Source organism: uncultured Polaribacter sp. (genome assembly GCF_947501385.1).
Classification (GTDB): Bacteria; Bacteroidota; Bacteroidia; order Flavobacteriales; family Flavobacteriaceae; genus Polaribacter.
In genome coordinates this window covers 1-54391 of sequence record NZ_CANMVP010000032.1, presented here as the reverse complement: position 1 = coordinate 54391, position 54391 = coordinate 1, and the positions used below count along the sequence as shown (strand labels likewise).

Annotated in this window: 31 protein-coding genes and 1 pseudogene; 20 read left to right on the top strand and 12 right to left on the bottom strand. The window is 30.9% G+C overall.

Annotated features, from left to right (window positions below; all coding sequences use genetic code 11):
• Window positions 1-107: 107 nt before the first annotated feature.
• On the bottom strand, window positions 108-533 hold the full coding sequence (locus Q0998_RS17125; RefSeq protein ID WP_299672066.1) for a hypothetical protein: 426 nt from the start codon (window positions 531-533) through the stop codon (window positions 108-110).
• A 242-nt stretch (window positions 534-775) separates the two neighbouring features.
• Here Q0998_RS17125 and Q0998_RS17120 point away from each other — a divergent pair, with 242 nt between their 5' ends.
• The 7 genes from Q0998_RS17120 (at window position 776) to Q0998_RS17090 (ending at window position 12904) form a co-directional block, all read left to right on the top strand.
• Complete coding sequence (locus Q0998_RS17120) at window positions 776-1291, top strand: sigma-70 family RNA polymerase sigma factor (protein ID WP_299672064.1); 516 nt, start codon at window positions 776-778, stop codon at window positions 1289-1291.
• 50 nt (window positions 1292-1341) lie between these two features.
• Window positions 1342-2244 (top strand): FecR family protein, encoded by a 903-nt coding sequence (locus Q0998_RS17115; protein WP_299672062.1) that lies wholly within the window; start codon window positions 1342-1344, stop codon window positions 2242-2244.
• Window positions 2244-4826: a carboxypeptidase-like regulatory domain-containing protein gene (locus tag Q0998_RS17110; RefSeq protein ID WP_299672060.1), complete on the top strand. Its 2583-nt coding sequence runs from the start codon at window positions 2244-2246 to the stop codon at window positions 4824-4826. The genes Q0998_RS17115 and Q0998_RS17110 overlap by 1 nt, the downstream gene beginning before the upstream one ends.
• Before the next feature lie 272 nt (window positions 4827-5098).
• A complete protein-coding gene (locus tag Q0998_RS17105) occupies window positions 5099-5809 on the top strand; it encodes a hypothetical protein (protein WP_299672058.1) in 711 nt (236 codons plus the stop codon).
• A gap of 358 nt (window positions 5810-6167) precedes the next feature.
• Window positions 6168-7697 (top strand): PQQ-dependent sugar dehydrogenase, encoded by a 1530-nt coding sequence (locus tag Q0998_RS17100; RefSeq protein ID WP_299672056.1) that lies wholly within the window; start codon window positions 6168-6170, stop codon window positions 7695-7697.
• Window positions 7698-8261: 564 nt separating this feature from the next.
• Window positions 8262-11453: a TonB-dependent receptor gene (locus tag Q0998_RS17095; RefSeq protein ID WP_299672054.1), complete on the top strand. Its 3192-nt coding sequence runs from the start codon at window positions 8262-8264 to the stop codon at window positions 11451-11453.
• Between the two features lie 134 nt (window positions 11454-11587).
• On the top strand, window positions 11588-12904 hold the full coding sequence (locus tag Q0998_RS17090; RefSeq protein ID WP_299672052.1) for an alkaline phosphatase family protein: 1317 nt from the start codon (window positions 11588-11590) through the stop codon (window positions 12902-12904).
• On the opposite strand, the gene Q0998_RS17085 is transcribed toward Q0998_RS17090, so the two are convergent.
• Window positions 12887-13516 (bottom strand): Crp/Fnr family transcriptional regulator, encoded by a 630-nt coding sequence (locus tag Q0998_RS17085; protein WP_299672050.1) that lies wholly within the window; start codon window positions 13514-13516, stop codon window positions 12887-12889. The two genes, Q0998_RS17090 and Q0998_RS17085, sit on opposite strands and share 18 nt — an antisense overlap.
• A gap of 245 nt (window positions 13517-13761) precedes the next feature.
• Between Q0998_RS17085 and Q0998_RS17080 the strand changes: the two are divergent.
• Window positions 13762-14198: pseudogene (locus Q0998_RS17080) on the top strand (HipA domain-containing protein).
• 786 nt (window positions 14199-14984) lie between these two features.
• Here the strand turns inward: Q0998_RS17080 and Q0998_RS17075 are convergent.
• Entirely contained in the window at window positions 14985-16562 is a 1578-nt protein-coding gene (locus Q0998_RS17075; protein WP_299672048.1) for a discoidin domain-containing protein, read from the bottom strand.
• Between the two features lie 188 nt (window positions 16563-16750).
• On the opposite strand from Q0998_RS17075, the gene Q0998_RS17070 reads away from it, so the two are divergent.
• Complete coding sequence (locus tag Q0998_RS17070; protein ID WP_299672046.1) at window positions 16751-18853, top strand: thioredoxin domain-containing protein; 2103 nt, start codon at window positions 16751-16753, stop codon at window positions 18851-18853.
• A 4-nt stretch (window positions 18854-18857) separates the two neighbouring features.
• Here the strand turns inward: Q0998_RS17070 and Q0998_RS17065 are convergent, their stop codons facing one another.
• Window positions 18858-22928, bottom strand: a complete 4071-nt coding sequence (locus Q0998_RS17065; protein WP_299672044.1) for an ATP-binding protein — start codon at window positions 22926-22928, stop codon at window positions 18858-18860.
• Window positions 22929-23154: 226 nt separating this feature from the next.
• Between Q0998_RS17065 and Q0998_RS17060 the strand changes: the two genes are divergently transcribed.
• From Q0998_RS17060 to Q0998_RS17015, 10 genes are all read left to right on the top strand, one after another.
• Window positions 23155-24531: a Gfo/Idh/MocA family oxidoreductase gene (locus Q0998_RS17060; RefSeq protein WP_299672042.1), complete on the top strand. Its 1377-nt coding sequence runs from the start codon at window positions 23155-23157 to the stop codon at window positions 24529-24531.
• Window positions 24532-24555: 24 nt separating this feature from the next.
• Window positions 24556-27498, top strand: a complete 2943-nt coding sequence (locus tag Q0998_RS17055) for a SusC/RagA family TonB-linked outer membrane protein (RefSeq protein ID WP_299672040.1) — start codon at window positions 24556-24558, stop codon at window positions 27496-27498.
• A 17-nt stretch (window positions 27499-27515) separates the two neighbouring features.
• Complete coding sequence (locus Q0998_RS17050) at window positions 27516-29180, top strand: RagB/SusD family nutrient uptake outer membrane protein (protein WP_299672038.1); 1665 nt, start codon at window positions 27516-27518, stop codon at window positions 29178-29180.
• 56 nt (window positions 29181-29236) lie between these two features.
• The gene (locus Q0998_RS17045; RefSeq protein WP_299672037.1) at window positions 29237-29821 is read left to right on the top strand and encodes a discoidin domain-containing protein; all 585 of its coding nucleotides are present in this window, start codon (window positions 29237-29239) and stop codon (window positions 29819-29821) included.
• A 141-nt stretch (window positions 29822-29962) separates the two neighbouring features.
• Window positions 29963-33271, top strand: a complete 3309-nt coding sequence (locus Q0998_RS17040) for a VCBS repeat-containing protein (RefSeq protein WP_299672035.1) — start codon at window positions 29963-29965, stop codon at window positions 33269-33271.
• Between the two features lie 12 nt (window positions 33272-33283).
• Window positions 33284-35122 (top strand): DUF3472 domain-containing protein, encoded by a 1839-nt coding sequence (locus tag Q0998_RS17035; RefSeq protein WP_299672033.1) that lies wholly within the window; start codon window positions 33284-33286, stop codon window positions 35120-35122.
• A 305-nt stretch (window positions 35123-35427) separates the two neighbouring features.
• On the top strand, window positions 35428-36378 hold the full coding sequence (locus Q0998_RS17030) for an NAD-dependent epimerase/dehydratase family protein (protein WP_299672031.1): 951 nt from the start codon (window positions 35428-35430) through the stop codon (window positions 36376-36378).
• Between the two features lie 6 nt (window positions 36379-36384).
• Window positions 36385-37578 carry a glycine C-acetyltransferase gene (kbl, locus tag Q0998_RS17025; protein WP_299672029.1) on the top strand — a complete coding sequence of 398 codons (1194 nt, stop codon included), beginning with the start codon at window positions 36385-36387 and terminating at the stop codon, window positions 37576-37578.
• A gap of 861 nt (window positions 37579-38439) precedes the next feature.
• Complete coding sequence (locus tag Q0998_RS17020; RefSeq protein ID WP_299672027.1) at window positions 38440-38679, top strand: hypothetical protein; 240 nt, start codon at window positions 38440-38442, stop codon at window positions 38677-38679.
• Between the two features lie 167 nt (window positions 38680-38846).
• Window positions 38847-39884 carry a hypothetical protein gene (locus tag Q0998_RS17015; RefSeq protein ID WP_299672025.1) on the top strand — a complete coding sequence of 346 codons (1038 nt, stop codon included), beginning with the start codon at window positions 38847-38849 and terminating at the stop codon, window positions 39882-39884.
• Here the strand turns inward: Q0998_RS17015 and Q0998_RS17010 are convergent.
• The 7 genes from Q0998_RS17010 to Q0998_RS16980 all read right to left on the bottom strand — a co-directional run bounded on the left by Q0998_RS17010 (window position 39881) and on the right by Q0998_RS16980 (window position 50766).
• A complete protein-coding gene (locus Q0998_RS17010) occupies window positions 39881-43021 on the bottom strand; it encodes an HsdR family type I site-specific deoxyribonuclease (protein ID WP_299672023.1) in 3141 nt (1046 codons plus the stop codon). The genes Q0998_RS17015 and Q0998_RS17010 overlap by 4 nt on opposite strands.
• Window positions 43021-44481, bottom strand: a complete 1461-nt coding sequence (locus Q0998_RS17005; RefSeq protein ID WP_299672021.1) for a Fic family protein — start codon at window positions 44479-44481, stop codon at window positions 43021-43023. Before Q0998_RS17005 ends, Q0998_RS17010 begins: the two co-directional genes overlap by 1 nt.
• Window positions 44482-44523: 42 nt before the next feature.
• Window positions 44524-44964: an HNH endonuclease family protein gene (locus Q0998_RS17000; protein ID WP_299672019.1), complete on the bottom strand. Its 441-nt coding sequence runs from the start codon at window positions 44962-44964 to the stop codon at window positions 44524-44526.
• A gap of 233 nt (window positions 44965-45197) precedes the next feature.
• Window positions 45198-46205: a DUF262 domain-containing protein gene (locus Q0998_RS16995; RefSeq protein ID WP_299672017.1), complete on the bottom strand. Its 1008-nt coding sequence runs from the start codon at window positions 46203-46205 to the stop codon at window positions 45198-45200.
• Complete coding sequence (locus tag Q0998_RS16990) at window positions 46205-47998, bottom strand: AAA family ATPase (protein ID WP_299672015.1); 1794 nt, start codon at window positions 47996-47998, stop codon at window positions 46205-46207. The genes Q0998_RS16995 and Q0998_RS16990 overlap by 1 nt, the downstream gene beginning before the upstream one ends.
• 10 nt (window positions 47999-48008) lie before the next feature.
• Complete coding sequence (locus Q0998_RS16985; protein WP_299672013.1) at window positions 48009-49214, bottom strand: restriction endonuclease subunit S; 1206 nt, start codon at window positions 49212-49214, stop codon at window positions 48009-48011.
• On the bottom strand, window positions 49198-50766 hold the full coding sequence (locus Q0998_RS16980; protein ID WP_299672011.1) for a class I SAM-dependent DNA methyltransferase: 1569 nt from the start codon (window positions 50764-50766) through the stop codon (window positions 49198-49200). Before Q0998_RS16980 ends, Q0998_RS16985 begins: the two co-directional genes overlap by 17 nt.
• A gap of 607 nt (window positions 50767-51373) precedes the next feature.
• Here Q0998_RS16980 and Q0998_RS16975 point away from each other — a divergent pair.
• The gene (locus Q0998_RS16975) at window positions 51374-52522 is read left to right on the top strand and encodes a hypothetical protein (RefSeq protein ID WP_299672009.1); all 1149 of its coding nucleotides are present in this window, start codon (window positions 51374-51376) and stop codon (window positions 52520-52522) included.
• Between the two features lie 559 nt (window positions 52523-53081).
• Here Q0998_RS16975 and Q0998_RS16970 read toward each other — a convergent pair.
• Window positions 53082-53744, bottom strand: coding sequence for a hypothetical protein (locus tag Q0998_RS16970; RefSeq protein WP_299672007.1), 663 nt, complete (start codon window positions 53742-53744; stop codon window positions 53082-53084).
• Between the last annotated feature and the right edge of the window lie 647 nt (window positions 53745-54391).

Sequence of the window (54391 nt, the reverse complement as noted above, 5' to 3'; positions counted from 1 at the left end):
CTGCTCATTCTTAAAAATACGAAATTCTTCAAAAAAATGCAAAAAAAAAGACTGCCTTTTCAGACAGCCTCTTTCTTTTTTATTAGATTTTAATTTTTATGTAATCCTTAAAAATTAAAAAAGGGGGATGAAAAAAGATTTGAAAAACTAGGGAAACTTGAGAAAAATCCAGAGTTATCAATTTTAGGAAGTTTTAGAGGCTTTAACCTAGAGCTTGGAGAAGAAATACTTGTTGTAGTTTTTCCTTCAGCTTTACATGAAACTTCTTTATATAATTTTCCATTTACAAAAATTTTAGTTTTTGTTACTCCATTACTTGTTGAAGAATTTACAGAGACATTAGAAGAACTGGTGGTTGTGGTAGTTGTTGAGTTACCAGTTGTAACTATATTACTAGATCCAGTTTTAACATTGTCAATTTTGTAAACTCCACATGGAGTAGTTACTGTGGTGGTCTCTTGAGCATTTACAGCTGCTACAAGACCCGCTAATAAAAACATTGTAATTGTTGATTTTTTTGAAATAATTTTCATTTTAATAAAGGTTTAATAATAATTAATAAATAGTTTTATTTGTATATACATATCTATAACAAGCGATAAACTATTTACCCTAATTTTTTTTACAGTAACAAATTTAAATATTCGGTATGAAGTTAAATTTGTAAAAATTTTTGAATTACTTAAGATATATTCATGATTTTTTTTATCAAAACCATCTTTTTTTATCGAAAAAAAAATACTAGTTTTGATTTTTTAAATAAACTAAACAATTGATGGCCAATAAAAAGAACTCAATATGTGAGCAAAAAATATTTGAAAAAATTTATGACGATCATGCAGAAACAGTACGCAATTTTATTTTTTATAAATGTGGAAATATTGATCAGGCTGAAGATCTAACACAAGAAGCATTTATCAAACTATGGAAAAATTGTAGTAAAGTTTTAGTAGGTAAAGCCAAATCATTCCTATTTACGGTGGTTAAGAATCTTTTTTTTAACGAAGTGGCTCATAACAAGGTAGTTCTTAAATATCAGCAAAATTATGCTGTTAAGCATGAAAATCAAAGTCCAGATTTTTTAATGGAAGAGGAGGAGTTTATGCAAAAATTACAGAAAGCGATTAGTAATTTAACAGTGGCGCAAAGAGAAGTTTTCTTATTAAATAGAATTGATAAAAAGAAATACCGAGAAATAGCAGATCTTTTAGAGATCTCAGTAAAAACTGTAGAATATAGAATGCACAATGCATTATTGAGTTTAAGAAAAGAAATAAAATTTAAATTATAATTAGGGTAAACATACTATCAACGGTTATAGAATAGTAAACATAGGTTTTTATGGAAAAAAATGATGATGATATTTTTTTAGCTAGATGGCTTAATAATGAGCTTACTGAAAATGAGAAAGCAGAGTTTGAGTCTTCTGAAGTTTTTAATGATTACCAAAAAATTGTAAAGGGTTCAGAGAAACTTTTAATGCCAGATTTTGACAAGAAAAAAGTGTTTCAAAATATTCAAATGCAAACCACTGAAAGTTCAAAAGTTAAAAGATTTCTACCTTATTGGGCATATATAGCTGCAGCTTCAATAGCTATTTTATTTGGATTGTTTTACTTTTTAAATTTTGAAACAACTTATACTACCGACTTTGGTGAACAATTAGCAATTACGCTTCCAGATGGATCTGAAGTGATGTTAAATGCAAAATCTACTTTAAAGTATGACAAAAAAAACTGGCAGAAAGAACGAATAACCTATCTTAAAGGAGAAGCGTACTTTAAAGTAAAAAAAGGATCCTCTTTTAAAGTGATATCTAAAGATGGAGAAGTAAAAGTATTAGGCACAGAATTTAATGTAAATGCTATTAAAGGTTTTTATCAAGTAGCATGTTTTGAAGGTAAAGTTGAAGTAAAAAGTCTAAAAGAGAAAACAATCCTTACAAAAGGACTTGCCTATAGAAATGTTGGTAAAAAGGTAGAGAATTTTAATTTTAGAGAAACAATTCCTTCATGGCTAATGGGAGAGTCAACATTTAAGAGTGTTCCTCTAAAACAAGTAATCCATGCACTAGAAAAACAATATAACGTAAGGATTAATTCTGATAAAGTTGATGTAAAACAACGTTTTACAGGTAGTTTTAGCCATAAAAACATAGAAATTGCATTGCAAACAGTGTTTGGCACTATGGAAATAAATTATACCTTTGAAAATGAGAAAACTATTATTCTCATTAAAAATTAATGAAACGTTTCTGTTGGATTGTATGTTTTATTTTTTCTGTCCATTTATATTCTCAAAATACTATTACCATTGATTTTGTTGATGAACCCCTAGAATCAGTTTTAAAAAAATTGGAAGAGAAGTTTAATTTACGCTTTTCCTACCAAGATACTATTGTTGAGAATAAAAGTTTTTCTCTTATTAGCAACAATATTTCACTACATATTATCCTCAATAAACTTCAACAAAGCACGAATTTAATTTTTGAAAAAATTAATCATAGATACTTCATTGTAAAAAGTAAGCACCAATTAGAATATAACGAGATCTGTGGAAATGTTTTTGATAAAGAAACATTAGAAAGACTTCAATATGCAGATATTATGAACCTCAATCAAGGGACTGGGACAAGCACAAATGAAAAAGGGTACTTTAAACTGTCAAATGTCAAAAAAAACGATACGATTGCAATTCATTTTTTAGGTTTTGAAAGCAAAAAAATACTAGCAAGAGAGTTTCTAAAAGACAAATGTAAAAGCCTTGAAATAAATCCTTCGAATGAACAATTAAATGAGATTATTCTTAAAGAATATCTTACAAAAGGTATTTCAAAAAATAGTGATGGTTCTATAAAGTTTTCTCCTAAAAGTCTTGGTATTTTACCAGGTTTAACAGAACCAGATGTTTTTGAAAGTTTACAGTATTTACCAGGTATTCAAAGTCCTAATGAAACAGCCTCAGGATTGCACATAAGAGGAGGTACACCAGATCAAAATTTAATATTATGGGATGGAATAAAAGTATATCATAGTGGTCATTTGTTTGGAATGATTTCTGCATTCAATCCATACATTACAGATGAGGTTAATGTGTATAAGAATGGCGCAAAAGCAAAGTATGGTAATAGAATTTCGGGAGTGATTGATGCAAATTCAGAAAAAAAAATTCCATTAAAATTAAGTGGTGGTTTTGGAGTTAATATGACCCATGCAGATGCTTACCTAAAAACACCAATATTTAATAAAAAAGTAGGTATTGTAACTTCTTTTAGGCGCTCTTTTGTAGATGTCGTAAATACGTTTACTTATAAAAAGCTAACAAAAAAAGTCTTTCAAAACTCACGAATTGGATCAGATGAAAACGCCTATTTGTTAAAATCAACAGGAGTAAATAATAAGTTTTACTTTACAGATTATAATATAAAAGTAAATATGAATCTCACTAAAAAAGATAATCTTACTTTTAGTTCTTTATATGTAAAAAATAGATTGGATTATTCGGCCAGTTTTTCGAATCAACAATATAATGATACAGAAGAAGACTTATTAAAAATTAGAAACGTAGGTTTTTTTGGGTCTTGGAAAAAGCAGTGGAATGAGAAAATTAGCCACAATTTAAGTATAAGCAACTCTACATACGATTTAAATTATACAAGTAAGGATACTTTTGATGAGGTAGGTACTTTAGCCATAAATAAAGGGAACAATATAAAGGAAACTATTCTTGATTTGGAGACAAATATCAAGTTGAGCGACAAGCATTCTTTACAGGCAGGCTATCAACATTCTACCAACAAAGTTTCTTTTTCATTTGAAAATAAAATATCATACATCCCAGAAAATGATTATTTAATAACAGATAAAGCTACGAACATCTCTAGTGCTTTTTATTCAGAATACACATACAATAATCCTAAGAAATTTCTTTTTGATGTAAGTATGCGCTTAAATAGTTTTTCAGTTACAGATGAGTTTTTTATTGAACCCAGATTTAATTTTAAAGTTTTTTTAAATAAAAATCTCAAAATTGGTGTTTCAGGTGAAGTAAAAAACCAACCTATAACTCAAATTATTGAATTTGTTACTTCAGATTTAGGCTTAGAGAATCAAGTTTGGGCTTTGGCAGACAATGTAGATTTTCCCAGTTTAAATAGTAGACAAATAAGTGCCAATGTAAACTATAAAAAAAATAATTGGAATTTTGATGTAGAAGGCTATGTTAGAAAAACAAAAGGTTTGACATCATTTACACGAGGTTTTGCTAGTGCTACAGGAGTTTTTTCTGCTGGTAATAGTGATAATTACGGTATTGATTTTTTGATAAAGAAAAGAATAAGAAATTATCGTACTTGGATTGCTTATTCATTTGCGCATTCAAATATTTATTTCGATCAAATAGAAAATGCAAAAAAGTTTAGAGGAAATTTTGATATTCGTCATAGTTTCAACTGGGCACATTCACTTAAATTAGGGAAGTTTCAGCTTTCTTTAGGGTGGAAATACAGAACTTCTAAACCGTTTACCGAATTAAGTTTACCACAAAATGGCGAAAATTCAATAACTACATACACCGAAGTTAATGGTGGTAAATTACCAAATTATCATCGTTTAGATTTTTCAGGAACGTATGAATTTCAGCTTTCAAAATTGAGTCAATGGAAAGGTAAAATAGGTTTTTCTCTACTGAATATGTATGATCGAAGAAATATATTAAATAAATTGTATCGTGTTTCTCAAAATGATGACGACGAGTTTAATTTGATTGAAAGTAATCAAAATGGACTTAGAATTACACCCAACATTGTTTTTAGAGTTAGTTTCTAAAAATCTACGCATAAATTTACCTGGCAAAACAATTGATTATAAATATATCATGGGAATTGGCAATTTTCTTAATACTTGTTATGCTAAAATGTACGAGTTTTAGTTTATCAGCATTTTTTTATTCAATAACAACTTAAGCGTAACTAATTGATTTTAAGATATTTTTTTTTTTTTTTGAATTTTAATTGATAAATTTTTTTTTAAAAGTTAGGGGTTTTAAAGATTGAGCTGTTTATTAAGTAACAATCTAAAAATAATTTTAAAACAAAAAAATGAAAACAATTAAAAGATTTCTTATGATTGCAGTAGTAGCTGCAAGTGCAATTTTTACAGGATGTGAAAGTAGAGATTCTGACATGATTTTGCCAGAAAATCCAATTTTTCAAAATTATTACGTAAAGTATAATTTAACAAAAAAACAAACAGAGGCAAAAGCTACCTTTAGAACTATTGATAAAACTGGTACAAGACTTGCTCTTAAAGGAAAATCAAGTGTGGTACTTAATGGAAAGAAGCAAGATGTTTTTAGCACTGCTGTTATTGATGGTTATTTTTATAGCTGGAAAAAACAAAAAGGCTTGCTAGATGCTAAGTTTACGTATGTTAAAAATGGAATGAAGAGATTCAACAACACTTTTAGTGCTAAAGATGTTTCTAAAATCGAATTTAAATCTGGACATGATAAACTGTCTCTTAAAAAAGATAATACAATTACATGGAAAGGAAATGCTGTAAAAGCTGGAGAAGAAGTATATGTCATTGTTTACCAAGATGGAAAAACAAGCGCAATTCCATCAACTACCAAAGTAGGTGCCACATCTGTGGTTATCAAGAAAGGTGATTTAAAAAATTTAAAAGCAGGTAAAGCAAAGATTAGTTTAACAAGAAAACTTACTAAAAAAACCATTAAAGAAGTAGATGGTAAAGCAGGAGGTAACGTAACTTTAGAAATGGTTGTTGAAAAAGAAACTTTTTTAAAGTAATTTAAAAAAATTTTGAAAGAGGAAATAAAAAAGTGAAGATAGTATGTTTTCTTCACTTTTTTATTTGATCAGAAACTATAACTCTACAAAATTATAGACATCAATTATTTGCTAAAAAATAATATAAAAGCAGTACTATTTTTACTCTAAATTAATTAAAAAAACTGATGTACAAATTAAATTATTTATAACTTTTATATTATCATTTGTTTAGTTGTTTTTTTATATGTCAATTAATAAATAGAGTTAATTTTAATTTAGACTAGACTAACAACTATTTTTACTCTAATGGAAAAAATAAAGATTAAATTATTGTATCGAAAATATTTATGTTAATTAATTTCTTAATACAAAACAAATGAACTCAATAATCCCATTTTCATTTTTAGAAATCTACGCTAAAAAATCGACTTTAGGTTTTCAAAACACTTATAAGCTGTTTAAAATTTTTATAACACTCATTTTATTGAGTCTTATATTTGTAATGATTGGTTGCAGTATTGAAGATCAAGACTTTATTCCACCCATAGAAGAGCCTAATTCAATTTTTAAAATTCTGGATAAGAAAAAAGCTGTACTTAATTATCGCAACCACTGTGGAGGTTGTCATGGACAAGATTTCGGGTCTTTTGTAGAACGAAGTTGGAAATATGGTAGCACACCTGAAGCAATTCTAAAGTCTATAAAAGTAGGATATACAAAGAATGGTATGCCAGCATATAATGCTTCTTTTAGCGATGAAGATCTTAAAGATTTAACGAACTACATTCTTTCAGAAATAGAAGGAAAAACAAAAAAAATGCTAGAGGCAAATAATCCTACTCTTTCTGGATTAATAAAATCTGATGATCTATCTTTCCGGTTAGAGACTATTACAGATAAGATACCTGGTATTCCTTGGGCTATTGAACAATTACCAAATGGGGAGCTTCTTATAACAGAACTTGGTGGAAAACTATTTTTGATTAGGAATAATAAGGAGTTGGTAGAGATAAGTGGTGTTCCATTAGTTGTTACCGAAGGACAAGGAGGATTGTTAGATGTAGTTGTACATCCTAATTTTAAAAATAATTCGTTCGTTTATCTATCTTATGTTATTGCAAATCCTAATAATGTATCTGAAAAAACGACTGCAGTTGCAAGAGCCAAGCTTTCTGGAAATAAGCTGACGCAAGTAAAAAAAATATTTACGGCACTTCCTTATTTAAGTACCGATCGCCATTTTGGCTCCAGATTATTATTTGACCGAAAAGGATATTTATACGTTTCTGTTGGTGATCGTGGACACAGGGACAAATATCCACAAAAACTAGAAAATTCTCTTGGAAAGATTCACCGTATTCAAGACGATGGTAAAATTCCTAATGACAATCCTTTCTACAACAGACAAGGAGCCATTAGCTCGATATTTACCTATGGAACCCGTAATCCTCAAGGCTTAACTTTACATCCTGTAACTGGTGATCTTTGGGAGGGTGAACATGGACCACAAGGTGGCGATGAAATAAATATTCTGAAAGCAGGAAAAAATTACGGATGGCCCGTAATCTCTTACGGAGTAAATTATGATGGAACCTCATTTACAAATATAACTAAAAAGGATGGTATGGAGCAGCCTGTTTATTACTGGACTCCTTCTATAGCTCCATGTGGAATGGCCTTTGCTTCTGGAGATTTTTATGGAAAATGGGAAAATGATTTATTTGTGAGTTCACTCAAGTTCGAATACCTACATCGTTTAAAAATGAATGGTAACGTAGTTGTGGGACATGAAAAGTTATTGAACAAAATTGGCCGGGTACGAGATGTACATAGAGGTACAGATGGTTACATGTATATTGCAGTGCAAGGACCAAGCAGAATTATACGTTTGGTACCTGAGCAGTAAATCAACTAAACTTCTAAATAGAAAAAAATGATATAAAATTGTAAATAAAACGATAGTTACTAAAAGAATAATTGATAAAAAAATTAGAGAAAGTAAAAGACAATATTGAAAGATACTATTGTCCTTTACTTTTTTTTGCCTTATAACTTAGTCCGTATTTGTTTTAACTTGATACATGAGTTGTATGATTATAAGATATATGTAATTTTTAGGGCATGTTCACAAATTTTCAATCAATCACTTTGCTCGAAATACATTTTTACGGAAAGAAGTGGGAATGTGCAAAGTGTATTTATTAATTTTAGGTTGAAACTTGTTAGAACATTCGAATGGACAATTAACATGGTCTCATATAAATATTGATTCTCTAATGACTTTATAAGAGTTCTAGATATAGCTAATATCTCCTAAAAGGTAAAATAATTTCCTTTTCTTAGACGTCCTTATTTCACCTTATATTAACAAACTTTAAAATTAAAGTTAAGTCTGTTGTTCATGTTAAAACTTAACATAGAGTTATAATTTTTCTAAGATAGTTTTGTACTTCAATCTAAACATAGGAAGATGAAAAACTACGCATTCTACAACGCAAAACAATTAGGGAAATTAAAAATAATACTCGTATTTACGATGGCTTGCCTATCGTTCAACATGTCTTACGGTCAGGCAACAAATGCATCTGTAAAAGGTAGAGTAACAGATGTTGATGGCAATTTATTAATGGGTGCAACAGTGGTGGTTAAAAATACAGCTACAGGGTTTACATCTGGTACCATCACCAATGAAAATGGAGACTATAAAATTTTACAATTGCCCTTAGGAGGTCCTTATAGGGTAACCGCGAAGTATTTAGGCTTTCAGGATGTGGTAAAGCAAGGATTTACCTTGAATCTGAATGATGCACTTATGGTAAATTTTACGCTGCAAGAAGCTGCCACAACTTTAGAAGAGGTGATTATTTCTTCAAATAGTCAGAGTCTTCAAAAACGAATCGAACAGATTGGAGCATCTACTAAGATTGGAGCAGGACAAATAAAAAACCTCCCTACGGAAGGTAGAAATTTTACACGATTGACCAGTTTATCTCCATTGCAAGGAGGCGGAAGTATCAATCTGGGAGGGCAAAGAAGAACCTCTACCAATGTGACCATAGATGGACTAAATGCCAGAAACACCTTAACTGCAGGAGAAATAGGGCGTGGGCCTTATACCATTTCACAAGAAGCAATACGCGAATTTGAAGTCTCTACCAATGATTACAATGTAACGCAAGGAAGACAAGGTGGTGGTGCCATCACCGCGGTAACCAAATCAGGAACAAATGATCTGATGGGGAGTGTTTTCTTTTACCATAGAGCAGATGCTTTGCAGAGCAAGTACAACATTCAAGGAGAAGAACGCACCGCCGACTTTTACAATTCACAATATGGATTTAGTTTGGGAGGTCCTATTGTGAAAGACAAGTTGCACTTTTTTGCAGTGTACGAAAGACAAGATGCCGGAGAACCCTTAAATATTGCAGACATTCAAAGTGAAGATGACGAAAACAGGTTGGGAATAACACAGGATAATTTAGATCGCTTTTTAACTATTGGGCGCACTACTTATGGGCTTAGCAACTCACAACAAATAGGGCAATTTAGTAGAGAAACCGTAGCCAATAATCTATTTATCCGGTTAGATTGGCAAATAAACGACAAGCATAGGCTTACACTAAGAAATTTATATAATAAATGGGAGAACCCTTTTAGTGTGAGTGATAATTCAAATATTGAAGTTGCCGAGTCCTATTCCGATTTTGAATCGCAAGAGAATAGTACGATGGTATCCTTACGATCAATGTTCTCTCCAACGGTAACCAATGAGTTTAAGCTTCAGTACCAACATGCAGAACGTGCATTTACACCAAATACCGAATTACCGTCTTCTAATATCCCAAGAGCCATTGTAGAAGTATCTTCTATACTTCCTAATGGAAATACAAGAAGCCTTAGTGTACAATTAGGAGGACAACGTTTTACGCCTGAGACCAATTTGGAAAATCAACTACAGTTTACCAATACAACCTATATCAATGCTGGAAAATTCAATCTTACTTTAGGTACAGATACCATGATTACCAGTTTAGAAACATTGCTTTCTAATGAACAAAATGGTCGATTCTTTTTTGATTCTTTAGATGATTTTGAGAATTTAAATGCTTCTAGATATGCGCGCGAAGTGCCCTTATTAGGACTTCCCATTGTAAAACAGACCGTTTTAGATCTCTCTGTTTTTGGTCAGGTAGCAGTTGATCTTCATCCAGATCTTAATTTGGTCGCTGGCCTGCGATGGGATGCCACTTCATTTTCAAAAGCAGCAGCTTATAATCCAGTTGTATTTCAAGAATTAGGAATCCGAACAGACGAAAGACCCAATGATTTTAATAACATCCAACCAAGATTGCAATTAACTTGGGATATCAAAGGAAAAAATAGGGATATTTTAAAAATAGGAGGTGGTGTATTTACTTCGCAACCCCATTATTATGCGCAAGTGAACAACATTCAAAATAGTGGCATCCTTTTAGGAGCCATAGATGTTACAGGCGCAGCGGTTCCAACACCAGATTTTCAAGGATATAGAAACGATCCATCTACCGTTCCCGGAGTACCAGCAGGTGTTACTCCTTTTTCAACCATTAACGCAGTCAGTAAAGACTTTGAAGTCCCAACTATTTATAAAGGGAATCTTAATTACACGCACTTTTTCGGAGATCGATATAGCTTAGGGATGAATGTGATTTTAAGTCATACAGTAAATAACTATACCTATCAGGAAGCGAACCTGGTAAAAGAACCTTTTTTTACAACACCCCAGGGTCGTGAAGTTTTTGTACCTGCAAACACCATCGGTACTGACGGATCAACCGATTGGACGAATTCTAGAATCTCTAATTTAGTGGGGAGAACCTTGCTCCTTACCTCTGATGGTATTTTAGACAATGCTTCCTTAATTTTAGAAGGTACTGCTCAAGTGGGTAAAGATGGGTATGTCAATACTAGTTTTACATTCAACAGATCAAAAGACAACTCTTCTTATAACTGTTGTGTCGCAAATACCTCAACCTTCTTACCTGTTGAAGGGGATCCAAGAGATTTAAACTACGGGTATTCAGACAATCATTTTGATACCAAATTAATCGTTAACGGAGCATCTCCAACATGGAAAGGATTTACTTTAGGAGCTACGCTTATTGGAACTGGGGGTACGCGCTATTCTTTTCATGTAGATGATAATAGAACTGCTAATGGCGATTTTAATCTGAGAAATGATATGGCATATATTTTTGATCCTAATGATCCCAATACACCACAAGATATCGTAGATGGGTATAACGAAATTTTAAACGATCCTGAAACTTCCAATGGATTTAAAACCTATCTACAAAACAGTTATGGTGGTTTTGCAGAGCGTAATGGGGGTAAAAATCCATTTAGAACCCTTGTAGACTTGCGCCTACAGAAAAAGTTTCAACCTAAAAACACGAAGCATGCGCTGGAACTTTCTGTAGATATATTCAATTTCACCAACCTACTAAATAAGGAATGGGGTCGCACAAACAATTATGGAAGAAGATTAGATTTTATGCGCATCACTGGTTTTAATCCAACTACAAATAGTTATGAATATAGCGTTCAGACGGGTGCGGGTACAGAACCTATAAACGGAACACCATGGCGCTTACAATTTGGAGCAAGATATTCATTTAATTAAAAAATGTGCCTACTATTTTTAAATCCAAAAAAACACAAAAACTAAGTAACTATTTACTATGAATAGCAACATTTAACATACAACAATCCATTATTATGAAAAAAATACATTTCCTATTTTTTATAACATGCTACTTGAGTTTGACAATCAATGCTCAAGAAAAAAATACTTCAGAACACGTAATCCTTATTTCTGTAGATGGTTTTCGACCTAATTTTTATCTAGAAGAACAATGGCCAACACCAAATTTAAAAACAATGGTAAAAGAAGGGGTGCATGCACAGGGCGTTCGAGGTGTATTTCCATCGGTTACCTATCCTTCACACACCACAATAATTACCGGTGCTTATCCTGCAACTCATGGTATTTATTACAATAGTCCTTTTGAGCCAGAAGGACAAACAGGACGTTGGTACTGGGAAAGTAATCTTATAAAGACACCCACTTTATGGGATGCTGTAAGAGCGGCTGGAAAGAAAAGTGCCAGTTTTATATGGCCAGTGTCTGTTGGAGCCCCCATAGATTATAATATTCCAGAAGTATGGACTTTAGATCGTTCTTACGGACGTATAGTACCAATGCGAAATCATGAAAATCCGAAAGGATTACTGAAAGAAATGGAAGAAGCGGTTTTAGGGAAGATGAATGAAAAAACCTTTCATGGTGATTATTTAAATAGAGAAGACCGTACGGGTGAAATGGCAGCCTATGTATTGGAAACATATAAACCTCATTTAATGACACTTCACTTCATAGCAACAGATCATTTTCAGCATGAACAGGGTAGAAATGGAGCGAAAGTATACACCGCTATTGCAGCAGTAGATCGTGCCATTGGAAAAATAATAGAAGCAGCTACACGTGCTAAAATTTTAGAAAACACCACTTTTATGATTACAGGAGACCATGGTTTTGTAGATATTCATTCTGCATTAAGCCCAAATGTATGGTTAGTAGAAGAAGAATTAATGGAAGATAAGAAAAACCGCGGAAATTGGAAAGCAGCTTTCCATACGTCTGGTGCATCCGCTTTTCTAATGCTGAAAAATCCGAAAGATCAAAAAACGTTAGATAAAGTGAGAAAAAAATTAGCAAGTCTTCCAGAGTCTTATAAAAAACTTTTCAGAATCGTAGAACGCGATGAGCTGGATAAAATTGGTACAGATCCTAATGCGATTCTAGCGCTAGCGCCAATTCCAGGGATAGCGATGTCTTTTTCTACCAACGGCGAAATTTTAAAACCAAGAAGTGGCGGCACCCATGGTTATTTTCCAGATTTTCAGCAAATAGAAACTGGTTTTATTGCTTGGGGAGCCGGTGTAGAAAAAGGAAAAACCATAGAAAAAATGGGATTGGAAGATATTGCCCCATTAGTTAGTAGCTTATTGAACTTGAATTTTGAAGCTAAAAATGGCGTTTTATATCCAGGCATTTTAAGTAGAAAAGATTGATTTTTTCTTTAAAGCATTCGCAATGGTTTGACGGGTGGTTCCAACCAAATCACCCATGTCTTTTTGGGTAAGCAAATCGTAAAGCATAAAAGGTGTGCCTTGAGAATCTTTTACAGAAACATTAAAAAAATGTCTTAAAAAACGAATCTTCTCAATCGTATTTTTTTCGTTTACTTTGCCTAATTTTTTTTCGGCAACACACCACCTTTTTACAAGGTATGAAATAAACCATTCTGCAGTTTTTGGATTTTCTGTGATTACTCTTTTAAAAAAGGATAAGTCATACACACGAATACGAGTATCTATCAGAGGTTTTGAAAATTCATAAAACTGATTGTTTAAATATTTTAAATTTCCAAAAAAATCACCAGAATGAATCACATCATATACATATTCTTCTCCCGATTCTTTATAGCTTCCCAGTTTCATGGCCCCGTCCACGATTTCATATATAAAATTCTCTATTATTGGAGGACGGTACAGATAGTCATTTTTAGAAACTTCAATTTCAGTAACAAGATGGTTTAAATTTAGCTGTAAATCATTCTTTAAATAATCATATAACGAGAATGTTTTCAATTTTTCATTTAAAGGAGGCAGTATTTCATTCATCATGAATTTTTTGAAAGAGAACCACAAATTTAAAAACGAACGTTTATCTGAATGTTACGCCAGTATTATTTTTATAGCATCAATAATATACACAGGTATTCCAATTATCTAGTATAGGAATACCTTTAATTATTTACAAACTCAAAATTAAAAGTTGCCCAAACCTTCGAATTTTTCACTTCTGTCTTAAAGGTTTTCACTTCTGTAGTCAACATTGATTTAATTTAGAGGTAAAGTGATTAAAGATATTAAATTTCATAAAAATCGTTTTTAAGAATTATATTTTCAAAACGTATCCTGCAAATTCTAACTCTCCAAGTAAAAATGATGGAAATGATATTGGCGAATGGGAGATGGTAACTTATGATTTGGTTCTAAAATCTGGCTTCATAATGAATGCATCAAAAGCTCGAAAGTTTAGTAGTAATCAACATACATTTTTAACTAAAAGGTTTGATAGAACTATGGGAGGGAAAAGAATCCATTTTCCTTCTGCCATAACTTTGTTAGGCTACACAGATGGGGCTGATGGTTCTTCTGGAGTGAGTTATTTAGAGTTGGTATATTTATTACAAAACATGGAGCGAACCCAGATAAAGATTTAAAACAATTATGGCGCAGAATAGTTTTTAGCATCTGTGTATCAAATACATATGAACATTTAAGAAATCACGGTTTTTAACTAACTGTTAAATGTTGGATTTTATCTCCAGCTTATGATATAAATCCGGTTGAAACAGGAACTGGTTTGAAATTAAATATTTCTGAGGAAGATAATGCGTTAGATGTTAATTTGGCGTTAGAAGTTGATCCTATTTTAGAATAGAGAAGGAAGAAGGTATCATTGTTATTCAAGAAATTCAAAAAGTGATATCTGAATGGAAAAAAGTAGCAAATAAGTATGGTATTTCAAGATTGGAACAAGAAAATAAAACTGCAGCTTTTACTTTTTGCTACTTTCTTTTAGAAATTAGTATGATATCAGATTTTATTATTGATGAATTTCTTTTTCTTTGTTACTTTTCCGATACAATATCTAATATACCTTTTGTTTAAAGGGTTTAAAGGTACTGGGGTGGAGTACAGGTATTGTACATATCTTGCTTTTTTTATACTTTAAGTTATAAAAGAGTGTAAATAAAATTAATACAAAAAAATAAAGACATTTAATTTTAGAATTCAAATATTTGATAGAGTAGCACAAAAATAAAAGTAAAAGAAAAGAAGTATTAAAATTACAGTTAACCAAAGGATTGTTATTAAAAAATATTTTTCAACATCTAAAATGAAAACATCATCTTATAATTGTCTTTCTCTTTTATTGTCAGCTTGGTTACCTACTAAAAGTAATATATATTGACTTTCAAATTATTCCATTTTTTTATTTTAAGAGTTAAATATGTAGCAACTGACTGATTAACTTAATTAAATTGTTTTTTTGATTTCTATTAAATTAAAAATATTCTTATTAAAAACAGTAAACTTCTGCTAATGCTGCAAACCTATCTTTATCATAAGCAGATATTGCTTTAAATTTAAAATATCTAAAAGAAGCTGTTGCTTTAAAGTTCTGTGTAGTATTTATATTCTCTAATGTATAAGAACCCAATTTTCTATAGGTTTTATTATCATCACTAACATGAATTTCAATATCTTTTATAGATCTTGAGAGCGTTTTTCTTTGTAAGAAAGAAAATCCTTCTACTGTAATATTTTCATGTGTATCAATAGTTACGAAGTGTGGATAACTTGCACTTGAGCAAGTCCCAGTCCAACAAGAATGCCAGAAAGTATCTTTATTATTATCAATAGCTTCAATAGCCAAAGCATTGTATTCTTCAGAACTAAAAGAATCAATTGTCCATTTATCTCTACTTTTGTAATTTTTAGTTCCAAAATCTATAACAGGTTCCCCATTTAAAAATTTATAACTGTAAGATACGTTCGTAATATCACCTGAAACATGATTTAAAAGGAGTCTTAAAACATACGGAATATCTCCTTTTTTATGAAGTTCTGCAATTGGCATAGAAATGCTAAAAGTATTATCTGTTGCTACTTTTGTAGACCATGATACGGCATCATAATTTGCATTATCATCGGCAGGATCATGGTATATGCTAATATTGTTTACAGCAACATTAGCTTCAATTTTTCCTGAGATTATAAAATTACCTTGTTCATATGTTGCTTTCAGATCTTCAATTGATCCTGTTGCACCCGTATAGTATTTTTTGTTTATGTTGTCAAAAATCTGGTTATTATTTAAAATAGCACAACTTGCTTCAGACATAAAAGTGGGTTTGCTACCATACGTATAATTACCACTTCCCATTAAACATGTACCGTATTTAATATCTGCCAATTCTGAAACTTTTTCTTTGTTGTGAGGTAAGTTTAAACCATGCCCTAGTTCATGCAGTAAACCACCAATATAGGTAGTGGCTAGCGTACTTGAGTCAGAGTTGCCTCCAAGATGTTTTATATCCATATCATCATAATCTGTAGCAAAACACCATTTTCCCAAACCGTAATAAGGGGTATCGTTATTTTTAGGGTCACCAACAGGAGTAATCACTAAATAATGATCACTTTCAATCTTCAAAGACTTGTTTTTGAAATAATTTTCAATTTCTCCTTTCATAATATTTCCACCACCATTATATGGGTATGCAGACTCATTTTGACTTCCTTCTAGAAATGTTATTTTTACTCTTTTCTTTACATTATCTGTCAACATACTGAATGTCTTTTCCCCAAAACCGTAATGCATCATATTTTTCTTATAGAATTCTTGCCCTTGTAACAAAATTTCACTTATTCTCCTGTGAGCATCTACCCTTTTTTCTGAACCTTTAGGAATAAAATAGATAATGTTCAAGTTATATTTGTTAGCAGAAGTATAATTAAAAGTTTCTTCTTCCTCTGGAACCTCTTCTTTCACATCTCGGTCATTATTAGAAAAATCTTCATCGCCTTTAGAGCAGTTAAAAATTAGAAGGGTAATGGAAGTGAACAAGAAAAATTTATAGATTCTTTTTTTCATCATAAAAAATTTAGAGCTTATAGTTTTCAAAAATATAGATAATTGATTTTGTCAATCGGTCAAAAAGGGGTACTAATTATGCAATTTTCGTATGTATTAATAACCACCTAAAAATTCTACTTTATGCCATAATTATTATCCCTATTTTTGTTTTAGTTGATCTATTCTAAACAAAAACACGTGCACAAATGAAAAAAACTCTTTGTCTTATACTTTTAATTTTCTTTATCAGTTGTAAAAAATCCAACATTAAATCTGATACATATCTGTATACTAATGACTTGATAGATGAAACGAGCCCGTACTTGTTACAGCATGCACATAATCCTGTCAATTGGAATGCTTGGAATATTGAAACTTTAACGAAAGCAAAATCGAATGACAAACTATTACTAATTAGTATCGGTTATGCTTCTTGCCACTGGTGCCATGTTATGGAGGAAGAAAGTTTTAAAGACAGTATTGTTGCCCAAGTAATGAATAAAAATTTTATCAATATTAAAGTGGATAGAGAAGAACGTCCAGATGTAGACAAAGTATATATGGGTGCTGTTCAATTGATGAACGGTGAAGGTGGTTGGCCATTAAATGTAATTGCTCTGCCAGATGGAAGACCAATATGGGGAGGTACTTATTTTGAAAAAGAGCAATGGAAAAATATATTAAAACAGATTTCTGATCTTTATAAAAATAATCCTGAAAAATTAAGAGCATTTGCAGACAAACTACAAAAGGGAATAAAATCTGTGGATGTTGTTCAACTGAATTCTGAAGAACCAAAATTCACGGGTGATTTTATAGAATCAGTAGTTAGAGAATGGTCAGGAAATTTTGACACTACTTATGGAGGTTTAGATACATCTCCAAAATTTATGATGCCAAATAATTATCAATTTTTAATGCGATATGCATATCAAAAAAACGATAAAAATTTACAAGATTTTGTGAATTTAACATTAACAAAAATGGCACAAGGCGGAATATATGATCCAATAGAAGGTGGTTTTTCTAGATATTCCACAGATAAAAAATGGCACATACCGCATTTTGAGAAAATGCTGTATGACAATGCACAAATGGTAAGCTTATATTCAGAAGCTTATTTAATAACCCAAAACAAACTTTATAAAGAAATAGTATTAGAAACACTGGCATTTATTGAAAAGTATATGACGAATGATGAAGGGCTATTTTTCTCGTCTTTAGATGCCGATAGTAATACAGCTAATAATGAGTTAGAAGAAGGTGCATTTTATGTTTGGACTCAAAAAGAATTAAAAAATTTATTACAAAATGACTATTCACTATTTGCAAAATATTACAACATCAATACCTATGGATTATGGGAAAGAGAAAATTACGTTTTAATTAGAAATACAGATGATGCTACGTTCATCAGGGAAAACAAATTAAAGCGTATAGATTTTGAGCGAAAAAAAATAACATGGAAAAAAACATTAGCAAAAGCTAGAAATAAGAGAAGCAAACCTAGGTTAGACGATAAAGTACTTACTTCTTGGAACGCATTAATGATAAAGGCTTATGTAGATGCGTACCGAGTTTTTGAAGATGAGAGTTATTTAAAGGTGGCTGAAAAGAATGCCAATTTTATTTTAGACCAACAATTAAAAAAAGATGGAAGTCTAAATCATTCTTATAAGAATGGTAAAAGTACTATAAATGGCTATTTAGAGGATTATGCTACAGTTATTGAAGCTTTTATAGGTTTATACGAAAATACGTTACATGAAAAATGGCTTACGAATGCCCATAACTTATCTGAATATACAATGCATCATTTTTTTGACACTACCAATAAGATGTTCTTTTTTACTTCTAATAAAGACACTTCTTTGGTAACAAAAAGTGTTGAGTATAGAGACAATGTGATTTCTTCTAGCAATTCAATAATGGCAAAAAATCTTTTTAAATTATCTCATTATTTCGATAATAGAAAGTATAGCGAAACGGCAATTACGATGTTGAATAATGTAAAACCAGAAATAGAAAAATATCCCTCTTCTTTTTCTAATTGGCTAGATTTAATGATGAATTTTACAAATCCTTATTACGAAATAGCAATCGTTGGGCAAGAGGCTCTTATAAAAGTTAAAGAATTCAATAAATACTACATACCCAATAAATTGATTGCTGGTAGTTTAAAAGAGAACAAATTACCTCTGTTAGAAAATAGGTACAATCCTTCTAAAACGCTAATTTATGTCTGTGTTAATAAAGCTTGTAAACTTCCAGTTTCTGAAGTTGAAAAAGCTTTAGAATTTATACAATAAAAAATTAAGCTTCATTAAAATTTGTAAAATCAATGTTATTTTTTTCAAAAAATAATTCAATATTTTCTGAAGCTGTTGCATTAGTTTTAAACTCTTTCGGACTCAAACCAAACTGAGATTTAAAACTTTTAGAAAAATACTTAGGATTGTTAAAACCAACCATATAAGCTACTTCAGAAATATTGTACCCATACTTTACGAGAATAATGGCTCCTTTTTTTAATCGCATCTGTCGAATGTAATCTATAAGACTTAACCCCGTTAAGTTAGAACACTTTCTATACAAACTAGAATGGCTCATATTTAATTTTTCGGCAAGTGTGTCTACTTTAAAATTGGCATCATTTAAATTTTCGTTTACGATTTCGTTTAAATTTTGAAGAAACAATTCGTCTTGAGATTGTTCCATTTTTATTTGAGGTCTGTTTATTAATTCTTTTCTATATTTAGAGATAATCGAATCTTTTGTACTAATTATATTCTGCACTTTTAATAAAAGTTCATTTGTGTTAAAGGGTTTGTTTAAATACTCAATAGCACCTGCTTTTAATCCTGTAATTTTAGATTGTGTAGAGTTTTTAGCCGTTAATAGAATTACAGGAATGTGTTTTGTTAGATTATCTTTACCTAGAGCTTCACACAGTTCAATACCGTCCATTTCGGGCATCATAATATCGCTAACTATTAAATCTGGAATGTTATTTTTTGCATAATAAAAACCTTCTTTACCATTTTCTGCTTGTAAAACATTGTAGTGTTCTAATAATAATTCTTTTATAAAATTTTGTAATTCGAAGTTGTCTTCAACAATCAAAATTGTTTTTTTGTTACTATCAACTAGGGCTTTTTTTGCTGATGTTTTGGCTGTTTCTTTATTCTCACGGAACTCTGTTTCTGTTTTGCTAGATATTATTTTTTCATCATCTGTATATTTTTCTTCTAAAATAGGGATCTTTATGGTAAAAGTGGTTCCTTCAGATTTAGAACTTTTTACTTTTATATTTCCTTTATGTAAATCAATTAACTCTTTTGTTAAAGCTAGCCCAATACCAGATCCTTTTGTTTTTTTTGTATTTTTAGATCTGTAAAATAGTTTGAAAATATCTTCCAATTCATTTTTAGAAATTCCAATGCCTGAATCTGAAATAGAAATTTTTACATACTGTTTTTCATTTACAGGTTTTACGTTCAACTGAATATTTCCCTCTAAAGGAGTAAACTTAAATGCATTTCCTAAAATATTATATAGGATGTGTTCAACTTTCTCTTTGTCATACCAAGCATTCCCCAAATTTTTTGGACAGTTTACCAAGAAGTCTATCTTTTTACTTCTAGCAAACTCCTTAAAAGACAAACAAATGCTGTGTATATGTCCGTGCAAATCGTTTTCAGTAACTGATAATTTTAATTTTTTGAGATCTCTATTTTTTACAAAAGTTAACTCTTTTGCAATTCTAGACAATCGAATTGCATTGTTTCTTATAATATTTAAACGCTCTTTTAAAAGTAAATTTCCATTTATTTCTGCACGTTTTAGCATGTCCTCAATAGGTCCAGTTATTAACGTAATTGGCGTTTGAATTTCGTGAGACATTTTTGTAAAAAAGTTCATCTTTTCTATATGCAGTTGCTTTTCTTTTCGCCTACTAATTCTATTTATTAGAAACTTTTTCCTTAAAACATACCATTTAAAGACTAAAAAAAGTAGTAGAGAAAATAAGAGAAAATAAATTAAAAAAGCCCACCAAGTTTTCCAAAGTGGTGGTAAAATATTTATTTCAATATTTCTCTTAAGTATTTCGGAAGCCTGATTGATCTCTTTTGCTTCAATCTCTAATGTATAGTTACCATCTGGTATGTTTGTATAAGTCGCTAATCCCTCAGAATAAGTATGTTTCCAAGAATTTTCAAAACCTTTTAATCGATATGAATACAGAAAATTAGGATATAATATATTATCAATTGCTGCAAATTTTACAGAAAAGGATGATTGTTCTTTCTTGAGGTTTATCTCTTCAAAATCGTAATTAAAGGAAGTTATTTGTTTTGGAATAATGTATTTTGCGGGTTTGTTTAGTATATTAATATTAGATATTGATAATTTGGGGTTAGCAACTATTTTTTCAAGTTTTAACGGATTGAAGTAGTTAATTCCATCTGCACCTCCAAAATAAATATTTCCATTACTTTTTAATTTACTTCTGAAGAAGTATCTATTTTCTTGAAAACCATCTGTAGAATTGTAAGAAATTATTGTATTCCTTTTGGAATTAAAATGATGTACTCCTTCTAAGGAACTCAACCAAAAATTTTCTGAATCTAATGAAATTATAGCTGTGAAATTCAATGCTTTATTTGGGTATAAGTCATTAAAATTTTTAAACTTTTTTGTTTCTATATTGAACAATACTAAATTAAATGTTTCATTAATAAGCCACAGCTCATTCTCTTTTCCGAGAGCCATATCTATTACCTGAAGGTATTCTTTTTCTGACTCATATTTAAAATTTACAAAATCAGAATTCTGTAAATTGCTTTTTTCCTCAAACTTAAATAAACCGCCATAATATTGTCCAAACCATAAGTTCTTATTGTGGTCTTCTATGATGCTTTCTATATTTAAACCATTTAGACCGTTTTCATTATTGTTAAAACTAGCCAATAATTTTTCGCTTTTATCATATACATTCAAAGAAATATTTGATCCTACCCATATTCTGTCTTTAGAGTCTTTATATAAGACGCGTATGTCACCTGCAGATTGATTTTGCTGATTTTTTATCGGAATTTTATTAAAAGATTTTGAATTCACATTATACTTCCAAAGTCCATTTCTATAAGTACCAAACCAAATGTTACCAAAGTCATCTTCAATTATAGATTGTACATAAAAGTTATTTTTTACATCATTAAAATATTGTTTAGAGCGTTTATTATTTTCTATTTGAGTTAAACCATTACCATCTGTTCCTACCCACAACGTGCCTTTTTTACTCTTATAAAGACTTAAAATTTTAGTGATTGTTTTATCTGCAGAACCACTTATATGTTTAACAGTAGAATTTGTTTTTGGTAGTACATTTACAATTTGATAATTACAAACAATCCAAATGTTATAATTTAGATCTTCAGAAATATTTAAAATGGTGTTGCTACCTAATGTATATTTATTGGAGTTGATGTGTTTATAAACTTTTACAAAACCAGATTTCGAATCCATTTTATAAAGACCTCCACCATCTGTTCCTGCCCAAATAAAACCAAAGCTATCTTTAAAAATGCTAATGATAATTTCTTTGTCTAATTTTTGAATATCTCCTTTTAAAAAGGATTTTTGAACAAACCTTTTTGCTATAGTATCATAAATGTAAAAACCCTGAGTTTCAGTACCAATCCAAAGTCTATTAAAGTCATCCATTTGTAAAACTATATGGCTTGGAAAGCTCATAAACCCCTCAACTAGTTGGTCTAAAATTTTTGTTTTCTTGGAGTAACTAAAAAGTTTTCCTGATGAATCTGTAATGTAAAATTCAGATGAATTGTCAGATTCTAAACTAATAATTCTCTTTTCAGAACCATTAATATTAGGAATTGTACAAATTAATTGAATTTCCTCATTAATGTAATTATAAATTTTGCCAGTATGAGTTCCTAATATGACACCGTTTTTAATAGGTTTAAGAACGCTTACCTTTTCATTAAATAAATTATAAATTGGAACAAATATTCCTTTTCTAACATCATATTTGGCAACTAAACCATCATAGGTTAAAACCCAAATATTATCAGACCTATCAGAATACAAATTATAGATTCTGTCTGACTTAGAAATTTTTGGAAATACTTCTATATTTTTAATTAATGTGTAGGAATAACCATTATATTTTAAAATTCCCAAAGAATTCGCCATCCAAACATTTCCAATTAAATCTTTAGAAATACTACTTACAGCAACTATTTTATTATTAAAAGTGGGGTTTATGTATTTAATTTTTGTGCTCTCTTGTGCAAATAAAAAATTTTTAAAAAAAATAAAAAATATAATTGTTGATATTTTCAGTATATGACGCCCCATAAGTTATATCTAATTCAATGTTAAATAACTTTATAAATATATTGCTTTTTCTATTATTCATTCTCCTCAAGTTTATTTGAATGTATACTAAATTATTCAAAAAGGTGTAAATATTGGTCAGTAAAACAAAATTGACAGTTAATACCACCTCTTTTGCTTAAAAGCAGCCCTATCTCCTATTTACATAAATGACATTTTTGTAGCATACTAATTTCAAAATATTTTAATGGAATCAAATTCAAGAAGATCGTTCATTAAGAAATCTGCTTTAGTCTCAGCAGGAATTTCTCTTTTACCAAATCTATCTTATGGTATCAATTTAAATAAAAGCAAAAAGAAGGAAATCTTAAAATTGGCTTTTATTGGTGTTGGTTTAAGAGGTATGAATCACCTTAACAATGCGTTAAACAGAAAAGATGTTGAAATAATTGCAATTTGTGATATCGATTCGAGCAGAATACAAATTTCTCTTGATAAGATTAAAAAAGCAAATTTTAAAGCACCTAAAATTTTCGGAAAAGACTCTTATGACTACAGGAATTTATTGGATCTAGAAGATGTAGATGCTGTGGTAATTTCTACGCCATGGTTATGGCATACCAAAATGGCGGTAGATACTATGAAAGCTGGTAAATATACGGGTTTAGAAGTATCTGCTGCAAATACGATGGAGGAATGTTGGGACTTGGTAAATACACACGAAGCGACTGGTTCTCATTTAATGATATTAGAAAATGTAAATTATCGTAGAGATGTTTTGGCAGTTTTAAACATGGTAAAGCAAGACGTTTTTGGCGATTTGCTACACTTTAGATGTGGTTATAAACACGATTTAAGACATGTAAAATTTAATAATGGGAAGCAAGCGTATGGTGGTGGTGTTGAATTTGGCGAAAAAGGAACATCTGAGGCGGCCTGGAGAACACAACATTCGCTTTTAAGAAATGCAGATGTGTACCCTACACATGGTTTAGGACCCGTTGCAACGATGGCAGATATAAATAGAGGAAATCGTTTTGTCTCTATTAGTTCTAATTCCACAAAAGCCGTTGGATTGAATAAGTATATTGTAGAAAATGGAGGAAAAAATCATCCGAATGCAAAGTTGAAATGGAAACAAGGAGACATTATTACATCTACCATAGAAACTGCTAATGGAGAAACTATTATTGTTACCCATGATGTAAACTCGCCAAGACCTTACTCATTAGGTTTTGAGGTGCAAGGATCTCAGGGGATATCAGAATTCGATTATCATACCCAAAGAATACATATAGAAGGAAAGACCAAAGCGCACGAATGGGAAGGTATGGAGTCTTGGTTTCAAAAATACGACCATCCATTATGGAAAAAATATGGAAATTCTGCCACAGAAGCAGGTCATGGAGGAATTGACTTTTTTGTACTCAACGCCTTTATAGAATCGGCAAAAGAAAATAGTGCACCACCAATGGATGCTTATGACGCAGCAGCATGGAGTGCCGTAACACCCTTGTCAGAAGTATCTATAGAAAACAATGGAGATGCACAAGATTTTCCAGACTTTACAAGAGGAAATTGGATAAAGAGAAAACCTTATAACTGGATTAAAGATAAATTTTAAATCAATCAATTAAATCAATTTTATATGAAAAAAAATACTGCATTTTTTATGATACTGCTTCTCTTTTCAGCATTTACATATGCTCAAAAGAACCCTATCACTATTACAGTGGTAGATCAAGTAAGTGAACCTATACCAGGTGTAAGTGTTTCTATTAAGGGAACAACAAAAGGAGGAGTTACAGGTTTTGATGGAAAATTAAAACTTACTGTAAGCTCAGGAACTGTTTTGAGTATTTCATCTTTAGGATATGAAGCTAAAGAGATTACGGTAAGTAACCAAACAAAAATTTTAGTAGTACTAAGAGAAGATGTAAGTCAACTTGATGAAATCATCATAGTAGCTTATGGAACTCAAAAGAAAGAAACAGTAACATCTTCTGTTGTGAACATTAAATCAGAGAAATTAATGGATGTAACTGTTCCTGAAGTAGCAACCATGTTACAAGGTAAAGTAGCAGGTGTTCAAATTTTACCTAGTAGTGGTGCACCTGGATCTTCACCCTCTATACTTATTAGAGGACGATCATCCATAAGTAATGGAAATAACCAGCCATTATGGGTTGTAGATGGCGTTATTATTGGTAATTCTGATCCTAAGCTAAATCCAAATGACGTAGCTAGTTTGTCTGTTTTAAAAGACGCTTCAGCAACAGCTTTATATGGTAACAGAGGAGCAAATGGTGTAATAATTGTAACTACAAAAGGAGGAATTGTAGGAGAAAAACCTAAAATAGAAGTCTTTGTAAAAACAGCTATTAACCAATTTAATATCGGAAATTTCGATATCATGAATTCTCAGCAATTATATGACTTTCACACCAAGTTAGGAAATAATAACGGATGGTTTACAGAAGATTTATTGAACAGAAATTACGATTGGGTTAATGGTGCTACTCGAGATGGATTTGTTAGAGATGCTTCCATAAGGTTTACTTCTGCTACAGAAACACACAACTTATTAATATCTTCAGGTTATTATAGTGAAGAGTCTACAGTAATTGGAAATGATCTCGATAGATATAATTTTCGTCTTAATTTAGATTATAACATAACAGATAAATTAACTATTAAGCCAAAACTTTTTTTCGTTTACGATAGAAGAGAAAGACAAAATCAAGCATCCTTATACGAAGCTTATTTGAATATGCCATGGGATTTGCCATTTGCAGAAGATGGATCTGTTGTAAATGCCAATCAATCTCAAGGGGACGATTGGTTGGGTAGAGATAAGAGAAACTTCTTTTTTGATCGTCAATGGAATTATAGTGATTCTCGGTCGTTCGATTTATTTGCAAGTTTTGATTTTGAATACAAATTGCTACCCAATCTAACATTCCTATCTACAAACAACTTTAGATGGGGGCATTCAGAAAGCTTAACGTATACCGATCCAAGATCTAATGCAGGCAGGGCTATAAAGGGTTCTATTTCAGATTATAACTACAGAGGCATAAATAGATTTACAAACCAAATGTTGAAATATTCGAATACCTTTAATGAAAATCATTCGGTTAATGTATTAGCAGCCTATGAATATAATGATTTTGAACAAAGAAACTTTAGAGCTACATCTCAAAATATTTTAGTGAATGGAGAAGTTCAAAATGTAGCGCTAGAACCCCAACAAATAGATGGGAATGCAGGTGAGTCTGCGCAGCAGTCATTTTTAGTATCAGCAGATTACGATTATAAAAGTAAATATTTTGTAAAAGGCTCTGTAAGAGTAGATGGATCTTCTGCTTTCGATCCTGAATATCGTTACGGTACGTTCTTCTCAGCCGCTGCGGGTTGGAACATACATAAAGAAGATTTCTTTAACTCCGACAACATAAATGTTTTAAAGTTAAGAGGAAGCTATGGTTCAGTGGGTAACCTAATAGGTGGTTTTGCCTTTTTAACAACCTATGATGTTCAGTTTCAATATGCAGGTAGTTTAGCCGCTAGACCTAATCGATTGGGAACACCAGACATATCTTGGGAAAAAATTACAGAATCAAATATTGGTTTAGATGCCACATTTTTTAATGCTGTAGATGTAACAATTGATTATTATAATAAGGAAAGTTCTGATTTGTTATTTTTTAGAGGATTACCAGATTTATCTGGTTTTACTGGGCGATATGATAACATCGGATCGGTGGTAAATAAAGGTATAGAAATTGGAGTTTCAGCAGATATTGTAAATCAAGATAATTTTACTTTCAGTACTGGATTTAATATTAGTTTTAATAATAATGAAGTTACTAAACTTCCAGATGGCACAGACATTATAGGAAGTGGAAATACTGTAATTAGAGAAGGCGAAGAGTTTGGTACTTTTCGTATGAGAAAATGGCTTGGAGTTCATCCTGAAAATGGAAAGCCAGTTTATGAAGTGGTTAATGAGGATGGTACAAAATCTACAACTTTTGAGTATAGTAGTGCCACATTGCAAACGGCAGGTTCAGCACTTCATGATTTTACGGGCGGTTTCTTTACCAATATCAGATATAAAAACTTTACATTAAGTTCAAATTGGAGTTTTGCGTATGGAGGTCAGTTATACAATAACTCAAGAAATTTATTCGACTCTGATGGATTCTATGTACAGTTTAATCAAATGGCATTACCTGATGGTTGGACTCGATGGCAACAACCAGGAGATATAGCTACACATCCAGAGGTAAAACAAGGTGGACATGGAGGAAGTAATCGGGTTTCAACACGTTATTTAGAAGATGGTAGTTATTTGAGGTTAAATAATGTGAGATTTTCTTATGATTTACCAGAATCTATAATTAATAAAGTAGGCATATCTGGCGCTAATATATATGTTTCTGGAGATAATTTATTGACCTTAACAAAATTTACAGGAGTAGATCCAACCATTAACGATAATAGTAATGGTACAACTATTATAGGTAATACTAGTCTTGGGTATCCTGTTCCCAGACGTTTTGTCTTAGGGCTTAACTTTTCTTTTTAAATAAAAATAATATAATTATGAAAAAATTAAAATATTCAATATTATTATTCATCACTTTGATGGCAATCTCATGTGATTTGGATAGAGGACCTTTTACTGAGGTTGCAGCCGAAGATTTGTTTGCAGACCCTGGCGCCGCACAAGCTGCCACATTAGGAAACTATTTGTTTTTAAAAGGTGATAAAGGTTATGATGGATGGTCTGATGACCTACATAGGATGTCTGAATATTCAGGAGACAACGTAATGATTAGCGGTGGAACAACCGATCCATTATACTTTTTTTACAACTATCAAAGAGTACCTAATAATAGTAGAAATGATCGGTTTTGGAGAAATTCTTATAAAGCTGTTATTGGTGCCAATACAGTGTTAGAATTATTAGAAGAAGGTACAGATGAAGCTAACCAAGTATTAGGGGAAAACTACTATATACGTGGACTAGTATATTTTCAAATGGGCAATGTTTTTGGAAGACCTTATAACCAAGGAACTTCCAATTTATCAATTCCCTTGAAATTAACAACAGATTTAGATGATATACCAGATAGAAATACTGTTGGTGAGGTCTATGATCAAGTGCTTGCAGATTTGTTGAAAGCAGAAGAATTGATGAATGAAAATAAAGGCCCATCGTTTGCTTCTAAGGAGGCGGCACAAGCTTTATTGTCGAGAGTATATTTATATATGGGCGACAATGCCAAGGCTATCGAATATGCTGATAAAGTAATTAATTCAGGTCAATACTCTTTATTGCCAAGTGGTCAATTTTCTGTTATGAATACCTTAGCTCCTGCAGAAAATGATGAAGCTATATTTTCAGTTACGTTGACTAAAGATATTGATATCCCTGGAACAGAAGATTGGTTTACCATAGGATCTTTTTATGCTACCATTGATGGTGTTGGTTGGGGTGAAATGTATGCGTCTCAAACATATCTTGAATTATTAAATAAAGATCAAGGAGATTTAAGAGGAAGCTTTATAGAGCCACAATATTTAGAGGACGATAATGGACAAAGAATACCAGCAATCTATTGGGTAGATGGTAGCGATCAAGATGGGTATGCATATGAATTTGCTAGAACCACAGATAGTGGAGGAGCTATAACTTTTGATTATGATGGAAGTAATTATGCGCTACAATCTGAAGATGTTAATGGGAGAACAATCTACTATTTTAACGGACCAAATGGAAGGCAAGATGTAACTTTCGATTTTGACATAGACAAAAGGAATGGACATCCTAAGTTTTTTATTTTAAAAGCCTCTCAGCAAGAGAATGATTTACATTTATGGTCTCCAACAGTATCTCGTTTGGCAGAGATGTATTTAAATAAAGCCGAAGCTTTAGCTAAACAAGGAGCTGATCAGTTGGCTTTAGATAACATCAATAGATTAAGAGCCAGAGCAAATGTGCCTGAGTATAGTTCAACTTCACTTCCAGTTGGTAAAACTGTGTTGGATGTGGTGTTGGACGAGCGTAGGTTGGAATTGGCTTTTGAAGGGCATCGAAAATTTGACGTATATAGAAATGAAAGAACTATGGATAGGAGATATCCAGGTACGCATCTTAACAATTCGAATCCGTTCTTTGAAATTGAGCATACATCAAAGGTTATTATAGAGTTTATTCCAGAACAACAAATATTATTACAACCTTCTTTAATACAAAACGATTAACCTATAAAATTTTAGAAGACTACTAATTTTCCTACGAAAAACTAAATCAAAATAATATGAAAAAATCCTTAATAATTAGAAAAAAAATAACACTGGCAATTGTTTCTTTCATTGTAATAGTAACTTTGTTTGGAATTCAGTCATGCGAGCCTGACCAAATACTTATAACAGATACAGATCTTAAATTACCACCAGTACCTTTAAATACGGCTGGTTGGACAGTGGTGGATTTTACAAGTCAGGAAGACAACGATGGAGAAGGAGCTGGTAATGGTAGAGTATTTAATACTATAGATGGAGACCCAGATACATTTTGGCATACCTGCTGGAATGGTTGTACAGCAGTGCCTCCTCATTCTTTTGTGATTGATATGTTAGAATCTCGAGATATTAGCGGATTTAATTTTGTACAAAGAAAATCGTTTTCTAGAAATATTGAGATTTTGTCTATTGATATTAGTGAGGATAATTCAAGCTGGACTTCTTTAGGTGAATTTACCTTGGAGAGAACTGAAAATGCAGAGGCACAAGATAAACCATTAGAAGAAGTTGTAAAGGCGCGCTATTTTAGAGTGAATGTTGTTAAAGTATATGATGGAACAAATAATGCTGCATTGGCAGAAATAGCTCCTTATTTATAAAAACAAAATGTAATATAAACCCCAAATAGATATTGTTTTATTTTGGGTTTGTATTACAATATATAGAACACCCATTTCAGCTTTAGCTAGAAACATTACCTCTTTAGATTAACAACAATTTTATATTAGCAATACATACAAATGCAAAAGTATCTCTTATACGGAGTATTTATTTTTTTATTATCATGTAAGAATGAAATTGATAATTTAAAAGCAGATAAGCTATTTACAAATATTCCTGCAAGCATATCTGGGGTAACGTTTCAAAATAAAATATTAGAATCAGAAAAACTTCATTACTATAAATATCAATATATGTATATAGGAGGTGGTGTCGCTGCAGCAGATTTTAATAATGATGGTTTACAAGACCTTTTCTTTACCTCAAACATATATCATAATAAGCTCTTTTTAAATAAGGGGAATTTTGAATTTGAGGACATCACAGTAAAAGCAGGAATCGAAAAAAGGGTAGGCTTTGATGTTGGTGTTTCTGTAGCAGATGTAAACAATGATGGTTTTTTAGATATTTATATCAACAGAGCAGGATGGTATAAAGGTGATGAACGTTTGGCAAACATGCTTTATATAAACAATGGAGATTTAACTTTTACAGAAAAAGCTTCTGAATATGGATTAGACGATACAAATAGGTCTATTTCATCTACCTTTTTTGATTATGATAAAGATGGCGATTTAGACGTATATATTACAAATGCTCCTTCAGATTTTAATTTATCTGGAGCGCTTTTAGATTTAAACAAAATTCAAAAGCAAAAAGCAAAAATTAAAGCATCAAAAAGTGCTGATAAGCTTTATAGAAATAATGGAAATGGGATATTTGAAGATGTTTCTGAAATTGCTGGTATCATTCCAGATTTGGGATTTGGATTACATGCACAAGTGGGTGATTTAAACGATGATGGTTGGCCAGATATTTATGTGAGTAACGATTTTATTATGCCAGATTTCGTTTATGTAAATAATGGAGACGGAACTTTTACCGATAAAAAAGAAATCCTTTTTAAGCATATCTCTTACTACAGTATGGGATCAGATTTTGCAGATATCAATAATGATGGATTGTTAGATTTAATGGTTGCAGATATGAGTCCAGAAGATTATATCCGCTCTAAAACAACAATGTCTATGATGTCTATAGATCGTTTTAATGCAATGGTTAACAATGGTTATCATCATCAATATATGCACAACACCATGCAATTAAATAATGGGAATGGTACTTTTAGCGAAATCGCTCAATTAGCTGGTGTTGCAAAAACAGATTGGAGTTGGGCTACATTGATTGCAGATTTCGATTTAGATGGTTATAATGATTTGTATGTAACCAATGGTGTGTATAGAGATGTTGTAGATAGAGATGCAAATATTGAAATCGATGCATATATCAACAAAAACAAAGCAAATCTAAAAGAAAAAGATTTTTATGGGTTTACACAAAAACTACCACAGCAAAAACTAACCAACTATCTCTTTAGAAATAATGGGAATACACAATTTGAAAACAAATCGAAAGATTGGGCAAATGAAAAACCAACATTTTCAAATGGAGCTGTCTATGTAGATTTAGATAATGATGGAGATTTAGACATTGTTACCAATAATTTAGATGAAAATGCTACCTTATTAAGAAACAATGCACGAGAAATAAGTGATAATCATTTTTTACAATTTAAATTTATTGGACCGCCTACAAATAAATTCGGAGTCGGAACAAAAGTAAGAGTTCATCAAAATGATGGAGAAATATTAATAAGAGAACTTACAAATGCAAGAGGCTATTTATCTTCTATGTCAAATACTTTAAATTTTGGTTTAGGAAATCAAAAAGAACTTGATAAAATAGAAATTATTTGGGTTGATGGTAAAAAAGAGTTGTTAGAAGCAACTAAAACAAATAAAACCATTATAATAGATTATAAAAATGCCAAAAAACCAGGAAGGGTAGAAACAAAAGTTATAGAGAATGCAATTTTTAAAGAGGAAGAATTTAATTTTTCTCATAAAGAAATCCCTTTTAAAGATTTTGATAAACAACTTTTATTACCGCATAAATTATCTCAAACAGGACCAGCAGTTGCTACTGCTGATTTAAATAATGATTGTTTAGAAGATGTTTTTATTGGAGGAGCACATCAACAATCAGGAAAAATTCTAATGGCTACGAAAAATGGCACGTTTAAAGAATTAATCATAGCTGATTTTGAAAAAGATAAAAATTATGAAGATATTGCCGCTTGTTTTTTTGATGCAGATAATGATGGTGACAAAGATTTGTATGTAGTCAGTGGAAGTTATGAGTTTTCAGAAAATTCTGTATTATTACAAGATCGTTTGTATATTAATAATGGAAATAATTTTAGAAGAACAACTTCTAAATTACCGTTGATAAATTCAGCAGGTTCAGTTGTAATCGCATCAGATTTTGATAACGATAATGACCTCGATTTATTTATAGGAAGTAGAGTTATTCCTGGAAAATATCCTTATTCGCCTAAAAACTATTTATTGGTAAATACCAATGGTGTATTTGAGAATAAAATAGCTTCAATAGCTCCAGAAGCTGAAACTATTGGTATGGTTACAGATGCACAATGGGTAGATATAGATAATGATTCGGATGACGATTTAGTAGTTACAGGAGAATGGATGGGAGTTGAAGTTTTTATAAACAACGATGGAAAACTAACTAAAAATAAAGCATATACTGGTTTATCTTCAGAAAAAGGCTGGTGGAACTCCATTTTAGTAGAAGACATAGACGGCGATGGAGACAAAGATATTATCGCTGGAAATTTAGGACTGAATTACAAACATTCTGCCTCAAAAGAAGAACCATTCCATATATACACCAAAGATTTTGATAATAATGGTGTAGAGGATATTATATTAGCAAAATACTACAATTCAAAGCAGGTTCCTGTGAGAGGTAAATCTTGTACTTCGCAACAAATACCTATGTTAAAAGATAAGATAAAAACCTATAACGAATTTGCAAATTCAGATTTAGAAGGCATTTTAGGTACTGGCATCATATCATCTTTACACTATGAAGTAAATGAATTTCGGTCTGGAATTTTTATTAATAATGGTAAAAATGAATTTCAATTTTTAGCATTTCCAATAGAAGTTCAAAGAGCACCAGTAAATGATATTCTTTATTACGATTTCGATAATGATAAAATTAAAGATTTATTATTGGTTGGTAATAATTATCTATCAGAAATAGAAACAACAAGAGCTGATGCAGGTATTGGTGTATCTTTAAAAGGTAAAGAAAAAGGAAAGTTTACTTACAAAAAAAATATTTCAACAGGTTTTTATGCAGATAAGGACGCTCGTAAATTAAGACTTCTTAAAAATAGAGAAAACACAAATATTTTAATAGTAAATAATAACGATAAACATCAAATTTATAAAAAAAATTAATTCTGATTCATTATGAGAAAAAAAGCAAATAAATTTAAAATTACTAAAAGTTTTTTTATAGTAATATTTCTATTACACACAGTATTTTACCACTGTTCTTGTTCTAGCAGAAGCGGAGTTAATGAAGATCCAATAGGAGAAGAACCAGATCCTTCTGAAAAATTAACTCTCACTAAAACGGTTCCTATTGGGTCAAATAGTTGGGTGGTAGGAAATATAGCTAAAGACAAAGATGTTATTTCTAAAGATGGTATCCATAACTGGCAATCTTTGGATGATGTAATTAACACATTTGTAAGAACTGGTAGTGGTAAATTAAATGTTGGTTTAAAAATGAAATCACCAGATGGTTCTTCTAAAATTAATGTAACCATTGGTGGAATCACAAAAACAATTGATATAAAAAACACAAATTACGAAGTTGTAGATGTTGGCACTTTTGATGTTACTGAAGGGTATGTAAAGATTGAAATTCAAGGAAAAGAAAAAGCAGATAATTATATAGGAGATCTAAATGAAATTCTTTTTGGAGGGACAGCAGTTGCTACAACTTTAAATTTTGTGCCCCAAAGTAACGATCATTTTGGTAGAAGAGGTCCATCTGTACATATGAGTTATAAGCAACCAGAAGCCAGAGATGTACAATGGTTTTATAATGAAGTTACTGTGGCTCCAGGACAAGATAAATTAGGGACTTTCTTTATGACGAATGGACATTCTAATGGATATTTTGGAATGCAGGTAAATTCTAGTACAGAAAGACGTGTACTATTTTCTATATGGAGTGCATTTGAGACAGATGATCCTACTCAAATTCCAGAAGATTATAAAGTAACAAATTTAGGAAATGGAAAAGGAGTAACCGTTCAAGATTTTGGAAATGAAGGTTCCGGAATTCAGAGTTTTAAAAATGCTAACTGGAAAGCAGGAACTACCTATAAATTTTTATTAAAAGGAGAACCTTCTTCTGTAACGGGTTCAACAGATTATACAGGATATTTTTTCGACCCAGAAATTGGAGAATGGGAATTGATTGCAAGCTTAAGAAGACCAAAAACAATTACTTATATAAAAAGAGCACATTCATTTTTAGAAAACTTTAATCCAAGTACAGGTAACGAGACTAGAAAAGTAAATTATGGAAATCAATGGGCATATACAACTGAAAGTAACTGGGTAGAAATGAAGGAAGGAAAATTTACAGCAGATGCAACTGCAGCTAATGGAGATCGATTTGATTATGCTGGTGGATCAGAAGGAAATTCATTCTATTTAAAAAATTGTGGCTTTTTTGATAATAATGTAACACCAAACACCTCATTTTCTAGAACAGCTTCTGGTACTGCTCCAAATATTGATTTTTCTAAATTACCAAAACCTACATTACCTGGACCAACAAAAGTTGTTACTCTTTTAAATAGATCTACTTGGTCTATAGAAAGCTATAGTACACAAGAAGATAAAGGTGGAGAAGGTTCAACTGGGAGAGCCGCAGATATTTTAGATGATAATCTAGAAACTTACTGGCATTCTTGCTGGAGTGCAGGTTGCACAGCAACAGCACCACATACCATTGTTGTTAATATGGGCGCAGAAGTAAAAGTTGAAGGTTTACAGTTTTACCAAAGACAAAGTTTGTCTAGAACTATTAAAACGATAGAAATTGAAACAAGTTCAGACAAAAATACTTGGACTTCTTTAGGTAGTTTTACGTTAGAAAAGTCTAAATCTGCACAAAATGTAGATTTCTCTGCAGCTAAAACTTTTAGATATTTTAAAATTATTGCAAAAGCTTCTCATGATGGAACTGAAAATGCTGCTTTAGCGGAAGTAAAAGCATACATATACTAACCATAATTATTTGAATTAGTTTGGTTTATAAAGTCGTCTCAAAACTATTTGAAACGGCTTTTTCTATATTTTTTTTACGGACTAACTATATACGATTACACTCTTAAAAAAATAAATACCGTAGGCTTTGTTTAAGTTTCAAGTCACTTTAATTCTTTCTAGTAAAAGTGAAATAAATTACATTTTAAACTATTTAAGAAAAACAGAATACTACACCATCTATATGAATAAAATATCTATTTTTTACTAAAGTAGAAAACAGATTTGTCAAGAAAAATAAATAATATCATTAAAAGAATATAGTTATGATTAAAATTTTAGTTACTGGTGCGAGAGGTCAATTAGGATCTGTACTAACCAAAACACTACAAGAAAAATATGGAGTACATAATATAATTGCTTCAGATCTGCTTGATAATCCCAATTTTATAGGTCATTTCGAAAAGTTGGATGCCACAGATTACAGTTCAATCGAAGAAATAGTTATTAATAATGAAATTACCGAAATTTATCATTTAGCTGCAATTCTATCTGCAAAAGGAGAGGAAAACCCATTAAGAACTTGGAATATTAATATGAAATCTTTTTTCAATGTTTTAGAAATTTCAAGATTACACGGAATAATTAAGGTGTTTTATCCAAGTTCAATTGCTGTTTTTGGTAATGAAATAGAACATATAAATACACCACAAAATCCGAACTTGACTCCAGCTACAGTATATGGAATTAGTAAAAGTACAGGAGAAATTTGGGGAAATTATTATTATGAAAAATATGGTTTAGATGTAAGGTCTTTAAGATATCCTGGAGTTATAGGATACCAATCCTTACCTGGAGGTGGTACAACAGATTATGCTGTAAATATTTATCATAGTGCGGTTAAAAAAAAGGTGTTCAACTGCTTTTTAGAAGCATCTACAACCTTACCAATGATTTTTATGGATGATGCAATTAGAGCTACCTTAGAGTTAATGGATGCTCCAAAAGAGAACATATCTGTAAGAACTTCATACAATCTAGCAGGAATGAGTTTTAATCCAAGAGAAATTTTTGAGGCAATAAAAAAGATATATCCGAATTTTGAAATAAGTTATAATCCTGATTTTAGACAAGAAATAGCAAGTTCATGGCCACAAAGTATCAACGATATAGATGCAAGAAAAGATTGGGGTTGGAAACCTGTTTTCAATTTAGATACCATGTCTAAAATAATGATTCAAAAATTAGAAGAACAGTATAAATTAGCTACAATTTAAATAAATATGTACGGTAAAATTAAAGATACTTTAAAGAAAGAGCTTCAGGAAATAAAGGACGCAGGTTTGTATAAATCTGAAAGAATAATTACTTCTTCTCAAGATGCAATTATTAAAATTTCTAGAGGTGAAGAAGTGATCAATTTTTGTTCGAATAATTATTTAGGATTGTCAAATCATCCAGAAGTAATTCAAGCAGCAAAAGATACATTAGATTCGCATGGTTTCGGAATGTCTTCCGTAAGATTTATTTGTGGAACTCAAGATATCCACAAACAATTGGAAGAAAAAATTGCAGAATTCTACACAACAGAAGATACTATTTTATATGCTGCTTGTTTTGATGCAAATGGTGGCGTTTTTGAACCATTATTAACAAAAGAAGATGCCATTATTTCAGACAGTTTAAATCATGCTTCTATTATAGACGGCGTTCGTTTGTGCAAATCGGGTCGTTACCGTTATAATAATAACGACATGGATTCTCTAGAAGAACAACTAATTGAAGCGAATACACAAAATCATCGATTTAAAATTATAGTTACAGATGGTGTTTTTTCTATGGATGGAATTGTAGCCAAACTAGATCAAATTTGTGATTTAGCTGATAAATACGATGCATTGGTAATGGTTGATGAATGTCATGCTACAGGCTTTATAGGGAAAACAGGTCGTGGAACGGTTGAGTTAAAAAATGTAATGGATAGAGTAGACATTGTAACAGGAACTTTAGGAAAAGCTCTAGGAGGTGCAATGGGGGGTTATACCACAGGCAAAAAAGAGATCATAGAAATATTACGTCAGCGTTCTAGACCTTACCTGTTTTCAAACTCTTTAGCGCCAGCAATTGTAGGAGCATCATTAAAAGTGTTCGATTTAATTGCAGATGATGCCTCATTGAGAGATCAACTAGAATGGAATACAAATTACTTTAGAATTGAAATGGAAAAAGCAGGATTTGATTTGGTGGGTGCAGATGCAGCAATTGTACCTGTGATGTTATATGATGCGAAGCTTTCGCAGACAATGGCAAATAAATTATTAGAGGAAGGTATTTATGTAATTGGTTTTTTCTTTCCTGTAGTACCGAAAGGAAAAGCTAGAATTCGGGTACAACTATCTGCTGCTCATGAAAAAGAGCACTTAGATAAAGCAATTTCTGCATTTAAAAAAGTAGGGAAAGATTTGGGAGTAATTTAGAGATAATAAGTTTAGATATTAATTTTTTAAAATGACTTTTTTTAGATTTTAAAGTAAAAAACAATGAAAAAACCAACACTAGTAATATTAGCTGCAGGAATGGGAAGTCGTTATGGTGGATTGAAGCAAATGGATACTTTTACACAAGCATGAGGTACATTAGTATATAGCAAATAATATACTACTTCTTCTCCCTTTAAGTACCGATCACTAGACAACATTGGGGAAACTTTATGCTAACCTCTTTTGTTTTTTTGCTATCAATTGTATTGGAAAAACACCATTATTTCTTCCAAAGTTATTATAAAAGCAGTATTCTTTTTTATAAATGTTTGTAGAACAGAGATTTTAAAATATTTTACGATTTACTCTAAAATAGGATGATATTCCTTTATGTTAAAGCTCAGCGTTTTTATCAATTAGTAATGATAAATAAACATCCAGATGATTATATAATTCTTTTTGGAACGATAGTGGCTTATTAGGCTGGGTTATTTGTTGAAATCTCTCAGAAAATTATTGTAATGCTACTGGCATTTTTTAACATTTTTTTCATAAGACAAATCACAACCAAATTATATGCAACTAACTACTGACCTCTAAAAGATAAAAATCATTATTAATTATTATTCAGTTTTTCAGATTTCATAAAAGCTAGTATAGAATTATAATCTTCAATAAGAAAGTTCGACTCTTCTCCTTTTGGGCTCACTTAAAGTCTTCTTAACCATTTGGTTTTGAAGGCTTTTTTGTTTTTAGGAGGACGAGATAGGGGGCGATATTTTTTAATATATAATTAATTCACAAAACATAGTGAAACATTTTTTTAAGAGTTAGAAAATAGATAGTTTAGCATAAGATATGAAAAATAGTAAAAATATTTTAGAAAGTATAATTGCCATAGTAGGTATTTTATCGGTAATCTTATTTCTTTATCATAAGTTTAAAAATATTACTTTCTCCACTGAAACAAAGGTTATCTCTGATGATGGATTAAAAGCTGTTCAGAATCCAGAAAAAGCTGATAAACTTCGTGAAGCTGTTGACGCATATCATTCTACAGGAGATTGGGATAAAACAAAATTGAAGTCAATCTTATAAATTAAATAGCTCTGAATTTAACAGTAGGTTTCATAGCTTTTTTTATTTCAATAGTTATACCAGGAATAGTTTTTAGGAGGTTTTATTTTTATGGAGAATTTTCAAAGCAATTCAACACAAAAGATCCTGTATTGCATTCTATCTTTTTCAGTATAATACCGGGAATAATGATTCAAGTTTTTGCTCTTGTAATTTATTATTTTTCACTTGGTTTTGACTCTAGCTTTTTAGATATATTTATAATTTTCAGAGATGTTACATCAGATGGATCTAATGGAACTCAAGAGGTAACCAAGAACTTTATTGATAATCATATTATAAAGTTTTTTATATACTCATTTGTAGTTTCTACTTTTTCAGCACTAACTGGTTTCATAAGTAGTCGATTAATAAGGTTTCAAAATTGGGATAAAAAATTTAAGCTTTTTAGATTTAAAAATCAATGGTATTATATATTTAGTGGAGAAGTATTGAATATGAAAAAATTTGAGGAAGCTCATAAGGTTTCACTTAAAGGAAATAAAGGCAAAGATCAAAATATTTTGATGACCTATGCAGATATATTGGTTTCTGTTAGTGATCAAAATGATCAAAAGGAATTGTATACAGGATATGTTGTTGATTATGATTTAAAAAGTGACGATATTACTCAACTAGATAAGGTGTATCTAATTGATACACATCGTTATAAAAGGAAAGAAAAAATCTTAAACAATCAAGGGATTGAGATTAAAGACGAACAATCGACCCAAGAAGAAAAGCCTATAAAATCAAGAAATAGGCTTAAAGTACCAGGAGATATTTTCATTTTAAAAGCTTCAAAAATCATCAATATGAACTTGACCTATATTCCATCGAAGAATAAAAAGATGGAGAATGAAGTCAAGAAGCAAAGAATGTATGGCAAAGTACAGCTTGTTTTTTTTGTTTCTATTGTTTTATTAATACTAATTCATTTTTTTGATAAAGCTTTAGGTCTTGACGATTCAAAACTTTCTAATTATTTTCTTTATGCTGGTTTTTGGGGAAAATTTCTAACCATTTTGCTAATTAATCAGTTTTTGTCTCTATTTATTCCAATTGAGAATAAAGAAAAAAAATTATCTTACGATTTTAATAAATTCTTCTTTTTACGGTTACTTATATTATTTATTTTAGGCTTACTTACATTCATCTCATTATCCGATACTGTTTTAGAACTCTAAGATTTATATTTCTTAAAATTCTCTGCTTGTTCAAAAATCTCTTTAAAAACTTCATCCTTGGTAATTGGAGGATATTCATTTTCTGCTAACAATATAATTAAATCTACTTTCAATTCTGCTTTTATGTCATCACGTTGATTCCAGTCTGTATATTTTGTTTTATCGTCTACCACTTTTTTGACTTCTTTAGCAAGATGTATTAATTTATCTTCAGGATAATTGAAATCATATTTATTTGCAATCGCTTTTAAAATATCGTAGAATGCTTTTTCTTCAAAGTCAATCCCCATGTCTTTATAAGAGCTTTTCTCTTTTCTTAATTCATGATACAAATCAATTATTTCATCGGTAAAATCTTCTAAAACATTACTCTGCAAAATATCTGATTCTTTACGTTCGTTATATTTATCGACAATAGATTTAAATTTTTGAGAAAAATCTACGCCTTGTATTTTGTTCGTTTTCTTTAACTCGTCAATTGCTTTTAAAAGTAATTGCTGTAACAGTTTAATCTTAGTATTTGGGAGCTTAATTTTTTCAATCTTGGCTAAATAACTTTCATCAAAAATGTCTATTTCACTCTCTTTATCTTCCCCTAACTTAAAAATTTCCTCAACTCCATCGCTTTTTAAGGCTTCTTTGATTAATTCTCTAACTCTTGCATTCATTTGTGCTGTATCGGGCGCATTCCCTTTTGTTAGCTTAAAGACAATAGAACGGATGGCTAAATAAAAATGAATGTAATCTTTCTGAATTCCAGTAAACTCATTTGTACCACAACAAATGTCATAAGCTACTTTTAAGCGTTTTACAATATTCATAAAACGCGTTTCAATATTTTTGGTTAATTGAACAAATTCAGCGCCTTTATTTAAACATTCTAACTGTTTTATTCCAACACCAGAAAAGTAATCGGATGCATCAAACTTATGAAACAGTTTTGCCAATAAATCTAACTGATCTTTTACAACAACAATAGAAGTTTCTATATCTTCAAAATTTTGACCATCTACTTTTGAATATTGTTTTAAAGCCAAATTCATTTGCTTTTTAAAACCAATATAATCCACGACCAAACCTTTTTCTTTTGTTTTATATTTTCTATTTACTCTAGAAATTGTCTGAATTAAATTATGTTGTTGTATTGGTTTATCAATATACATCGTGTCTAAAAAAGGAACATCAAAACCAGTTAACCACATATCTACAACAATCGCAATTTTAAAATTAGATTTCTCATTTTTAAACTGTCTGTCTAACTCTTTTCGATCATCTTTTGTACCCAATAAATTGTACATTTCTTTTGGATCATCCTTACCACGAGTCATAATCATTTTGATGCGCTCAATAGGTTTTATCTCTTTCTTTTCTTTTTCTGATAATTCAGAACCTTCCTCAAAAGCTTTTATTTCTGTCCATTTTGGTCGTATAGCAATTATTTCCTGATATAAATTAAATGCAATTGATCTAGAACTACAGACGAATAATGCTTTTCCTTTTAACGTTGCACCTTCTTCAATTCTAGTTTCATAATGTTTTACAAAATCTTGCGCAACGGCTCTAATTCTATCAGGATCACCAATTACGGCATTCATATTTGCGGAAGCTTTTTTACTTTCTTCAACTTGATAATCATTTGCACCTTCTTCCGCACATTTTCTATAATATTCTTCTATTTCGTATAATTTTTTACTCTCTAAAACAACTTTTGCAGCTCTACCTTCATAAACAATTCTGACAGTAATATCATCTTTTTCGGATTCTGTCATCGTATAAGAATCTATAATATCTCCAAATACATTTAACGTTGCGTCTATTGGTGTTCCAGTAAAACCTACATAGGTTGCATTTGGTAAAGAATCATGCAAATATTTAGCAAAACCATAGGTCTTTTTTACACCATCTTCAGTTACTGTAACTTTTTGATCTAAATTAATCTGACTTCTATGTGCTTCATCTGAAATACAAATTACATTATTACGTTCTGTTAGTAGCTCTAAATCTTCTGTAAATTTATGTATCGTCGTTAAAAATACGCCACCACTTTTTCTTCCTTGTAAGAGTTCTTTTAACTCTTTTCTACTTTCAACACTAACAATTGTATTGTCTCCAATATATTCTTTAGCATTGGTAAACTGCCCAGATAATTGATCGTCTAAATCGGTTCTATCTGTAATAATTACTAAAGTCGGGCTTTTAAAATGTGGACTTCGCATTAACAATCTTGCCAAAAACAACATGGTATAACTTTTACCACAACCTGTAGCTCCAAAATAAGTTCCACCTTTTCCGTCTCCTTCTGGCTTTTGATGCAGTTTTATGTTTTCTAATAATTTAGTTGCTGCATAATACTGTGGGTAACGACAAACAATCTTTAAATCGTGTTTATTGCTATCTGGAAAGTAAATAAAATGATGAATTACTTCTCGCAACCTGTTTCTATTAAACAAGCCATGAATCATAGTATACATGGAGTTGATGCCATCTACTTCTTTATCTAAACCTAAAACTTTTCTCCAGGCGTAATAAAACTCATAATTTGCAAAGAATGAGCCCATTTTACTATTCACGCCATCACTAATCACACAAAAAGTATTGTATTTAAACAGTTCTGGAATGTCTCTTTTATAACGTGTCGTTAACTGAACATACGCATCGTGCATTGTGGCATTTTCACGAATAGCACTTTTAAATTCCATAACTACCAAAGGCAACCCATTGATATACAAAATACCATCTGGAACCCTTTTTTCGTAACCGTAAATTTCTAATTGATTTACAATTTTATAAATATTGTTATCTGATGCAGAATAATCTATTAAATGAATATACAAGTCTTTTTTAGAACGATCTTCTCTTTCTAACTGAAAACCATTACAAACCAATTTCATGATCTGTTTGTTAGATTCATACAAGTCTGATGCACTAAAAACCTGTAGTTTTCGAATGACACTTTCTATTTCGCTCTTTGTAATGTTGTCTTCTTTGTATTTATTTTGCAAATACGCTTTAATATCTGCTTTAATTAAGACTTCGTTTTGTTGGCGATCAATGGTATTTCCTAAAACATGTGGAATACCTTCAATTCCTAATAACTTTATAAAAACATTTTCTAGTTGTGCTTCTGTGAATTTCATTATTTTTTTATACTTTTTCCTTTTTGAGTCAATCTATATTTTTGTTTTGAACTTTTAGGCTTATCAGGTATTGTAAGCTCTATAAATTGACCTTCAAGAGCTGGATTCAAATAGTTATTTCTAAAATTAGGCTTATGTGTTAATTTAAATAAACGCATTAATTCGCTAATACTGTAATCTTTATCCATTACCCTAATTAAATTTCTAACATGCTCGGTGACTTGCTCGGTGACTTGTTTTTTTGCTTCTGTAACTAGGTCGGTAACTGGGTCGGTAACTGGGTCGGTAACTAGGTCGGTTACGGGAGTTAACTTAAGGGGTACTTGAGGGGTACTTGAGGGGTCAACTTGCTCGGTAACATGCTCGGTTGCTTTTTCATCTATAAAAGATTTTGGTAAAGTAATGCGTAAAAAATTATCAGAAAATTTAAAACTTTCTTCGGAATAATGTGCAATAATTCTAGGAATACCAGAACCTAACTGTTCTACCAACTCTAAATCTTTAAAAATTCTGATTAATTCTTTGTTTCTAGGAATAGAAAATCCTTCAAAAAATTCTTCTTCGCTTAAACCATTTGGCAAAGAACCTGTAGATGTTATTTCTATTCTATCACTAAAAATTTCAAATTTTGGAGGCGCTTCTCTTGTATAATCGTTGTGTACAAATGCGTTTATAATTGCTTCTTTTAATGCAATTGTATTCCATAAACGTTTGTCTTTTCTGTCTTTTGCCGTAATTAGTGTTTGCGTTTTATTTTCGATATCGATTTTATCTAAAACGCTTTTGCAGGCTTTAATTAAAGATTGGTATCCGTATTCATTGGTTTCAGAAAGATGTATGCGATCAATTCCTTTATATTTAGCAACTTTAAAAGACATGTTATTTGTATCTGCTAGTAAATACGCTACGTAATTGAAAGCATTGTCTGTAGTTGCTAATTCTAAATTTTTTTGAAACTGTTTGTTTAAAGGTTTCTTTTTCTCCTGATAGTAAATATGCAGTTGCTCGAAATTTAAATCTTGAACAGGTGCAATTATTTTACCAATAGAATTTCGAGTACGTTTTGCAAATAACTCATCAATCATTTTTTGTGTCATAGGTTCAGAAGCAGAACCAATACGAACAAAAGAGCCTTCTGGCGTCATCCCTTTTCTACGTTTATAATAGGGTTTTTCTGTACCGCTAGAAACAATAATTTTAATAACATTTTTCTTTTCTTTTTCTAACGCAATAATATCAAACAACCCCAAGCAAGAAGGTTGAATGTTATTTTTAATGCTATCTTTTATTTTAAGCATCGTTTCATCTAAATTAGAAACTCCATAAATAGTTTTATCAGCATTTATACCAATATAAATTTCTCCACCTTCCGGATAATTTAAAAACGCAATTACTTCCTTTTCTAAATCTACTTTTTTAGAAAATTCTCGTTTGTATTCTATGCGATTGGTTTCACTCATTGGGTTTGAAATAAGGGCTTTTTTTTGAAAATTTATATATTTTTATAATAAAGTTATAAAAAAATTTATGATATTTTGTTTTAAATTAATTTCTCTCTGTTCTATATCGGACTTTACCCAATCGTCTTTTGGATAAGTTGCGAGGTCTTTTATATTAGCAATTTTAGAATTAAAATATTTACTCTTCTTAATACCGAAATAACCATTACCTGCTTGGATATTCAATTTCTTTTCTAAAATTACTTTATTTCCTAATTTATCTAAATATTTATTAGCATCCTCTAAATCCCAACCGTTGTAATTTGTGTTCTGCCATTTTTTAGGAAATATATGTTCTATATCTGATGTAAATGGAATCAATTCTATTTGATTTGGGTTTAAGTATGCATCTAATAAAAGGAGTACTCTAGAGATTCTTGAAGAATGGTGATTATTGAAGTCACCTTGTAGACTTTCTTCGTCCCAATTTATTCTAAAAGTCAATTCATTCCTATTAATGATGCTGATACATGATTGGTAAATATCACCCTTAATAGCATTAACAGTTGGAGCACCTATAAATTTATAAACAAGTGAAGCTAATAATTTTCTTAAAAGTAAAGTTAGTTCTTCAGAAAATGTCTCTGAATCTTTATTTTTTATAAAAAAGACGCTTAAAGGATACTTCCAGTAATCGTTAGGATAATGAAATAAACAATGTATAAATTTTCTGCTTTCTAGAAAATCAAGTAATTGAAAGTTTCAGGTTCAATATCTCTATTTATATACCTCCAAAAATTAGCCAAAGCAATTATCTCTGCAATAAAACCCTCTTCTTTTAATCTATAATAATTGCTTTCGGCATAGAATTTACGTAAGCCAATTTCTTTAGTTTTATCATTATTTCTTGCTCTTAAAATGTGCGTATAATATCTGAAAACATCGTCAATACTTATACCACCTTCCTCACAGATTGCTGTTAAGTCTTTCCATATTGTAGTAAATTCTTCGCGTTCACTTTTCTCATTTTTACTTCTATATATTTGAGCTTTAAAAATATCAGAATCTGATAATGGCATTCCTCTATCATTGAGTGTAGAAAAAATAGTAAGTGCTGTTTCTGGTGTATCACATTCTATAGGTAATAGGATGCAGTTTTGAAGAATTATTACGCATAGTTCTTTCCATTGCATTGGATTAATTGTAGCGTACTCGTCACATTTAAGTTTAAAGTATAAATAGTTTTTTGAGTAATTATCATTTGCGTGAATAGAAGCTTTACCAGTTTTCAAAATATCATGAAATGTTTCATTATCAGATTCCGTTGCAACTAAAGATTCAATATGTATTTTATTCTTATCAGATACTTTTTGGGAAATAGGATTAATATCCCAAATACAAGGTGCTAATTGATTTTTCAGGCCAATGACATCATCGTCTTCTGGCATAGCTTCTAGCTTTTTATAAAAAGAACGTAGTAGTAAGAAAAAAGATGTAATTCTTTGTTGACCATCAATAATTTCCAAAGAATTTAAGCTATTGTAAGAAACAATAGTGCCTAAAAAATAATCTGCTCCTTTTTTAGCATCAGTTTGAGCAAAGTTTTCAATATCTTCCCATAATGTCTCACATTTTTCTATATTCCATTTATAAGGTCTTTGATAATCGGGTATAATAAATTTTCTATTTTGCATTTCACTAAATAGTTTGCCTATAGTTTTTTTGCTTACATGTAAATCTGCCATTATTCTAATATTTTATTCAAAAAGTCAATCAACTCAATTTCCAAAACTTCTTCAAATTGCTCCTTGGTCATTGAATTAAATATATCAATGTTATGTTTTTTATTTATCCCTTTTTCTTTAAAAAAATCTTTTAAGTATTCATTATCTCCAAAAAAATGTATCTCATTATCTTTAAGGTGGTGATAATTATTTTCTAAAGCTCTTGGATGAAAGTAGCTTTCTAAATTTGACTTTTTAAGAGCATATCCAAAACCAAAGTTAGCATTAAAATCTTCTATTGTTTTATCCTGTAAAATTGGTTTTTTTGGTTCCTTTTCTGTTAATCCTTTATCACTATCAATAAGAAGAAAGAGTTCTCTACCATTTTCTTTGAAATAAGAAATATTTATAAAAAAATCTACACTACTTCCGCCAGTTGGCAGGACTAATACTTTTTCTTCTAAATCTCTATCCAAAATCTTTTGACAAATAAGCTTATAAGCTAAAGCATCATCTTTACCTTCAACAAAAAGAATTTTTTCAAACTTATCTCTTAAATTAAAAGATGGCTTAATACCCAACTCTTCAATTATACTGAACAAAAACTCTTGTCTTGTTTCATCTGTTGAGGATTTATAAATTGTTTGATTCTCTTTTTTACATAGAATTACAGAACTAGTCTCTGTAGCACCTGCAAATACAGGAGAGTGCGTTGTAATAACAATTTGATTGTCTTCAGATAATTCTTTTAAAGCGTTCAATAAGTCTTCTTGAGCCGAAGGGTGCAGAAAAGTCTCTGGCTCTTCTATAAGATAAACAATATTATTCCCCTTATTTTTTTCTGCTAAATACCTAAATCTTGCAACCATAAATAGACGTCTATATCCTGTTCCTTTATGACTCATTGGAATTGGATTTTCATCTCCTTCAAATTGAAAGCGGACATCTACATTCTTAATAGCATCTTTCCATATTATCTGAGGTTTTATTTCAACCTTTTGAAGTGAAGACGTATAGTCAGACATAAATTCTTTAATTGATTCAGCTTCTATTTGCATTTCTGTCTCAATTTCTTTTTCAACAATTCTAAGAGGTTGTTGTTCTTCTTTTATTGCATTTTGAAAATACTCTGAAATCTCTGTAACAGAATTTGTTTTAAATTTTGTATCAGCTTCTAAACCATAATCTGAGACAAACAATTCTACTTGAGGAAATAAACTACTAATCTTAAAATCATCAATTATAAATTTATTTTCTACCTGAATCCCTTTATCGATAGCAAATGCTTTAATATGTTTAATTTTTTCAATTTTTGAATTTCGTCCTTTTCCTTCAACTGGTATTACTACTGTATTATCTTCAATAATTTTGTTTAATTCTTCGTCAGCTTTAAAATACAAATTAGCAAACTCTTCATCATTAAAATCTTTAATTAATATAGATTCTTTATTATATGCTTTACCCGATTTATTAATTTCTCTTTCATAAATGATTGTTCCATCAAAAATAAAATCATTTAAAAATTCTTCTAATCCATCAGCCTTTTTAATCTTAGTTTTTATTTTGGCTTCTAAAATTTCTTTTAAATTGGAATGTTCAAACACAACTTGAAATACAATTATTGAATCGTTGTCATTAAAATCTGAATCTACAACAGGATAGTTTTTAGCATCTAAAAAAGTAGCAATTGCATTAAGCACTATAGACTTTCCTGCATCGTTTTTACCAACAATAGATGATAAATTTCTAAGAGGCACTTCTTGTATATTCTTAACGCCTCTATAATTCGTAATAGCAATGTTTTTTAATTTCATATAATAGAGTTTAAACTAAAACTGTTTTTGTTTCTACTTTTGACATTTTGGAAAGAAGTAAATCTTTTAATTCCTGAAGAATTAAATTTTCAGAAAAGAATATATTTTGTCTCTGTATAATTGAATTTGAGATAAATTGATACTTCTTATCCAAAGGAGATTTTATTATTTTTAAATTTCTAACATTACCATTAGACAAATGAGAAACTGTAGTTCCAAATATTGAATCTTGTAATTTTAATAATTCTTCTTGAATGGAAAAGAATATTTTATAGATGGAGATATTAGAATTCTCTCTTAATCTAACAACTCGTTGATTAAGATAAGATTCATTACCAAGCCAAATTCTACAATGAAATTTCCCATCCATTCCGATAAGTAAATCTTTTGGTTTGACAATGTACTTTTCGTCTACTTTTTCACTTGTAAAAGTCTCTGCTTTATTAGATATAATATCCCTTATTCTGATTAGTGGTTTTTCAAGTTCATTAACAGAAAATAGTTTTGAATCAAAAGAATATCCAAATAATATTTCTGAAGATTTATCAGTATTTGTAAGCTCCCAACCATCAGGAATCTCCAAATCCAACTCCTCATTAAAAACCATTTTGCCACCAGAAGACTTATAAGGTCTTCCATCAGCATTAGGAAACTCAAAATCTAAAAACCAATGTTTATACAAAGCTTGCGCAGTATCTTCTAATTTTTGATTTAAAGTTTCGTTTAATTTAACTCTATCTACAATTATGTTGTATTCCTTTACAATTTCGAGTTGTTTTTCTATGGATGGAACAGGAATTGGCATTTCTAAAAAATCTTCCCATTCTAAGCTTCCTCTGACTCCACCAACAGCTAAAAAACAAGCATGTCTATCAAACTCGGAGCGTGTAAACCACATCATTAAATATTCTGGGTTCAGAATAGTTTCATCTACAACTTCAAAAACTGGATAAGCTTGTGAAATAATTGCCTCTTCAAAATCTTTTAATAAAGCCATTGGCATTTTCTTATCCCTTCTTACTTGCATTGTACTGCAAGCAAACTGATTTTTACGAATAATTTTGTAGTTTGCCATATTTGTTCCAAAAATATTGGCAACAGAAGGTATAAACTGTTTAGAAATACTTAAACCTAAAAGTTTGGTAACTTTTAAATCTTTATTTCGTTCATCTACTAATTGAATGAAATCACCTATTTTTCTATAATTCGATTTCATAACCTAATTCTTTAAACACGTTTAATAATTCGGCTTTAGATTGTGCTTCGTCTTTTAAAAGCTGAGAAAACTCAATTTGTAAATCTTTCATCTTCTCATCAAAATTGATGTTCTCGTCCCGGTTGACGAACTCTATATACTTACTTGGCACTAATGAGTAATCTCTTTTACGCACTTCCTCAATCGTTGCAGAATAGCAGAATTCTGGAATATTTTTGTAGGTTCCTGAATCTTGTTGCCAGTTATGAAGTGTTTTTGAAACATCTTCGATGTTTTCAGGACTAAATTGTATGAATTTCTTCTCGAAAGGCACACCAACTTCTCTTAAATCTAAAAACAGTATTTCATCTTCTCTATTTCGATAATTCTTTTCAACATCATTAATTTTAACCTTACGTTCTTTTCTGTTATTATTTAAAATCCAAATAGTTACACTAATATTAGTGGTGTAAAACATGTTTTGTGGCAGAATAACAATAGACTCTACCAACTTATTTTCAATAAGTTTTTTACGTATTTCGTATTCAGTTCCTCCACCAGATAATGCACCATTGGCTAGTATAAAACCTGCAACACCATTGTCTGAGAGTTTAGACACCATATTAAGAATCCAACCATAATTGGCGTTTCCTGTTTGTGGTACATCATAACCTCGCCAACGTGGGTCGTCTAATAATTCGTCTGTTGCTCGCCACGCTTTTTGGTTAAATGGCGGGTTTGCCATGATATAATCTGCCTTTAAATCTGGGTGTTGGTCTTTGCCAAAAGTATCTGCAGGTACATCACCCAAATTTGCAGCAATGCCACGAATGGCCAAATTCATTTTTGCCAATTTATAGGTAGTTGCTGTATATTCTTGTCCGTAAATAGAAATGTCTTTTTTGTTTCCGTTATGGCTGTCTATAAATTTCATAGACTGCACAAACATACCACCAGAACCACAAGCAGGATCGTAAATCTTCCCTTTATACGGCTCTATTAATTCTGCAATCAAGTTTACAATACTTTTTGGTGTGTAAAATTCACCTTTTCCTTTGCCTTCTGCAATCGCAAATTTGCTTAGAAAATATTCATAGACTCTACCCACAATATCTTGTTGCTCGTCTTTTAAAGTATCTATATTATTTATGGTGTCTAATAAAGCTGCCAATTTACTAACGTCCATATTTAAACGGGAAAAATAATTGTCTGGCAACGCACCTTTTAAAGATGGGTTGTTTTTTTCTACCGTATATAAAGCGGTGTCTATTTTAAGCGCAATATCGTCTTGTTTTGCATTGGCAATAATATAGCTCCAACGAGATTCCTCTGTTAAATAAAACACGTTTTTCTGTGTGTAAAATTCAACCATGTCTATGAATCTCTCCTTGCCATCGTCTAACAATTCTTGTCTGCGAACTTGAAATTTATCGCTTGCAAATTTTAAGAAAATTAGTCCTAAAACTACATGTTTGTATTCTGAACTTTCTACAGTTCCTCTTAATTTATTTGCGGAATCCCATAACGTTTCTTCTATGGATTTTTGTTTTTTGGTTGTTGCTTTTTTAGCCATTTGGCAGATAGGATGTTAAGTTTGGATTGCAGTTTTTTTTTGATTTTTAAAAATAGTGAAAAGAACTGGAATAGAATTATGGAAATCCATAATTATAAATTTTTATATAAAAGTATAGAGGTCAGTAGCTAGTTACTTATTAAAAATAATAATTAACTAACGATGTCTGGTTGAGCGCAGTCGAAACCTATATAAAGCAAACCAATAGTTCTCGATAGCTTTGCTAGCTACTTTCAATGAAAATACATTTTCATTTCAGTAATGCTACCATTGACGTGTTTATTTAATTTATTGATTATTAAATACTTAATAGTTCTCGATTTGCTTCGCAAGCTACCTTCAATCAAAATACATTTTGATTTTGGCAATGCTCGAACAGACATATTTTATAGACTAATTCATGTCATTCCAATCGCTTGATAAAATTTTTTTCTCGGGTCTCGAACGGACAATAACGAATGACTCAGGAATCTGATAAACAGCATTTTAAAATTTTCACTTAGTATGTATTTAACTACTGACCTCTATAAAAGTATATATCCCTATTTGTAGGTATATATTTTGAAAAAAAAATAAAGAACTTGCAGTTCAATTAAACTTACAGATTATGAAAAATATTTTTTTAGTGTTTATAGGAGTAATCGGATTTGCTTGTTATGGGCAAGAAACCTATTATAAGAATTATAAAATAACGAATTTCATTGATTTTCTAAAAGATAAAAAACATACCTATGATTATAATTCGTTAAATGAAAAAGAAAATGCAAAAGTCAAATTTTTATCTAGAGAAAAATGTATTAATTATTTTCAGTTGTCGGCATCCAATAAAAAAATTATTGATGAACAAATTAAACTTATAGAAAACGGCGTATTCAAAGACGTTAAACTAAAAGATTGTTCGAGTAATATTTTATTAGTAAATGAAAATAACTTTAATAATCCTTTATTATATAGAAGAATTGGAGTTTTATCAGTAATAAGAGCAAAAACGTTTGGCAACGCAAAAGATAATAAGATTGAGTATAAAGCAGGTTTAATTATGGAAAAAGGTAGACTATATGTAAATCTATGGCCTTTTAAAGAAGGAGCAGTTGGAAATGATGATTTGCAATCAGATAATGGTATCATAAAATCAACTAAAAGGGATAAAAATGATGTTGAGGTTGAAGTTGAAATTAAAGAGGATAAGAATCTAAATGATCAAATGGAAACAAGAGAAGCATTGTTTTATGAAATTCCTGATGATCATACCGCAATTTTTAAATTTACAGAATGGAATATTAACGCCATTACTATTCCATTAAAATACAGGTTTCAAACGAATAGAAGTGCTTTAGATAAAAGTAATGAAATGGATATCAAACAAATAATTATTAAAAGTGAAGAGTTTAGTACTTCTGTTAATTTAGCACTATTTAGTGGACGCAGTTGGGGAAAAACTAAATTTACACATCGTAAAAAAGTTGGAAACAGAATTAAAACAATAAAAAATACAATAGGTGCTTTTTTGGGCTCAACTGCTGTTGAATTATCTGCAGCTAATACAAATGTTACATTAACCCAACCTCAAGGAGACGCTGAAGGCACCATAGGAACTATAAGTTTTGGACTTGGCTATGTTAAAAGTTGGAATAAGATAAGTGTTGGAATTTTTACGGGAATTGATAAAGGTGTTGGAAGAGTTTCTAACTCTTGGGTATATGATGGGAAGCCTTGGTTAGGAATAGGGGTTGGTTACGATTTATTTAAAATGTAGTCACTTTTTTGGAATGTTTAATCAATGTTACTAGGTCAAGACTAATTCTTCAGATTAACTCCAATAACCTTTTTTAGATGTAATTCATGAGCTTATTTTAAAAATTTTCATAAAATATAGGATTGAAATCTCATTTGCATGATAACTAAAACGTACACTTTTATGAACACAAAAATAATAGAGTAGCCATACCTACTATAAACACTAACAAAACAAAAGAAAAGTCCAATCCTTCAAAACTCACTTCAAGCTGCACTCACCAATGTCGCCTATTTAGTTCCTTATCCAATGCATTTGGCCCTACATTAAGATATTTTACAAACAAATGTAAGTCCCAGCGGGACGATGCATGTAAAGGAGGGAAGCATCCCATCCGATAAAAATCATGAGAAACAGGTTTGGGGATCGTCATATCGCCCTTTCAGGAGCACAGAACAAACACCATCCCGACAGCTGGAATTTGCAATCCAAGTCCCAATTTCTAGAATAAGATACACCATGGTTGATGACAGCTCAACTTTCCCCTTCGGGGAAATGTCCGTAGGACAAAGGGGGTTACTTAAAACCCCTTCAACACCTTAATCCCATGCACAGGTTGCTTTATGTCCGTAGGATCAGTAATCCCACTAGGGATTTCAAACTCATAGACAAATTGCCAATTGTTTTTGGTGGTATAACTGCCTAGAATTTGAAACCGACTTTGGGTGTCAACCCCTAAGCCCAGTCCGAATTTAGAACGAATCCGAGTCAAGGTTTCCGTTTGGGTGGTGGCGATTCGGAGGGTATCTACCCGTAACAGGTATTTGGGAAAGAGCGGTTTGTAATTGAATTCAGAAGAGAGCAAATCTCCATTAAACTTGTTATAGATGGTAAAGCGTCCGTCTAGCAAGCTATCTTTCACTTGGACTTCAAATTGTTTGACGGAATCTATCGGTACGCTTTCTTTGGGAAGGATTGTATTTTTTTGATTTGGAGCTGTACGTGTAATGTACACAATTTTAGGCTCGGGGTTTAGCGTAATACCTTTGGTGCTGACATAGTGGTTAAAGACCGCTAACGTATCAATAGCACCTTGTTTATATTCCGTTTTGGTAATGGTTTGAGTTTCTTTGGTGGTATAGCCCCCGAGTCCTGTAATGATGGCATTTCTAATCCAGTCTTTGAATAGGAAAAGGAGTAGGAGGAGGGCGATTGCCAAGGCTATTTGGGTTGTTTTTTTCATGCTTCAAAAGATTCAAGGTTCTTCAAAAGGTTCAATATTCTTAATTCAAAATTCAAGGTTAGACGGAGTGTAGTTAAAAGGTTTCAGGTTTCAAGTTTCTAGGTTTCAAGGTTAACAATATTTATGGTTTTAAGATATCTTCTATTTTCTGTTGTCTATTTTCTAACTTCTAATATCTAATATCTAATATCTAATTTCCAACGGCTAACTTCCTACCTCTTCATACTTCAAAAGATTCAAGGTTAGACACGGATGAGGTTCAAAAGGTTTCAAGTTTCTAGGTTTCAAGGTTAACAATATTTATGGTTTTAAGATATCTTCTATTTTCTGTTGTCTATTTTCTAACTTCTAATATCTAATATCTAATATCTAATTTCCAACGGCTAACTTCCTACCTCTTCATACTTCAAAAGATTCAAGGTTAGACACGGATGAGGTTCAAAAGGTTTCAAGTTTCTAGGTTTCAAGGTTAGACGGGGTGTAGTTAAAAGGTTTCAGGTTTCAAGTTTAACAATATTTATGGTTTTAAGATATCTTCTATCTTCTATCTTCTATTTTCTGTTTGTCTATTTGTACTTCCCTGATTAGAGTTGACCGTTTTTAGTTATTTATTTCATTATTAAAAATAGTAATAATTGGTTTATTAT

Bases quoted from the DNA above. Each gene is read 5' to 3' on its own strand.
- Q0998_RS17015 (WP_299672025.1), top strand. From the start codon at position 38,847: ATGATTCAAGTTTTTGCTCTTGTAATTTATTATTTTTCACTTGGTTTT.
- kbl (WP_299672029.1), top strand. From the start codon at position 36,385: ATGTACGGTAAAATTAAAGATACTTTAAAGAAAGAGCTTCAGGAAATA.
- Q0998_RS17040 (WP_299672035.1), top strand. From the start codon at position 29,963: ATGCAAAAGTATCTCTTATACGGAGTATTTATTTTTTTATTATCATGT.
- Q0998_RS16995 (WP_299672017.1), bottom strand. From the start codon at position 46,205: ATGGCAGATTTACATGTAAGCAAAAAAACTATAGGCAAACTATTTAGT.
- Q0998_RS16975 (WP_299672009.1), top strand. From the start codon at position 51,374: ATGAAAAATATTTTTTTAGTGTTTATAGGAGTAATCGGATTTGCTTGT.
- Q0998_RS17005 (WP_299672021.1), bottom strand. From the start codon at position 44,481: ATGAGTGAAACCAATCGCATAGAATACAAACGAGAATTTTCTAAAAAA.
- Q0998_RS16970 (WP_299672007.1), bottom strand. From the start codon at position 53,744: ATGAAAAAAACAACCCAAATAGCCTTGGCAATCGCCCTCCTCCTACTC.
- Q0998_RS17115 (WP_299672062.1), top strand. From the start codon at position 1,342: ATGGAAAAAAATGATGATGATATTTTTTTAGCTAGATGGCTTAATAAT.
- Q0998_RS17050 (WP_299672038.1), top strand. From the start codon at position 27,516: ATGAAAAAATTAAAATATTCAATATTATTATTCATCACTTTGATGGCA.
- Q0998_RS17120 (WP_299672064.1), top strand. From the start codon at position 776: ATGGCCAATAAAAAGAACTCAATATGTGAGCAAAAAATATTTGAAAAA.
- Q0998_RS16985 (WP_299672013.1), bottom strand. From the start codon at position 49,214: ATGAAATCGAATTATAGAAAAATAGGTGATTTCATTCAATTAGTAGAT.
- Q0998_RS17070 (WP_299672046.1), top strand. From the start codon at position 16,751: ATGAAAAAAACTCTTTGTCTTATACTTTTAATTTTCTTTATCAGTTGT.
- Q0998_RS17110 (WP_299672060.1), top strand. From the start codon at position 2,244: ATGAAACGTTTCTGTTGGATTGTATGTTTTATTTTTTCTGTCCATTTA.
- Q0998_RS16980 (WP_299672011.1), bottom strand. From the start codon at position 50,766: ATGGCTAAAAAAGCAACAACCAAAAAACAAAAATCCATAGAAGAAACG.
- Q0998_RS16990 (WP_299672015.1), bottom strand. From the start codon at position 47,998: ATGAAATTAAAAAACATTGCTATTACGAATTATAGAGGCGTTAAGAAT.
- Q0998_RS17105 (WP_299672058.1), top strand. From the start codon at position 5,099: ATGAAAACAATTAAAAGATTTCTTATGATTGCAGTAGTAGCTGCAAGT.
- Q0998_RS17020 (WP_299672027.1), top strand. From the start codon at position 38,440: ATGAAAAATAGTAAAAATATTTTAGAAAGTATAATTGCCATAGTAGGT.
- Q0998_RS17075 (WP_299672048.1), bottom strand. From the start codon at position 16,562: ATGAAAAAAAGAATCTATAAATTTTTCTTGTTCACTTCCATTACCCTT.
- Q0998_RS17100 (WP_299672056.1), top strand. From the start codon at position 6,168: ATGAACTCAATAATCCCATTTTCATTTTTAGAAATCTACGCTAAAAAA.
- Q0998_RS17085 (WP_299672050.1), bottom strand. From the start codon at position 13,516: ATGAATGAAATACTGCCTCCTTTAAATGAAAAATTGAAAACATTCTCG.
- Q0998_RS17055 (WP_299672040.1), top strand. From the start codon at position 24,556: ATGAAAAAAAATACTGCATTTTTTATGATACTGCTTCTCTTTTCAGCA.
- Q0998_RS17030 (WP_299672031.1), top strand. From the start codon at position 35,428: ATGATTAAAATTTTAGTTACTGGTGCGAGAGGTCAATTAGGATCTGTA.
- Q0998_RS17125 (WP_299672066.1), bottom strand. From the start codon at position 533: ATGAAAATTATTTCAAAAAAATCAACAATTACAATGTTTTTATTAGCG.
- Q0998_RS17045 (WP_299672037.1), top strand. From the start codon at position 29,237: ATGAAAAAATCCTTAATAATTAGAAAAAAAATAACACTGGCAATTGTT.
- Q0998_RS17010 (WP_299672023.1), bottom strand. From the start codon at position 43,021: ATGAAATTCACAGAAGCACAACTAGAAAATGTTTTTATAAAGTTATTA.
- Q0998_RS17035 (WP_299672033.1), top strand. From the start codon at position 33,284: ATGAGAAAAAAAGCAAATAAATTTAAAATTACTAAAAGTTTTTTTATA.
- Q0998_RS17095 (WP_299672054.1), top strand. From the start codon at position 8,262: ATGAAAAACTACGCATTCTACAACGCAAAACAATTAGGGAAATTAAAA.
- Q0998_RS17060 (WP_299672042.1), top strand. From the start codon at position 23,155: ATGGAATCAAATTCAAGAAGATCGTTCATTAAGAAATCTGCTTTAGTC.
- Q0998_RS17065 (WP_299672044.1), bottom strand. From the start codon at position 22,928: ATGGGGCGTCATATACTGAAAATATCAACAATTATATTTTTTATTTTT.